Below are 51375 nucleotides of genomic sequence, written 5' to 3' on the forward strand. Positions count from 1 at the left end.
AATCATTAGGTGACCACCCACTTCAGGTTGATATCCTAATTATACAAGGAAAAGGTACAGCCTTCCCCAATAAATTGAGGATTGCTGTACCTTTTTTCTTGAGTACACTTTTTCAGTGGCCTCGGCATGTGCCGGGGCTTTTTTCATGATTCTGCAGAGCGAATTTACGCAAGTTAATCCAGCTAAGCCATGCTTACGGCTGGCGCGTTTGTATCGGAAAGGGGAAATGCCATGAAGCCGCTAATCCAATCGTTGGTAACCGATCCCGATTTAATTAGCGTTATACAAGGGCTGAAGGGCGGAATGCGGGAGCAGCTCGTAGCCGGGTTGTCCGGTTCCGCGCGCCAAGCGGCTATCGCGAGCTTGTATCGGGAATTGCAAAGACCCGTCCTTGTCGTTACCCATAATATGTTCTCGGCTCAGAAGATGGCGGACGACCTTCTGGAATGCCTGTCTTCGGACGAAGTCCTTCTCTACCCGGCTAACGAGCTGATCGCGGCCGAGACGGCGATATCAAGCCCGGAAACGTCCGCGCGGCGTCTAGAAGTCATACTCAAGCTAGCGGAAGGCTTTCGCGGCATTATTGTCGTGCCTTTCTCCGGCGTTCGTAGGTTCCAACCGGATCTGAAAACGATGGCGGACGCGCATATCGATCTGCTGGTGGGCAACACGTTGCCTATGGAGCAGTTCCTTAGAAGCATGATCGAATTAGGCTACGAACGGGTGGACCGCGTAGAACAGAAGGGCCACTTAAGCGTTCGGGGCGGCATCGTCGATTTCTTCCCGCTGGCCTCGGCCGTCGCGTTTCGCGTCGAATGGTTCGACGACGAGATCGATTCGATTCGTACGTTCGATCCGGCGGACCAACGCTCCATCGATAAGCTGGAGTCTTATACCGTTCAGCCGAGCCGGGAGTGGATCGCGGGAGAAAAGCGGTTCCAGAACGCGGCTCAGCATGCGCATGATTTATTGGATAAGCAGTTGGAGAAAATGTCCGACCGCCAAGCCAAGGAACGTCTGAACTCTGAAATTTCCCGGGAAATTGAGCTTTTGCGACAAAATGTTTATTTTTCCGAAATTTACAAATACATATCCCTGCTCTATCCGGAAAGGCAGACGCTGCTGGACTATATTCCGAAGAACGCGATTCTGATCATGGATGAGCCGAACAGGCTTGGCGAAACCGCGAAGCAGCTTGAACGCGACGAATTGGAATGGACGACCCACTTGCTTCAGCAAGGCAAGTCTCTTCCGGGCTTCGTGCTGGCGGTACCCGCGGAACAAGCCCTGTATCCGAAGGGCTTCCAGACGATCTATATGTCGCTGTTCGTTCGTCAGATCCCGCATACGCAACCTCAGAACATCATTAACTTCGTGTGCCGATCGATGCAAAATTTCCATGGTCAGATGAACGTGTTGAAGGCGGAGATGGAACGCTGGCGGAAGAGCGGCATCAAGATATTGATGCTGGCGGGCAATGCGGAACGCGCCGAGAGAATGAGACGCGTGCTGGAAGATTACCAGATCGAGACCCCGGAAATACTGCAAGGAAATCTGCAGAGCGGCTTCGAGCTGCCTTCCATTAAGCTCGTCGTCATTACCGAAGGCGAGATGTTCACGCAGAAGCAACGCAAAGCCCGTCGCGTTGACCGCCATCTGGACAACGCGGAACGGATCAAGAGCTATACGGAGCTTAAAGTCGGGGATTACGTCGTCCACCAGAATCACGGCGTCGGCAAGTATCTCGGGATCGGAACGCTAGAGGTCGGCGGCATACACAAAGACTATCTTCATATCGTTTATGCCGGAGGGGATCGTCTTTCCGTTCCCGTAGAGCAATTCGACCTCATCCAGAAATACGTAGGCAACGAGGATAAAGAGCCGAAGGTAAGCAAGCTTGGCGGCTCGGATTGGAATCGGGTCAAATCGAAGGTGCAATCTTCCGTTAAGGATATCGCCGACGACTTGATCAAGCTCTACGCGGAGAGGCAGGCGACTACGGGCTTCGGCTTCGGGGAAGATACTCCTTATCAGCAGGAGTTCGAGGAAATGTTTCCTTACGACGAGACGACCGATCAGCTTCGCGCCATCGAAGAGATCAAGAAAGACATGCAGACTCCCCGTCCGATGGACCGATTGCTCTGCGGAGACGTCGGCTACGGGAAGACGGAGGTCGCTATTCGGGCAGCGTTCAAGGCGGCTATCGAGGGCAAACAGGTTGCCGTTCTCGTTCCGACTACGATTCTAGCGCAACAGCATTACGAAACGTTCCGGGAGAGATTCTCGGGTTATCCTTTTAATATTAAAGTGTTAAGCCGCTTCCGTACGCGCAAGGAACAGACGGACACGATGAAGGGTTTGAAGGCCGGCACGGTGGATGTCGTCATCGGTACGCATAGGCTACTGTCGCAGGACATCGTGTTCAAAGAATTGGGATTGCTCATCGTCGACGAGGAACAGCGTTTCGGCGTGACGCACAAGGAGAAGCTTAAGAAGATCAAGACGAACGTGGACGTTCTTACCCTTACGGCTACTCCTATTCCACGAACTCTTCATATGTCCATGCTCGGCGTAAGAGATTTGTCGGTTATTGAGACGCCTCCGGAAAATCGTTTTCCCGTGCAAACGTACGTGGTGGAGTATAGTCCGACGCTTATCCGCGAAGCGGTGGAGCGGGAATTGGCGCGTGATGGACAGGTCTATTACCTATTCAATCGCGTTCAGGGGATCTATCAGATGGCCGAGCAGATCAGCGCGCTTGTTCCGGCTGCCCGCGTAGCAGTTGCCCACGGACAGATGTCGGAGCAGGAGCTGGAGCGAACCATCCTGGACTTCCTCGACGGAGAGTACGACGTGCTCGTAAGCACGAGTATTATCGAGACCGGGGTAGATATCCCTAACGTGAATACCCTTCTCGTGCATGATGCGGATAAAATGGGCTTGTCCCAGCTATACCAGTTGCGAGGCCGGGTAGGTCGGTCCAATCGGATCGCATATGCGTATTTCACGTATCAAAGGGACAAAGTACTAACGGAAGTCGCGGAGAAGCGTCTGCAATCGATCAAGGAATTCACGGAGCTCGGCTCAGGGTTCAAGATCGCCATGCGCGACTTGTCGATTCGCGGCGCGGGGAATTTGCTGGGCGCTGAGCAGCATGGATTCATCGCATCCGTCGGCTTCGACCTCTATTCTCAGATGCTAGCGGACGAGATTCAAAGCCGTAAGCTGGAGATGGGCGGGGTCGTATTGCCGCCGCAGCCGGTCAACACGCAGCTCGATCTGGGCGTGGACGCATACTTGCCTCCAGAGTATATTTACGACAGCATTCAAAAAATCGAAATTTACAAGAAAGTCGCTACGGCCGCCTCGTTGGAGGACGTGGAAGACTTGTTCGAAGAGCTGATCGACCGTTTCGGAGAGCCGCCTAAAGCGGTGCTTAATCTGATGGCGGTGGCCAGGTTAAAAGTATACGGCCGCAAGTTCGGCATCGAATCGATCGTGCGCCGCGGCGACGAAATGACGTTGAAGCTGGAAGAACGGCGCCGCGAGGACGTAGATACGAGCAAGCTCAAAGCGTTGGAAACCAAATTCCAAGGTCGCATGAGCTCGGCCTTTACCGCTCAGCAGCTCCTCATACGCTTTAAGGTGAGAGGGATGGATGAGAACGCTCTATTAGCGCTCGTGGAGGACTTTCTGGTACAATACAAAGAAGCGACAAAATCGAAGGGAGAACTGCAGGATGTTACACCGTAATCGCATGCCGAAGAGCCGGCTCGCAATGCTGACGCTGGTAGCGGTCATGCTCGTCGCACTAATCTCCGCCTGTGGCAAGGACAAAGATGGAGCTTCTGGTAGTACCGTTATCGCAACGTATAAGGGCGGTCAAGTCACAGAGAAAGAGTTCGACAAGTATGTAGCTTTTCAGACCATCATGAATCCTCAGAGCGCCATGTACATGTCGATTCCTCAATTCAAGGAGCAGTTCGTTAAGCAATACATCGTGACGAGCGTCCTGAAAGAGGAAATTACCGACGATGAGAAGAAAGCTGCGAAAACAGCCGCCGATTCGTTCAAGACGGAGTTTGAAGACGCGGTTAAATCGCAACCGGATCTAAAGAAACACCTGGACGACAACGATCTGTCGGTGAAGGAAGCGGTCGCCATGTACCAAGATCTTGCCGCATTCCAAGCCTACTACGCGGCGAAAGAGAAAGAACTTAAGCCGACGGTTAAGGACGAAGAGATCAAAGCCGTATATGACAAGGCTCCTACCGACTACAATGTCGTAACCTTGCGCCATATTCTGATCGGCACGCAAGACCCGAATACGGGAGCGGAATTGAAATCGGATGCCGACGCTTTGAAGCTGGCCAAAGAGGTCAAAGCCCAGTTGGATGCGGGCGGTGATTGGACGGCTATCGCAAAAGCGAATTCGACCGATGCCGGTTCGAAGGATAAGGGCGGCCTATACGATAAGCAATTGGCAATCGATTGGGTCGCGGAATTCAAGGATGCGGCCAACAAACAAGAAATCGGCAAGATTGGCGATCCGGTCAAAACGGACTACGGCTACCATGTGATCAAAGTCGAAAGCCGCGAAGAGGCGTCCTCTTACGATAAATTATCGGCAGCCGCCAAAGAACGGATTACGACGGATCTCACGACGACTAAGGTTTCGGATTTCTTGACGGCCGAACAGGACAAGCTCGAGATCAAAGTTACGTTGCCTGCTGAACCGACGCCTAGCGCATCGGGCTCGCCTGACGCGTCCCCATCTGGATCTCCTAGCGAGTCGCCAAGCTCCTCCCCATCCGCGTCGCCTTCGGCGTCCGGAGCGACGAAATAATCGAATAACGAACCCGACGAAGACGTGTACCGGATTCCTATCGTATTTTACGAGGGAGTCAGGTCGCGTCTTTTTTGTCCTTTTGGCGAAATTAACTGACCGTATCTGTCAGGAATAGAGGTGTATAATAAGTAATACATAGTCAGGAAGTCAAGGGAGGAATCGCAATGGAATGGAATTATTACGATACCATGATCACGGTTTCGGGGGATTGCCCCGTCGAGAGGGGGATGGTTCCGCCGGAGAAGAAGAACGGCCGATCGAAGCCGGGTATCGAGTATGATCTCGTATATAACCAACCTTATGAGTACACTCAGGAAGAGCTGCTCTTCCAAACCTATGTTCGGCATAAGGAAATCCCCGAGTCGGAGCTGGCAGAGCGGGGAGATGAAATCCGCGAACGGTTTTTCTCCAAGCCGATGCCTTGCTTGCGAGCGTCGATGCTCCCTAAGAAATACGGCTGGGGGCTTCACTTCAATGCCGAAGGAAAAGTCGCCCTGATCCCGAGGGAGTCCGAGGAGTATGATCGTTTAACAGCAGGCGGAGAGGACGAATTAAGGATACTTGCGGCTATGCGAAATAACCGGGAGAAGAAAGCATAAGATTTTTTCTATATTATATTTCGATCTAAACCTTCTCAAGGCGAAGCCCCGCTCGGGTGTCGAAACCTTACGTGAGAGGGTTTTTTTGTTGCTCCCAGAAGATTTCAACGTACTAATGTACTATCTATGTCATGTTATATTACACTAATTATCGTATTTTTGCTCAAAAATAGGACTAAAACAATAAATAATGTAAGGTATATTGACACAAATCCAAACATAACCATATAATGTATTTACGAACGGTTGGGCTGTGGAGAGAACCGAACGTTCGGATTTAGAGAGAAACCCATACTAAGGATCGGGGAGTGGAAAGATGAAGAAGGGCAATTTGTTAAAAGGTTTCGTACTGGCAATGACGGCAAGCTTGGCGTTGGTGGGTTGTGGAAACAACAACAATGGGGCCGAGAGTTCGTCGTCCGCGCCTGCATCCGAAGCCGCATCGTCCGCGCCGGCATCATCGGCGGCAGCGGCGGGCGGAGAAACGGTCAAGGTCGGTATTCTTCATTCCTTGAGCGGTACGATGTCCATCTCCGAAGTAACGGTTAAGAACTCCGAATTGATGGCGATCAAAGAAATCAATGCCAAGGGCGGCGTGTTAGGCAAACAGATCGAAGCGGTCGTAGAGGACGGGGCGTCCGACTGGCCGACATTCGCGGAGAAGGCACGCAAGTTGCTATCGGAAGACAAAGTCGCGACGGTGTTCGGTGGATGGACTTCCTCCAGCCGTAAAGCGATGCTCCCGGTATTCGAGGAATTGAACGGACTTCTGTGGTACCCGGTTCAATACGAAGGCTTGGAATCATCCCCTAACATTTTCTACACGGGCGCGACGACTAACCAACAAATCATTCCATCCGTGGATTTCCTCTTAGAGAAAGGCAAGAAAAAAGTATTCCTGCTCGGATCCGATTACGTATTCCCTCGTACCGCCAATAAGATCATCAAGGCTCAACTGGCGGCCAACGGCGGAGAAGCGATCGCGGAAGAGTACACCCCGCTCGGCCATACCGATTACACGACGATTATCGCTAAGATCAAAGAAGCTAAGCCGGATGTCGTGTACAACACGCTCAACGGCGATAGCAACGTGGCTTTCTTCAAGCAATTGAAAGATGCCGGCATTTCCTCCGCGGATCTGATGACGGTTTCCGTATCCGTAGCGGAAGAAGAAGTGAAAGGGATCGGACCGGAATACTTAACCGGACATCTCGTGGCTTGGGATTACTACCAAACGACGGATACGCCGGAGAACAAGGTGTTCGTCGAGAACTTCAAGAAAGAATACGGCCCGGACAGCGTAACGAGCGATCCAATGGAAGCGGGTTACGTAGCGGTTTACTTGTGGGCCGCCGCGGCCGAGAAAGCCGGATCCTTCGAGGTGGATAAAGTGAAGGAAGCGGCTAAAGGCATCGAGTTCAACGCTCCCGAGGGCAAAGTTACGATCGACGGAGACAATCAACATATTTACAAAACGGTTCGGATCGGCGAGATCAAAGCGGACGGTCAAATCGTGGAATTGTGGAACTCCGGCGGCCCTGTTAAACCGGATCCGTACCTGACGACTTACGAGTGGGCAAAAGGCTTGAGCGACCAATAAGGTTTAATGCTTGTGCGGCTGGGGAAGTATTCGGTATCGACCGAGGCTTCCCCTCGCTTATAGCTAACGAAGCTCGGCGTATCAGAGTAAGGGGGTAGCGCAATGGAGATTTGGGTCTCGCAAGTATTTAACGGATTAAGCGTTAGTTCGATCCTATTGTTAATCGCACTAGGCTTGGCCATTACCTTCGGACTCATGAGAGTCATTAATATGGCGCATGGAGAATTCATCATGATCGGCGCTTACGGCGCGTATATGACGCAAGAGATTTTCAGGTCGACCCTTCCCAAGAGCCTATTCGACGCTTATTTTCCCGTAGCCATACTCGTCAGTTTCGTTATCGCCTTCGCCATCGGATACCTGCTCGAAGTGACGCTTATCCGGTTTCTCTATGGAAGGCCGCTCGATAGCTTGCTAGCTACCTGGGGAGTCGGATTGATGCTTCAGCAGCTTGCCCGCTCGATCTTCGGGGCACCTAACGTTGCGGTATCGAGCCCTTCTTGGTTGGATGGCGGAATGACGATATTCTCGGGAGTGGTGCTTCCTTATAAAAGGTTATTCATTATCGGTCTAGTGGCGCTCTGCCTCGTGGCCATGTACTTGTATATTTATCGAAGCAATGCCGGGCGGCGGATGCGGGCGGTCATGCAAAATCGCGATATGGCCGCGTGTTTGGGCATCTCGACGAGACGCGTCGATTCGTTTACTTTCGCTATCGGTTCGGGAATCGCCGGGATCGCGGGCTGCGCGCTCACGTTAATCGGTCCGATCGGTCCTTCTATTGGCACCTATTATATCGTGGATGCCTTCATGGTCGTCGTTCTGGGCGGAGTCGGCAAGCTGGTCGGAACGGTAGCCGGCGCGCTGGGTATCGGAGTATTCAATACCTTGTTCGAATGGTGGACGGACGCCTCGCTTGGCAAGGTTCTGGTATTCCTGTGCATCGTCGCGTTCCTGCAATGGAAACCGATGGGGATGTTCGCGGTCCGGACGCGGTCCCTGGACAACTAAAAATCAGATTATCGTAAGGAAGAAGGTGATCGCGGTGTTAACCTCTGCTATTCTGCCGCGCCGTGTCTGGTTGTTGATCGGTTACGCCGTCGCTGCGGCCGCTTTGTTCTCGGCTCCGCTCTATTTGAGCGATTTCCGTCTGAATCTTCTGGCCAAGTGTCTGGCCTTTGCCATAGTGGCGCTCGGATTGGATCTTCTCTGGGGCTATACGGGCATCTTGAGCTTAGGTCACGGGGTTTTCTTCGGATTGGGAGCTTACGCGATGGCAATGCATCTGAAGCTCGTATCTAGCGGATCTCGGCTTCCCGACTTCATGGATTGGATGGGTTTGACGAAGCTTCCGTGGTTCTGGGAGCCGTTCAAGAGCTTCGCGTTCGCCGCTCTCATGGGGATAATCATTCCGGCCGTACTGGCGCTGGTGCTCGGATTCTTTACCTTCCGGAACCGAATTCGAGGCGTATACTTCACGATCCTCACGCAGGCGCTGGTCATTATTACGGTAACGTTGTTCGTGGGTCAGCAGGCTTATACGGGCGGAACGAACGGACTGACGGGTTATACGAAAATGTTCGGTTATAGCCTGAAATCCGATACCGCCAAGACGATGGTTTACTTGGTAACGGTAGTTGCCCTCCTATTGTCGTTCCTGTTGTGCAGATATTTGGTGAAAAGCCGTTTCGGCAAAGTGCTTAGGGCGATCCGTGACGGAGAAAACCGCACGAGGTTCCTTGGGTACGATCCTTCGAGTTACCAAATGGCCGCTTTTGCCGTATCCGCAGGGTTGGCTGGGTTGGCAGGCATGCTGTTCGTCCTTCACGTAGGCATTGTTTCCCCGACGATGATGGCGATCGTGCCTTCTATCGAGATGGTATTGCTCGTCGCGATCGGAGGGCGAGGAACGTTGATCGGAGCCGTTATCGGGGCCGTCATCATGACGCAAGCGAAGAGCGAGCTTAGCGCGTCGTATCCCGACTTTTGGTTGTTTTTCCTGGGCGCGTTGTTCATCGTCGTCACTGTGTTCTTACCGGGCGGGATTGTCGGCTTGATCCGTCAGTTGCGCCAAAAGTTAACGAGGAGGCGGAATGAGAATGATATCAACCTCAATTCTATCGTGCCAGAAAGTAACGGTGTCGTTTGACGGATTCAAAGCGGTGCAGGAGATGAGCTTGGAGCTTGCGGCCGGCGAGCTGCGGTTTCTTATCGGGCCTAACGGCGCGGGGAAAACGACGATGCTGGATGCCATATGCGGCAAAGTGAAGCCGGCGACGGGAAGCGTATCGTTCCATGGCCGCCAAGGCACTGTGGACGTAACGAAGCGCAAGGAGCATGAGATCGCTCAGCTCGGTATCGGTCGAAAATTCCAAACTCCGTCGATCTTCACGGGGCTGACGGTAGAGGAAAATCTCGAGATCGCGATGTCCCAGAACCGCGGCGTATGGGCGACTTTGCGGGCAACCATGCAGAAGCGCGACCAAGAACGAATCGATGCGGAGCTGGAGCTGATCGGATTGGGCGACAAGAAGCAACTGCGCGCGGGCCTCTTATCACATGGCGAGAAGCAATGGCTTGAGATCGGCATGATGCTGCTGCAAGAGCCGGAAATTCTGTTGTTGGATGAACCGGTAGCGGGAATGACGGATAAGGAAACGGACAAAACCGGGGAGCTTCTGCAGCAAATCGTGTTGAAGCGCACGGTGGTCGTCGTGGAGCACGATATGGAGTTCGTTCGCAACTTCGCTAGCAAGGTAACCGTCATGCACGAAGGCAAGCTGCTGAAGGAAGGCTCCATGGACGAAGTGCAAAGGGACGATCGGGTGGCGGAAGTGTACCTCGGCAAAAAAAGGCGGGATTACGATGTTGTCAGTTCAACGGCTTGAAGCGGGTTATGGAGAGAGCGTGATTCTGCGGGACGTATCGCTGACTGTCGAGCCTGGCCAGGTTGTCTGTCTTATGGGGCGTAACGGCGTAGGCAAGTCAACGCTCGTGAAGAGCATCATGGGGTTATTGAAGGCAAGGAAGGGCTCCGTGTCCTTCAAGGGAAAAGACGTAACGAAGCGGGCGCCGGGTGAGAGGGCGAAGAGCGGAATCGGCTACGTCCCTCAAGGACGCGAAATCTTCTCGCAATTATCGGTTTACGAGAATCTGCGAATCGGGCTCGAGGCTAATCCGGATTCCGCCAAACGCAAGAGCAAGGTCATCCCTCGGGAAGCGATCGAGAAGTTTCCGATTCTGCCTACGTTCTACAAGCGTCGCGGCGGCGACTTGAGCGGAGGGCAGCAGCAGCAGCTTGCCTTCGCGCGGGCTTTGATCTCCGATCCGGAGCTGCTCGTGCTCGATGAGCCGACGGAGGGCATTCAGCCGTCTATCGTCGACGATATTCAAGACGTTATTCGGTCTATCCGGGATGAAGGGAAAACGGCTATCCTCCTCGTGGAGCAAAGCTTAGAATTCGTGCGAAGCGTAGGAGACCGATTTTATATCATGGAGAAAGGCACGATCGCGTGGGAAGGCGGGCGAGAGGATCTGGACGATCCGGCCGTCATGAAGCTTCTTACTATCTAATGTAATAATATCTAACATAAATATTGACGAATCAACGCTGTCGTTGGTAGAATGTAAACAAAGTTGACAATTGCATAAAGGTTCCTCTTGGCTTTGAACGTTCGCTCGTCGTTTCCGAAGACGCCGACAACCGTTTATCCTCGTAAGGAACGAAAAAGTCGTCTAGGGTTCCGTTGCCGCAAGGTCAAGCTGGTCCAAGAGATGGCGTATGGCATGGGGCGTTCTGCGAAGAACGGTCAGCCATATCACACGGAAGGACAAAAGCCTGGGAGAACCTCTCTCCCGGGCTTTTGTTATTTTCAAGACTCGTTTTCATTGCTTTGCAAGCTAAATATAAAGGAGTGGGATCTGAATGAACCAAAGTTTGAGACGTCCTCGTAACATGCTGTTCATCGTGTTGTCCATCTTGCTTGTCGTTGCTTGCGTTCTATCCGCGTGCGGAAACAAGGAAAAGTCCGCCGGAGGCTCGGATGATCCGATCTCCATCGCGCTCAGTCCTTGGCCGGGCTGGTTTTTCTGGTACTTGGTCGAAGAGAAAGGCTTCTTCGAGAAGCATGGCGTCAACGTTAAGCTCGAATGGTTCCCCGTATATAGCGATTCCTTGCAGGCGCTTGCCACGGGCAAAGTAGACGCGAACAGTCAGACGTTATCCGATACGTTGCCGGCAGCTTCTAAGGGGATCAAGCTGAAGGCCGTTCTGGTCAACGACAACTCCGACGGAGGCGACGCGATCGTCAGCAAGCCGGACATCGCTAGCGTCAAGGATTTAAAGGGCAAAACCGTTGCGACGGAGCTCGGCACAGTAGATCATTTGTTGTTGTTGACCGCTCTGGAGCAGAACGGATTAAGCGAGAGCGACGTCAAATACGTGAATATGACGGTTAATGATGCAGGTCCGGCGTTCATTGCCGGCAACACGGACGCATCCGTCCTGTGGGAGCCGTTCCAGACGAAAGCGGTCAAGGAAGGCAAAGGCAAAGTATTATTTTCCTCGAAAGAAACGCCAGGTCTCATTCCCGATTTGCTCGTGTTCCGTCAAAGCGTCGTAGAAGAGCGCGGAGAAGAAGTACAGAAGATTATCGACGCGTGGTTCGACGCATTGGAGTATTTCAAGGCTAACGAAGCCGAATCTATCGAGATCATGGCTAAGAAAGCCGAGACGACGCCGGAAGATTTCAAGCTCGGGTTGGAGAGCATTAAGCTGTTCAGCGAAGAGGATAACGTCAATGCGTTCGAGAAGCGGGACGAACTCTCGTCGCTTTCGTTCACCGGCAACAAAACGGCGGAGTTCCTTAAGAAATTGGATATGATCAGCGATATACCGGATGTAGACGCCTTGCTGGAGCCGAAGTTCGTTCAAAAAGCAGCGGGAGAGTGATGGCTCATGAGTAAGTCGATGTGGACTTTGGAACTTCCGACAGCGGCGGCGAAGGCACAGGCAGTCGGAACGAAGGCTAGAAAAAGGCATGCCATGCAGATTTTCGAGGATATCCCGAAGCGCGGCTTCGGGATTACCGCTACCGTTTCATTTCTCGTCATGCTCGCGATATGGTCTATTCTCAGCTACGGTCAGCTCGTGAATCCGATTTTCCTGCCAACACCGGACAAGGTGCTTGTCAGCTTAATAGATCAGCTTAGCACGAGTCTATATTGGCATCATATCGGGATTAGTATTTTCCGGGTTTCTTCCGGGTTCGTGCTGGCATGTATCTTGGCCATTCCCATCGGCTTGTTCGCGGGTACCTACCGATACGCGGAAGCGTTCGTCGAACCGCCGATGGAGTTCATCCGCTACATGCCGGCGGTCGCCTTTATTCCATTGATTATGGTTTGGGCAGGTATCGGCGAGTGGGCGAAGATCTTGCTTATTTTTACCGGGTGTTTCTTCCAGCTCGTATTGATGGTAGCGGCGGACACCCGGCTTGTGTCCAAGGACCTCGTGCAAGCATCCTTCACTTTGGGAGCAAGCCGGTGGCAGGCTATTCAAACCGTTATTATTCCCGCGGTGCAGCCAAGATTGTTGAACACGCTCAGACTGATGTTAGGGTGGGCTTGGACTTACCTTTTGGTGGCGGAGCTAGTTGCCGCAAACAGCGGACTCGGTTATGCGATTATGAAGGCGCAGAGATTCTTGAATACGGAACAGATCTTCGTCGGGATTATCGTCATCGGGCTGCTCGGACTGATCAGCGACCGGATCTTCGCTTTCCTGAACCGTCGGTTGTATCCCTGGGCTTAGATCGAACCGAAGGAGGGCATTGGCATGAATGAAGCGACGAGTGAAGCAATGAAAGAAGTAACGAAGACATCGGCGGTCGGGGCGATTTCCATCCGCGGGATCGGTAAGACGTTCAAGACGGGTAAAACAACTTTCCGCGCGTTGGAAAACATAGATTTGGAAGTCGGGGCTAACGAGTTCGTCACGATTCTAGGGCCTTCCGGTTGCGGCAAATCGACTTTGTTGCGGATCGTAGCCGGGTTGGAAGAGTCGAACGAAGGCGTCGCGGACGTGGATGGCGACACGATCGTCGGACCGGGAGCGGATCGTGGCATGGTGTTCCAGGGATATACGCTATTCCCTTGGCTGACCGTGCGGCAGAATATCGAGTACGGACCCAAGCTTAAGGGAGTCTCGATACTGGAACGCCGGGCGATCTCCAATCGTTATCTAAGAATCACCCGACTGGAAGAATTCGCAAGCCGGTTCCCTAAGCAGCTATCCGGCGGGATGAAGCAGCGGGTGGCTATCGCGAGAGCGCTGGCCAACGGGCCTAAAGTCCTGCTTTTAGACGAACCTTTCGGCGCTCTCGACGCCCAGACGAAGCTGGAGATGCAGGAGGCGCTTCTCGACGTGTGGGAGAAGGAGAAAACGACTGTCCTGTTCATCACGCACGATATCGACGAGGCGATTTTCCTCTCCCAACGAATCGTCGTAATGGCCGCCGGTCCGGGTAGAATATTGAAAGAGTTCCCGGTTACGTTACCCGCCGAACGTACCCCTGAGGTTCGGGAGCATCCCGAATTCCTGAAGCTGAGGCGTGAGCTTGCGGGTCTATTGAGGCATAAGGAACTATAATGGATGGAAATTTGGTTATCCCGTTCGCTCAGGCGCTGTCATTAGATTTATCCACATGTGGACTAGTTCCGTAGTTGTAGGGATCGGTGCGTGCAGCTAGCTACGAAAAAATAAATAAGCGCGCGAGGCAGTACTAATTGCTCAAAAATCGCTCGACGATAGGAAATAAGTGTGCCACGCGGTATTATTTGCTCAAAAGTTGCTCCTCTGCGGGAAATAAGCGTGCCGCACGGTACTATTTACTCAAAAGTCACTCCACAGAGGGAAATAAGCGTGTCTTGCGGTACTATTTTCCCGAAATCGAGCGCGCGAGGAGAAATGGGTTACCGATCAGAAGATGAATGTAATCATACCTGACATTTGTATTGACGGTATCGAAGCGGGGTTGGTAGAATAACTACAAACAAACCCCGGTTAATCAGTCAATATTTGATAGTCGAGACACCATTGCTAGTCATCATACTTGTTCATTTATGGAGCACCGACGTCTGGGCCCATCGCTCGATAAACCCGGGAAAGTTCTTTTTCCTGGGTTTTTGCATTCTATTAGAATAAAGGGGACAATGAGGATGCACATACCAGATGGTTTCTTGGACGTGAAATCATGCATAACGACGGGAGTGTTAGGGGTCGGTACGGTAGCGTATAGCCTAAGAAGGACGAAGGTGTCCTTGGCGAGGCCCGAGGTTCCTAAGATCGCGCTTATAGGAGCCTTTATTTTCGCGGCGCAGATGTTGAACTTCCCTATTGCCGGAGCGACGTCCGGTCATTTTCTCGGAGGAGCGATGGCTTCCATCTTGTTCGGACCGGCAGTTGCCGTGGTCATTATGTCGGCCGTGCTCATTATTCAGGCCTTGATCTTCCAAGACGGGGGATTAACCGTTCTAGGCGCCAATATCGTTTGCACGGGTGTAATCGGATCCTACGTAGGTTACGGTGTGTACCGTGCCGGAATAGTCCTGTTACGCGGTAGAGCAACCAAAGTCGTGAGCTTCGCAGCGGCCTGGTGTTCGATCGTAGCCGCATCTTGCGGAGTCGCGTTGTTGCTGGCATGGTCAGGCACGTTTCCGCTTGGAGTGGCTTTGAAGACGATGGCGGGATGGCATAGCCTTATCGGAATCGGAGAAGGGCTTATAACGGCCATGGTGGTGGCGTACCTGATGGAACGCAACGTTGCATTCGAGAACCTTCCGTCCAGCTCGAAAAAGGGGGCATCCGCGACATGAGTCAACAACAACCGGTCGAAGTCGTTACGAACAAGAAGCGCAGGTGGCTTGTCATGGCCATCGTTACGGTGGTTGCGGCGGGAGTGATCTCCTATTTCGCGTCCCCGCATCCGGATGGGCTAGAGAGAGTCGCGGAAAACCACGGCTTCATCGATCAAGCCAAGACCCCATCTTGGACCGCCTGGATTCCGGATTATGAGGTCCCGGGCATAAAGTCCCCCATCTTGAAGGTCGGTCTGGCGGGCGTTATCGGAGTTGCGGCTTTATTCGGAGTTCTATATGCTTTAACAAGGCCGCTCGCGCGGCGCAGGGAGGCAGACAATCATGGCAAAGGCGATCATCACCCTTCATGAGACGGAGGGAGTCAGCCCGCTGATTGCCAAGCCATCCCATCGCTTGTGGACCGTTCTAATTCTTCTGGCACTAACCGTCATTCTATGGCAGACTTCGGTACTGGCCGTATCCGCGGGAATCTTCCTCCTTCTGTTGCTGTGGTGCGGGATTCCCATTCAATTGATCCTTGGACGAATGCTGCTCTTGTTGCCTTTCGGCGCGGGGGCGGCCATTTTTATCCCTTTTCATACGGAAGGAATCAAGGCATTCGAATTATTCGGCTTCGCGGCAACGGAGGAAGGGCTGGAGAGAGCGATCGTCATTCTGCTCAAGCTGGTGAATGCCAACCTGTTGCTTACGTATCTGCTTGCCGTAACTCCGTTATTCGTGCTCCTTCGTAGCCTTCGTTCCGTTGGAGTACCGGCGGTGCTGCTCGAGTTGATTTTGCTGATGATGAGATACTTCTTCTTGCTTAGGGAAGAAGCGGTGAGCATGTTTAAGGCGCAAAGATCCAGGGGAATGAACTTCAAGGGATGGCTGTGGAGCTCGAGGGCGTACAAGCGCTTCGGAGAATTAATGGGCGTTCTGTTCCTCAGGGCTTATGAACGGAGCAAGAGAATTTATATTGCGATGTCGGCGCGCGGCGGCTTGGAGGGCGATACTAAGATGGCGAGTAAGACGGATGGAGAAGCGACAGTTACCGTGGATGCGAGGAATGCAGGCGGAACCTCTGCGGAAGATTATGCAGGAGATGCGGGCGCGTTCCCCGAGTTCGCTGCCGAAGTGAAGAACGTTACGTTCTCTTACGGGAAAATAAAAGCTTTAAACGGCGTGTCGTTCAATATTCCGATTGGCTCCAAAGTGGCTCTGATGGGACCGAACGGAGCGGGCAAGTCGACGCTGATCTCATTGCTGAACGGCTTGGAGCTGTCTCAAGCGGGGGAAGTACGCTTGTTCGGGGAAGTCGTGAGACGCGACAACGGCGATAGGCTGCGCAGGAGGGTCGGAGTCGTCTATCAGGACCCCGACGATCAAATTTTCTCCACCTCGGTCGAAGAAGACGTGGCGTTCGGTCCGCGCAATCTGGGTTTGTCCGCAGACGAAGTGGAGGAGCGGGTCGACACGGCGCTCGCAAGCGTCGGCATGCGGGACATGAAGCGCAGATCTCCGTTCGAGCTCAGCTACGGCCAGAAGCGTAGGGTCGCAATTGCCGGCGTGCTGGCGATGAAACCGGACTTTATTATCCTCGACGAGCCGATGTCGTTCCTCGATCCGAAGGGTCGCGACGAGCTTCAAGCGCTGCTCGATGGGATGAGGCAGACGGGAATGACCATTCTGATCGCCACGCACGACGTAGACTTCGCGGCGGAGTGGGCGGATCACGTACTGCTTTTGAAAGACGGCAAGCTTCTTGCGTCAGGAACGGCCGAGCTATTGTTCGAAGACGATTTGATCGAAGAGGCATCCTTGCACTTGCCTAGGCTTGCCCGACCTTTCCGCCTGCTTCGCGGCGCGGAGGAGCATCGTCCCCGTTCGGTTAAGCAAGCGGCTCAGATGATTTGGAGATTAATCGTCAAAGGCAACGATTCGACGGCAGCGCCAAAGCCGGATGGATTAGCGGAGGATAGGGAAACCAAGCAACGTCTTGCGGGAGTTTATAAACAACCGCCATACTGAATGGTTCCTTCGATCATTAACAAATGGATGTTTCCTCCAGTGCAGGGGGAACGCATAAGAAAATGGGAGAGGTTGAATACTACCCTTACGATTCAAATGTCACCTTTTTCCGATTGATCAACGTTCGTCATACAGTTCGGCAAGTCATCCGCGCCGACAGCATCAAAGCGAATACACCAATGAAAGTGGGGCAACACGAGCTATGAAAGCAACCGGGATTGTACGCCGTATTGATGACCTCGGACGGGTCGTCATTCCGAAAGAAATTCGTCGCACGCTCCGAATCCGCGAGGGAGATCCGCTGGAAATATTCGTGGATCGCGACGGCGAAGTTATTCTCAAAAAATATTCCCCGATCGGCGAACTAGGCGATTTTGCCAAGGAATACGCGGAGTCTTTGTCCGAAAGCACGGGGCATATCGCCATGATTTCCGACCGCGATACCTTTATCGCCGTGGCCGGGGCTTCCAAGAAGGAATATCTCGATAAAGCGATCGGCAATCTGCTGGAAAGCTGCATGGAAAACCGCAAAATCGTAATCGAAACCAGCTCCGGCAACTATGAAATCTTGCGCGACATTACCGAGACGATCAGTTCCTTCGTTGCGGCGCCGATCATTGCGGGCGGAGATCCTATCGGGACGGTCGTGCTGCTTAGCAAAGACGAATCGGTCAATATGGCGAACATGGAAAGCAAGATGGTGGAAACAGCCGCCGGATTTCTCGCGAAGCAAATGGAGCAGTAAATCTATATCGGATAAGCGAAAAAGTTTCCCTGACAGAGGACATCTGTCGACGGGAAGCTTTTTTGCTGTGCGCGTTTCGATTATAATCAAGTCAAAGGCTGTGCATCGGGAGAATGGAAGCCGGGAATCGGTTGCTGCAGAGAAGGAATGGGGAATGGACGGGATGCGAATCGAAGTAGAGCCTCGGAATAGAGGGAAGAAGTCGCTCCTGCAAGGAGTCGCGTTGCTTGGCGGTGCCGCATTGCTATCCAAGCTGATCGGCACGATGCAGAAAATTCCGCTGCAGAACATGGCCGGCGACGAGGTGTTCGGCTTATATAGCGCTGTTTACGCTTTGGCCGTCATGTGGATGACGTTGGCATCGGCGGGAATTCCCGTCGCGGTTAGCGTTCTCGTGGCGGAGAGAACGGCACAAGGCGATGAATACGGCTCGCAGCGCATCCTGAGGTGGGCACTGGGATTGCTCGGATTGAGCGGGCTCGTCATGTTCGGGATCCTGTGGCTTGGAGCAGATGCGTTTGCCCGGTGGATGGGGCTCGAATCGGCCGCGCCGGCCATCCGCATGTCCTCGTTGGCGCTCCTCTTCGCGCCTGCTACCGCGGTACTCAGAGGTTACCGGCAGGGGCAGATGCAGATGCTTCGTCCCGCGATATCGCAGTTATCCGAACAGATCGCGCGCGTAACGTTCATGTTGGCGGCATTGGGCTGGGCGATTCATTCAACCTGGTCTCCATCGGCTACGGCTGCGGCCGTGCATGGAGGATTAGCAACGGGAGCGGCGGCGGGGCTGTGCGCAATGCTGCTGTTTACCGGCGGCAATCGAAACAAACCGATCGTCATTCGGTCGACCGGGGCAAAAAAAAGCTACGGAGACAGCGGAGCTGCGGCTTCGGCTCCGGTTCCGGTTCGCGTGGTGAAATGGACCGATACCCGACGGGAACTGGTTATGCGGATTTTCACGGTTGCTATTCCTGTAGCCGTTGCTTCGATAGTTGCGCCATTATTCGGACTTATAGACGCTTTCTCGATTCCGCGGTTCCTCCGGCAAGAAGATGTGGAAAGCTCGTTGGCTTTGGCACAATTCGGCGTTTATAATCGCGGGGTCGCCCTGCTGCAATTGGTCGTCATGGGCGCTGCGGGAGCGGCGTCCGCCCTCGTGCCGGCGCTCACGGCGGCGAGGGCTCGCGGCGACGAAACGGAGTTCGCGACGCGCGCCTCGTTTGCCATGCGTCTCGCCTGGTGGATCGGCGGCGCGTCCGCGATCGGATTGGCGCTGCTTGCCGCGCCGATCAACAAAGCCTTGTTCGCCGACGGCAGCGGCACCGCCGCGATGGCGCTCATCGCCTTCGCCGCCGCGGGCGGCACGCTGCAGGCGGTGAGCGCGGCGCTGCTGCAAGGCATGGGCGACCTGCGGTCGCCAGCCGTCAACCTGGCCGCCGCCGCGCTGCTCAAGCTCACGCTCAACGCGGTGCTGGTGCCCGCGTACGGCATCAACGGCGCGGCCGTCGCCATGGCGCTCGCCTTCGCCGCCGCGGCAGTGCTTAACGCGCTGTCCTTGCGCCAGCGCGCCGAACTGCCCGCCCCGCGCCTAGCCGTCGCGTGGCGCTCAACCGCTGCGCTGGCCGCCATGGCGGCCGCGGTCGCGCTAATCGCGCTAGGGCTTGGCGGCGCGCTCGACGCGATCCCGGCCTTGCCCGCGCGCTTGGCGTCCCTCCTCGTCGCCCTGCCGGGCGTTCTCGTCGGCGCCGCCGTTTTCGCCGCGGCGCTCGTCGCCCTAGGCGCCATCTCTCCGCAGCAATGGCGCGAGCTGCCGGGATTATCGGCCGGCAGCCGCATCGACGCCCTTCTGCTTCGCCTTAGCGATTATCACGATCGTCTCACCCAATCCAAGTCACGCAAGGAAGGATGATCTTCAATATGCCACCCTCCATCACGGTTATCGGTCTCGGCTCAGGCGGCGAGGACCAACTCACGCTCGGCATTCTTAAGACGCTGGAGAAGTCCGTCCATCTGTACGCCCGCACCGCCGAGCATCCGGCCATCGCGGATCTCAAAGCCCGCGGCATCTCTTTCGTTACCTTCGATCGGTTATACGAAAGCCTGGAGTCTTTCAACGAAGTGTACGAAGCCATCGCCCAGGAGCTTCTGGAAACCGCCAAGCAACATGCGGACGGCACGATCGTCTATGCCGTGCCCGGACATCCGATGGTCGCCGAGCGGACGGTCCAGTTGCTCCGCCAACGCGCCCAAGAGGAAAGCGTCCAACTTACTATCCTAGGCGGAGAGAGCTTCCTCGATCAGGCGTTCACCCGTCTGGGATTCGATCCGATCGACGGGTTTCAGCTGCTCGATGCATCGGAATTAAAGCGCGAGCATCTGCGGCCGCGATTACATACGGTTATCGGTCAAGTATACGACGTCTATACGGCATCTGAAGTGAAGTTAACTTTAATGAACGTCTATCCGGACGATCATCCCGTTATCGTGGGACAAGCGCTCGGCGTTGCAGGGCAAGAGCGAATCCTGGAGGTGCCTCTTCACGAGCTCGACCGTCTCGACTCGTACGGCAACTTAATGTTGGTGTACATCGCCGCGAACGACGACGACCGGCTGCGCCGGGGCTCCTTCGAGAGATTGCACGAAATCGTGACCATCCTTCGCAGTCCGGAAGGCTGCCCTTGGGATCGCGAGCAGACGCATCAATCCATTCGCCGCAATTTCATCGAGGAGACTTTCGAAGCGATCGAAGCGCTTGATCTGGACGATCCTGACGGCATGAAAGAAGAGTTCGGCGATGTCATCCTTCAGGTGCTGCTGCATAGCCAGATGGAGGAAGAGACCGGCGCCTTCGACGTCTACGACGTGCTCGCGGAGCTTAACGACAAGCTCATTTTCAGGCATCCTCACGTATTTGGCGGCGAGAATGCCTTGGATGCCGAGGAAGCGTTGAAAAATTGGGAGCAGATGAAAGCCGAAGAGAAGAAACGCAAGGGAATCGCCGAGAAGGAATCGATTCTCGACGGTATGCCTAAGGATTTGCCGGCGCTGCCGCGCGCGCACAAGATTCAGAAGAAAGCCTCCGGAGTCGGCTTCGACTGGCCGGATATCGGCGGAGTGTTCGACAAGATCGAAGAGGAGCTGAACGAGCTTCGCCATGCCGCGGGCAATGAATCGGAGGAACGCCAGAAGGATGAATTAGGCGATTTGTTGTTCGCGGTCGTTAACGCTTCGAGGTTCATCCATGCGGACCCCGAAGAGGCTCTTGCCGGCACCAACCGCAAGTTCGCCGCGCGTTTTCGCTACATCGAGGAGCAATTGCGTATAAAAGGCAAGACTTTCGGGCAGACTGACTTGTCAGAGATGGATGCATGGTGGAACGAAGCGAAAAACCGAATTTAACGCGAGATTACCTAAAAAGAACCTAAAATTCGCGTATTTTCCCGTACTTTCTACCTATTTCGAGAATTTTTTTTCTGGGTTGGCAGGATTTTTTTAACAAAGGGCAGAATAGTATCCTTCGTGCACTAAACAATCAAACGTTTCATGCGGCTCTAAGGGCTGCGGAACGAACTAGGAACAATCATAGGAGGAATTCCGTAACATGAACAAAACAGACTTGATCAACAACATCGCAGACAAAAGCGGCTTGACTAAGAAAGACGTAGAATCCGTATTGAACAGCTTCTTGGGCGAAGTTACCGACGCTCTTGCTAGCGGAGACAAAGTACAATTGATCGGCTTCGGCACTTTCGAAACTCGCAGCCGCTCGGGCCGCGTTGGCCGCAACCCGCAAACCGGTAACTCCATCACGATCCCTGCTTCCAAAGTACCAGCTTTCAAAGCAGGTAACAAATTGAAAGACGCCGTTAAGTAATAGATGCGTCTGGATAAGTTTTTGAAGGTGTCGCGGCTCATTAAGCGCCGCACCGTCGCGAAGGACGTGTCCGATCAAGGACGCGTCCTTCTCAACGGTAAAGAGGCAAAGCCGAGTACTGTCGTCAAAATCGGGGATGTGCTGGACATCCAATTCGGGCAGCGTACGTTAACCGCGCGGATCGAGCGGTTGACCGAGTCCACTCGCAAAGAGGACATTCTGGGGCTATACACCATATTGAAGGAAGAAGCCCGCAAGCGCGAGGAGCCGGAAGAGCCTTTCGGCCTATAAGACATCATACGAACTTTCGAAGCCTTGCCTTTTGGCGGGCTTTTTATCTTTCAGGGAGACGCTCTTTTATTTAGAAAGAACAGCACGAGATAGAATCTTGCCCCCTTAAGATTAACTCCTAAATGTTGTATCATAAGTAAGAGTTCCCCGAGGAAACTTAGGGAGCTCTTTTTACATAACCAAGCCTAACAAAGGAGCGGAAATCATTATGACAAAAGCTCAGGAAATATGGATCGGCGCATATGCGTCCAAGAACGAGGTCGGCATAACCAGGGTGGAATTTCTGCCCGAGACGGGAGAAATCTTCAAGACAGCGGAATACGGCAGTATAGAGAATGCCTCGTTCCTGCGCCTGAATCGCGAAGGCTCCCGACTATATGCGGTTAGCGAGACGGACAAATACGCGGATCCAGACGGCGATGTAGTGGAAGGCGGCCAGCTAGCTTCGTTTCCGATAGACGCGGAGACGCGCAAGCTCGGACCCGGGCAGTACCATCCGACTCACGGAGCGCACCCGTGCCATCTCTCCCTCACGCCATCGGAGGATTGGATCGCGGTTTCCAACTACAGCGGAGCATCCGTCATGATGTATCCTATCCTTCCCGATACAAGACCTGGACCGCCGGTCATTCGGTTCCGACATACCGGATCCGGACCCAATGCCTCCCGCCAAGAGGCTCCTCATCCTCATTCCGTTTTTTTCAGTCCGGACGGCCAATATCTATACGTCCTCGATCTTGGAATGGATAAGATCATGATTTATACTCGCGGGCCGGAGGCGAACGAATGGTCAGCCTATGATGCCGTATCCCTCGACGCCGGTGCGGGTCCTCGCCATTTGGCCTTCCATCCGTCGGGGAAATTCCTATTCGTGTTGAACGAGCTAAGCTGCACGGTTACTTCCTTTTCCTACGAAGGAGCGGGCAAGCTGGGACGTCTGGGGTCCGTTCCGACCCTTCCGTCGTCCTTCGTCGGCGACAACACCTGCGCTGAGATTGCGGTATCGCCCGATGGCCGATTCGTCTACGCGTCCAATCGTGGTCACGATAGCATCGCGATCATCGCAATAGACCAGCAGACGGGCGGATTGCAACCGACCGGTCATGTCTCGACGAGAGGCAAGACTCCGCGGAATTTCTCCTTAACGCCGGACGGACGGTGGTTAATCGCGGCTAATCAAGATTCGAATAACGTCGTACTGTTCCGGATCGATCAGCAAACCGGGTTCCCGGTGTTTTCCGGAACGGAGCTTTCCATAAACAAACCCGTATGCGTCCTTATTAAATAGTAGTTTTTTTCGCCAAACTCAAGAGTTTCCCGTTTTATTTTCACCATCTTGAATACATGTCCAGCTCGGCATGCTCCGACGGTTCTAATTCCTCCAAAGTGCCCATAGGCTAGTCTTAAAGGCAAGGAGGGACGTGCTATGGAACACGCGAAGGGTGCCAAGCATCAGGAAATTCGCATGCTTAACCGGAAGTCGCTCGATATATCGGGAGTCAGCAACGTGGAGAGCTTCGATAACGAGGAATTCCTGCTGGAAACCGAATGCGGATTTCTGACCGTACGGGGACAGAACTTGCATATGAAAAACTTGAGCTTAGACCAAGGACTCGTCTCCATCGAAGGGACGATCCACTCCCTCGTCTATCTGGACGGCAATACGGGGAACAAGTCGAAAGGCTTGTTCGGAAAGCTGTTTAAGTGAGCGCGGCGGCACAGGGATTAACGATAACCTCCATGATGCTGTGCGGCATTGCCATGGGGCTTGTCTTTGACGTCTATCGTGTCGCTTCGCACCGGTTTCATGTTGCTCGCTGGCTGCTTCCCGCGCTGGATGTGGTTTATTGGGCGGCAGCCACGCTGGGCATATTCAGCATTCTGCTCGGCAGCAACGAGGGCGAAGTGAGATTGTATGTCTTTCTAGGACTTGGAATCGGGGTAACCGGTTATTTTGGACTATTCAGTAACTGGATAGTGAAATTGTCGGGGAAATCGATCGATATTATGCAATCGCTGTTTCGCTTTCTATGGAAGTTGGTTAATACCTTAGTATGGGTCCCGATTGTGTGGATCGTGCGCTTGCTGGCGAAGCTTCTGGATATCGTATTCATCGTTACGGCGGCGTTGCTGCTATGGACGGGAAAGCTTGTGCTTAAACCGTTCTTCGCTTTGGCGAGATGGCTGTGGCCGAAGCTCCTTCCCGTGAGGAAGAAATTCGAACCGGTAACGAAGGGGTATGCGCGCGTACGCGAACGTGCAAAGCAAATTCGGGATTTGTTCAAAAAGAAAGATTCTTAACGGGCTTCGACAAGGTTCGTCGTCGGAATGCATCGGAAGAAGGATATTTATAATTATCCGAATTATGCTATAATAATCGCGTCACGCCGTTAAGTCGGGGTGATGAACGGCTTGGGAAAGGAGAAATCGGATTGTCTTCAGGCACATTAACCACGACGTCAGTTACCGGCGCGCGCAGAAGAATGAAATTATTGCTGTTTATCATGGTTCTATTCATGAGTTGGGCATTATACGTCCTCATCGCTCAATACGGGCAGATTAGCGATCGTACGGGTCAATTGCAGGAAGCGGACAAGAAGTTATCCGATACCCAAGCGACGAACGATGAGCTTAAGTTGCAGATCGCGCGTTTGAACGACCCCGAATATATTAATCAGATCGCTCGCAAGGAGCACGGGCTCGGGCTTCCGGGAGAAGTACCAATCGAGAAAGAATAGCCGTACATACGCTTGGCAGTAGTCTAACGTCTGTTGACCTTGCTTTCTATTGTCGGTTATAATTAGCATAGCCGGACTTATGCAATCCGGGCACATTTAGGTTCAGGGAGGAACATCGGTTTTTATGGCCATCGAAGTGGGTACCAAATTGGAGGGCAAAGTTACCGGCATCACGCATTTCGGAGCTTTCGTTGATTTGACGGGTGGAGTAACTGGACTCGTTCATATTTCCGAGATTGCGGACAGCTATGTGAAGGACGTTCATGAGCATTTGAAGATTAATGACATGGTTACGGTCAAAGTCATTAACGTGGACAAAGACGGCAAGATCGGTCTGTCCATTCGTCAAGCCGTGGATAAACCGCCGGAACAGCAACAACAGCAACAACCGCAACAACGTGGACCACGAGATCGCGGTGGTCGTCCCTCCAAACCGGGTGGTTTCGGAAGATCCCCCTCTTTTGATGACAAATTGTCACGCTTCCTTAAAGACAGCGAAGAGCGCATTTCTAATCTTAAGAAAAGTACCGAATCCAAACGAGGCGGACGTGGTGGACGTCGTTCGTAAGATATAAGATGATAACGTATTTTCGGAGCCGGGCCCTTGGGTCCGGCTTTGTTATGTTTCCGGCGTTATTTACTAGCTGCGTAACCAGATAGGCTTAGAGAGAAGGCCAAGAGTTTACTGAGAAAATTTTAACCCGCCGCATCCTTCGCGCCTATCCGGCACACGAGCGCGGTTCGCGTCTGAATAAGAGCGGCAATGTGCGCCATCGCCCGTCGGATGAGCGCGTTTTTTTGCTGTCGTAAATGATGAATCGGCTTGTCGCGTAGCTATATAATTCATCATTGTAACGCGGGGCGCCGCGGTTTCGCTGCTTCGCGAATAGAGTCGTCGCGCCGCGCGCGAACCTGTCGGAAAAAACTTTTTTCCCACCAACCGTTTATGACAAACTTCATGAAAAGCCCCCCCTATAATAAAGAACACAATTCAATCTGGTAAATGGGGTGTGCATCATGGACAAGCCGTCCGTAATTCCTTTCGTGCCGCGTACGGGAACGGGCCCGTCCCTTGTTCCCGAGTCGGGGCGCAAGCGTTGGTTTCAGAAACGGAAGAAAACAAAGCAATTGCAAGGAGAATCCAATCCGCCTACGTTGTTGGCGAGATGGGGGGAAGCTCTAAAAGCGCAGCAATGGCTCGCGCTGGTCATCGGAATCGGATTTTTGCTCGGAAGAGCAACCATGCTGGAGGGAATCGCGCCTTTCGCGGCAGCCTTCTTCGGAGTCGTGCTCTATCTGCGCAGGGATTTGGCATTCTGGGCTATGCTCTCCCTTGTAGCGGGAAGCTTCTGGGCTCTGGATCCGATGCCTGCGGTCATATGCGGGGAAATCGCCATCATCTACTTGTTATATCGAGGATTAGTGCTGTACGAAAGGGCGGACCTATCCCATGCCCCCGTCGTAGTATTCGCGGCCACTTTAATCGTCCGGTTATTCGATACGCTACTCTCCGAAACAACCGCGTGGTTACCCTACGCGTTAACCTTGGTCGAAGCGGGACTGGCTTTCGTGCTTACGTTACTCTTCGTGCACGCGCTTCCCGTTCTCACGCGAACGAGGAAATCCACGGCGCTCCGTCATGAGGAATGGGTCGGAATCGCGATATTGCTCGCTTGTCTGCTAACGGGGATGACCGGCTGGACCGTCTATGGGATCGCGGTGGCAAGCGTTCTGTCCCGTTATTTCGTGGTGATGACGGCTTATGTGGGCGGACCCGCCATGGGAACCTCCGCCGGCGTCGTTGCCGGCATGATTCTCAGCTTGTCCGATCTTGGCGCGGCATCGGAAATTGGACTCCTTGCTTTCGGCGGTTTAATGGCCGGTCTTGTGAGAGAGGGCGGTAAGGCCGCATCCATTTTCGGATTATTGCTCGGAACCTCGGTGTTGGCTTTGTATGGGGGAAGCGCGGTGGATACGATGGCGTCTACGTGGGCGACCGTAGCGGCTTCCGTACTCTTCCTGTTCACCCCGCGTTCGTTCTCGGAGCTGTTATCCAAGTATATTCCGGGTACTACAAGCTATGCTCAGAACCAGCATGATTATGCCCAGAAAGTCAGAGATTTGACGGCGGCAAGGGTGGAGAAATTTTCGGAGGTATTCAGACAGCTGTCCGGAAGCTTTCGGCAAATGACCCAAGCGGGGGAAACCGTTAGGCAAGGCCGGGATTTCGATCATTTCGTAAACGAGGTGCATGAAAGGGCATGCTCGAACTGCCATCGTCGCGGTTTGTGTTGGGATGGGCAATTCATCCAAACGTATAAGTTAATGACGGACATGATGACGGCGGTCGAGGAGGAGCCGGATTTGATGCCCGCGCAAATCCCGAAATCTTGGAGCCGAATCTGCGTGAAGACGCCTCTCGTGCTCGATGTACTCAAACGCCAGTACGAGATCTATCGTCATGATCTGCATTGGCGGCAGCAACTGCAGGATAGCCGGTTCCTCGTTGCGGATCAGTTATCCGGCGTTTCGCAGGTCATGGATGATTTGGTGAAGGAAATTCGTCGCGAAGCCGTACAGATGGATGTTCAGGAGAGGCAGATCCGCGAAGCCCTCGACCATCTGGGGCTGGCGATTCAGAACATAGATATTATTAGTTTAGAGGAGGGACACATCGACATCGAGATGGTTCACGCATTCCGTACCGGGTATGACGAGTGCCGGAAGATGATTGCTCCGATCTTGTCGGAGATTCTAGGGGAAACGGTCTCGGTTAGCCATGAGCGAAGCGGAGTGCCGGCGACTCATCTCAGCACGGTGACGTTCGCGTCGGCCAAAATTTACGAGGTGGAGACGGGGGTGGCTGGAGCTGCCAAGGATGGCGATATGCTGTCGGGAGACAGCTTCAGCATGGTGGAGCTGGGAAATGGAAAATTCGCGGTAGCTTTAAGCGACGGAATGGGCAACGGAGTGAGGGCTCGCATGGAAAGCAGCGCCGCGTTATCGATGCTGGAGCAATTGCTACAGTCGGGAATCGACGAGCGGCTGGCGGTGAAATCCGTTAATTCCGTATTGCTGCTGCGCTCTCCCGAGGAGATGTTCGCGACGGTCGATCTCGCGCTGATCGATCTGTATACCGCCCATGCCACCATGCTTAAGATCGGATCGACGCCAAGCTTCATTAAGAGGGGGAGGGAGATCATTCCGATTGCGGCGAATAACTTGCCCATTGGCATCCTGCATGACATCGAGATCGATCTGCTTCGGGTGCAGCTTCAGCCGGGAGACACCTTGATCATGATGACGGACGGAATTCTCGATTCCCCCGGACATGCCATCAATAAGGAGCTATGGATGAAAAGGGTGCTCCAGGAAATGGACGACGGGGATCCGCAGGAGATCGCCGACGCGTTGCTGGACACGGCATTGCGTCAATATCCGGGAGGAGTGAAGGATGATATGACCGTCATCGTAACCCGGCTTACGCGCCATCAGCCGGAATGGGCCGCATTCCGATGGCCGGGCCTGAATCGGCTGGAGCGCCCAAGGACGGTGAGCTGACCGTTAATAGAAGAGGTAGTTTATTCAGACTAAGTGAGTTTATAGATGGAAGTGTCAGCACTAACTCCGGGCTAACTCTGGGAAAAGGAAAGGAGCGGAATGTTTGAGCGGTTAGCAGAGGAACAGGAACGGAGGGGAATGGAGAGGGCGGTTAGGAGAGGAACAGAAGGAGCGGAATGTATGAGCGGTTAGAAGAGGAACAGGAACGGATGGAGCAAAAGGGAGAGTAATGGAGCAGAGGATTAAGGAGTCGTCTCAAAGGGAAATCCTTTTGAGGCGGCTCCTTTTTATCGTATTAATGCTTCCATCATCGGACCAATCAAACGAAGATAGTAACGATACCGGACTAACTCAGTCAACCGAAGCCGAATCGAGCGGAGATAGTAACGAGATCGGACTATCTCAGCCCACCGAAGCCGAATCGAACCGAGATAGTAACGAGATCGGACTATCTCAGCCCACCGAAGCCGAATCAAACCGAAATAGTAACGAAACCGGACTAACTCCGCACACCAGAGCCGAATCAAACGAAGATAGTAACGATACCGGACTAACTCAGTCAACCGAAGCCGAATCGAGCGGAGATAGTAACGAAACCGGACTAACTCCGCACACCAGAGTCGAATCGAACGGAGATAGTAACGAGAGCGGACTACCCACTCTTACCGATGGCGAATCGAGCTGAATTAACGAAGCAAGTTAGCTAACTCCCCCCCACCGAAGCCAATCTGAACCGAATTAACGAAGCAAGTTAGCTAACTCCCCTCACCGATGGCGAATCGAACCGAATTAGCGAAGCAAGTTAGCTAACTCCCTCCACCCAAGCCAATCTGAACCGAATTAGCGAAGCAAGTTAGCTAACTCCCCCCACCGAAGCCAATCTGAACCGAATTAACGAAGCAAGTTAGCTAACTCCCCCTACCGATGCTAATCTGAGCTGAATTAGCGAAGCAAGTTAGCTAACTCCCCCCACCTCGCACAAAACTCCCGCCCTCCCGGGCTCAAACACGCTCTCTTTGCCCCTCAACCAACCGCAAAACCCTCCCAACAAGGTTAAATCTCCCATTCCTTGGCGACACTCTTACTAGATGCTAGAAATGAAAAAGGAGTGAGGGAAAATGAAGCAAATATTGCTCATTACCGACGGAGGCTCGAACGTGGGGGAAAGTCCGGTAATCGCTGCCGCCCAAGCGTATGCCGAAGGAATAACGGTTAACGTGGCGGGAGTTATCGACGAAGGAACCATCGGGGAATACGGCGCGACGGAGATCGCCGAGATCGCTCGCGCCGGCGGAGGCATCAGCCAGATCGTGACCAGTCGCCAGCTGTCGCGAACGGTACAGATGATGACGCGCCAAACGGTAGCGGGAAGCATACGCCAAGCCGTCAGCCAAGAGCTGCGCCAACTTTTCGGCGTGGATAACGTAGGCGCGCTGCCCCCTCCCAAGAGAGCGGAAGTCGTAAAAGTCATGGAAGAGATGGAAGAAACGATGTCGCTATCCGTTGCGCTTCTTATCGACGCGAGCGCCAGCATGAAACCGAAGCTGCACGCCGTCGAGGAGGCCATTAGGGATCTCACGCTAAGTTTGCAAGCCCGAGTAGGCAAGAGTCAGGTTTCCGTGTTCCATTTTCCGGGCGATACCCAACATTCTTACTGCGTGATGGATGCAGGTTGGACGTCCGATGCTTCCAAAGTTAGCTCGCTGTTCGGCAGAATTCGCATGAGGGGAACGACGCCGACGGGGCCGGCGCTTTTGCAGATCGTTGATTTTATTCGGGATACTTGTGGTAAAATAAGCAAAACAGAGCTAATGGACACGCCGTTGCACGTTAAACGAGGCGAATCGAACGAGGTGCGGAGTGACTACGTCGTCTGATAGGCAGCCTCTTCCGAAGGGGACGGAAATCAGAGGTAAATGGAACGGAAAGCTCTATCGTCTTGACCGACTGCTTGGGAGGGGCTCGAATGGGCAAGTGTATCTGGCCTCCTCAAGCACGAAAGCGAAATTCGCGGTCAAATTAGGCATCGAAAGCGCCGAACTCCAAGGGGAAGCCAATATACTAGCTTCCTTGGATCATACGGAGAAAGGGCGATCCCCCTTTTTGCTGGATGTGGACGATACCGTCTTGGAAGGTAAGAACGTGCCTTTCTACGTTATGAAGTATATTCCCGGCATACCGGTAAAAGCTTATTTACGCGAGAGGGGCTCCCATTGGATCGGAGTCATCGGCTATCGCTTGCTGGAACGATTGTCGCAATTACATGAGGCCGGCTGGGTGTTCGGGGATATCAAGAGCGATAACGTGCTTGTCGGGGAATACGGTCGGGTAGAGTTGGTCGATTACGGCGGAGCGTCTTCTATCGGCCGCAGCGTCCGGCAATTTACCGAAATCTACGATAGAGGGTATTGGTCCGCGGGGAGTCGTATCGCCGATCCGGCCTACGACCACTTCGCCGTTGCTTTATTATGGCTGCACGCCCTTGAAGGTAAGCGCCTGATACAGCTGACCAAGACTTTGATTCCTCAGAATCGCCATCCGCGCGAGCTGATGAAAATCGTAAGAAGCAATTCACGGCTGCTGCCGTTGGAAAATTGGATGGAGAAAGCGTTGACCGGAAGATTCGAGAATACCCAGGACGCTTCCAAGCAATGGCGGGAGGCTATCCGGGTATCGCAGAAACCGAAATCCCCGGACGATCGCGTTCCTGCTTGGATGGCCGGGCTGCTCGGCGCCGCGATCGTGATAAGCTTATCGATCACGGCGATTTGGTTGCTTCAATAAAGGGTATTAAGATCAGAATAACTCCATAAGGAGAAATGACGGTGCAATCTCAGGATGAGTGGAAGCCCCGACTGTTGGCGCAAGCTCGCGCGGACGGCTGGTGGCGCAAGGACAGCGCCGTCGTGGCCGCGGTATCCGGCGGTCCGGACTCCATGGCGCTCCTTCATCTTCTGAAGAGCATGGCGAAGGAGACGCCGTTCCGGATCATCGTCGCGCATGCCAATCACCAGTTCCGAGTCGCGGAATCGCAAGAGGAAGCTAAGCTTGTTGCAGGCGTAGCGAAGGAATGGGGACTGCCGTTCGAGACGGTGGAGCTAGGATTACCCGAATACATAGCGAGTACGGGCATGAACGCCCAAAGCGCGGCCAGGGAGAAGCGTTATGATTTTCTGAGGCAGGTCGCGGAAAAACATTCTTGCCCTTTTCTTCTAATGGGCCATCACGCCGACGATCAAGCGGAGACGGTGTTGATGAGATTGATCCGCGGGACGGGGATCAGCGGACTCGCGGGAATTCCTTATCGCCGAAAAGAGGATCAATTGGAACTGTTTCGACCTCTATTGCGTATAACCAAATGTGAGCTACTGGATTACTGTAAGCGAAACGGGGTGCCTTACGCGGTTGATAGCAGCAATGCCGACCGACATTATTTCCGCAATGCCGTCCGTTTGGATCTGTTGCCGATGCTGGAGGAGCACAATCCCAGGCTGAAGGATTCGCTGGTCAGACTTGCCGACATGGCAGCGGCGGACGACGATTATATGGAAGACCAGACCCGACGAGCGTTCGAAGAAGGAATTGCTCCTTCCGGGGATGGCTTCCGGGTAGGGCGACGATGGTTCCGCGGCCGTCACGTCGCTTTACAACGCAGATTGATTAAATTAATATTAAACTGTTCTTCAAACCCCCGTAGAATGCTGGATTATCAGTTAGTGGAGGAAATTCTAGCAGCTCTCGAACAAGAAAGTCCCACCGTCATCCAATTGGATATCGGGGATGGCTGGGTGCTCAGTAGGGAATATGAAGAGGTGTATATCGGTCCGGGTCTGCCGGGACCGGTAAACTTTACGTATATCGTCACGGAGACGATGAACGAAGTCCGAATTAACGAAACGGGTGAGCAAGTGCTGCTGGAACGTCTAGAAGGCCCGATGGCTTATGGAGGTACAGACAGGCGAGTAGCTTGTTTCGACTTAGCCCGATTGAAATTCCCTCTTCGGGTACGCAGCAGGCTGCCGGGCGATCTGATGCATCCATACGGACTAAACGGCACCAAAAAAGTGCAAGATATGTTCGTCGATGCCAAAGTGCCGCGCTCCCGGCGCGACAAGCTGCCGATCCTAGTCGATGGGGACGAACGCGTGCTCTGGATTCCGGGATTGCGACGCTCGAGCCACGCTCTGGTTACCGCGGATACCCGTACGACGTTACGGATTACGTTCACGGGGACCGAAAACTAGGGCATGATCGGTGTAAAGCAATCATACCGTGTAATAATCACTGGGAGGTACCTTTTTTGCAAAACGACATTCAAGAAGTTTTATACTCGCAAGAAGCAATACAGCAGAAGGTACGGGAGCTAGGAGCGGCGATTACCCGCGACTACGAAGGACGCAATCCGTTAGTCATTTGCGTACTGAAAGGCGCGTTTATCTTTATGGCGGACTTGTCCAAGAACATCGAGATACCGATCGAGCTAGACTTTATGGCGGTATCCAGTTACGGCAATTCCACAAGATCTTCCGGAGAAGTCAAGATTATTAAAGATCTGGACGCATCCGTTGAAGGTCGCGACGTACTCATTGTAGAAGATATAATCGATAGCGGGTTGACCCTTAGCTATTTGATCGACGTGCTCGAACGTCGCAACGCTTTAACGGTTAACGTGGTTGCCCTGTTCGATAAGCCGGGTCGCCGCACGGTCGACCTGAACGCGGATTACACCGGGTTCACGATTCCGGACGCGTTCGTCGTCGGTTACGGTCTTGATTACGCCGAGAAGTACCGGAACCTTCCGTACGTCGGCGTGCTTAAACCGGAAGTTTATTCTAGTTAAACCAAGCCGCCCATGCGGCGGCGCGTTATTATTGTGATGCCAAGACAGGCTATGGTAAAATGATGTAAGCGTGTCGAGAGGAGGTCGGGGATGAATCGGTTCATCCGGAACACAGGGTTTTACTTACTTATCTTTTTGGTGACCGTCGGAATCGTTCAGTTTTTTATCGGAAAGAACGAGACGACCAAGGCATTGAATTACAATGAAATTATGCAGGTGGTTCAACAAGGCAACGTCAAGGAAATGACGATGCAAGCTCAAGGCGGTACGTATTTAATTACGGGTAAATATAAAACAATACCTGCCGACATCAAGAGCGAATTGTTCTCGGGACGCCTTCCTTTGACCGAAATTGCGGCAACGAAGCTACATGATGCCGCAGTGGAAAAAGGAATTCCAATCGAAGACAAAAAAATGCCGGGACAAAGCTTCTGGCTGACATTCTTGACCTCCATCATTCCGTTCATTATTATGTTCGTTCTGTTTTTCTTCCTGATCAATCAGGCACAGGGCGGCGGCGGTAAAGTGATGAACTTCGGCAAGAGCCGTGCCCGCTTGTATAATGAAGAGAAGAAGCGGGTTACGTTCGAAGACGTGGCCGGAGCGGACGAAGAGAAGCAGGAACTGGTCGAGGTCGTCGAGTTCTTGAAGGATCCCCGCAAGTTTGCCGCGCTTGGCGCGCGCATTCCCAAAGGCGTTCTGCTCGTAGGTCCTCCGGGTACAGGTAAGACCTTGCTAGCCCGGGCAGTTGCCGGGGAAGCGGGCGTACCGTTCTTCACGATCTCCGGTTCGGATTTCGTGGAAATGTTCGTAGGCGTCGGGGCATCCCGTGTCCGCGACTTGTTCGAGAACGCGAAGAAGAATTCACCTTGTATCATCTTCATCGATGAGATCGATGCCGTTGGTCGTCAACGGGGCGCAGGCCTCGGCGGCGGACATGACGAGCGCGAGCAAACGTTGAACCAACTCCTCGTCGAGATGGACGGTTTCGGAGCGAACGAAGGTATCATTATCGTAGCCGCGACTAACCGCCCTGATATTCTCGATCCGGCATTGCTTCGTCCGGGCCGTTTCGACCGTCAAATTACGGTTGATCGTCCAGACGTCAAAGGCCGCGAGGCGGTATTGAAGGTTCATGCGCGCAACAAGCCGCTCAACAAGGACGTACGTCTTGGCACGATTGCTAAGCGGACGACCGGCTTTACCGGAGCGGATCTGGAGAACTTACTGAACGAAGCGGCATTGCTTGCTGCTCGTCGTAATAAGAAGGATATCGCCATGACTGAAGTCGATGAAGCTATCGATCGCGTCGTCGTCGGTACCGAGAAGAAGAGCCGCGTCATCAGCGACCGCGAGAAGCGCATCGTCGCTTATCACGAAGCGGGCCATACGATTGCCGGGTTCTTCCTGGAGCATGCGGATACGGTCCACAAGGTAACGATCATTCCGCGCGGACGCGCCGGCGGTTACGTCATCATGCTTCCGAAGGAAGATCGCATGCTCGTGACCAAGCAAGAGCTCCTCGATAAAGTTACCGGCTTGCTTGCGGGCCGCGCTGCCGAGGAAATCTTCATCGGAGAAATCGGCACGGGCGCTTATAGCGACTTTAAGTCCGCGACGAGCATCGTACGTGCGATGATCATGGAATACGGAATGAGCGAGAAGCTCGGAACGATGCAGTTCGGAAGCTCGCAAGGTCAAGTGTTCCTGGGTCGCGATATCGGGCATGAACAGAACTACTCGGATGCTATCGCATACGAGATCGACCAAGAGATGCAGAGCATCACTCGGGATTGTTATGATCGGGCCAAGAAGCTGCTCAACGAGAAGAGCGCGGAAATGCACTTAATCGCGAACACGCTTCTTAGCGTAGAGACGCTTGATCTCGAACAAATCAAGTCTTTGATCGAGAAGGGCGAGCTGTTGCCGGAAAGCGTAGAGACTTCGACTTCGGAAGGCGAATCGAAAGCGGAACCGATCGTGGATACGCTTGGCAACGTCAAAGTCCGGATTCAAACCCGCGACGACGAGCCATTGCCGACTACGCCGGATTTGCGCAAGGATGACGGCTCCGAGGAACCGAAATAACAAGATGATTGTAAACAGAGTGTTTCCGCGCCGTAAGGCGTTAGGGGCACTCTGTTTTTTTGCGGTAAAAGCGAACTGCAGGGAGGAAATCGGAGGAAAGAAGACAGTCGGGTTCATGTGGGGGGATTTCGGGGACTAAGCGGCGAAAAAAGGGCTTTCAATCGTTGCCAGATGAATTGACAGCCTAACGTGGCAAGTGTAAATTAAGTGTTAATGAACGAAGTCCTTTTCGTCCACACTAAAGACAGCAATCCCGCCATGTTTGTGCATTCATTCACAAACTTTCGGTTCATCTTAGGGAGGAATTATCATGGAGGCTTTGGCCCTAGAGCGTAAAGCGGAACAAAACCGCGAATTGCGCGAACGGCTTATGCAGCTTAAGAAAGAACGCAATGCCATTATTCTTGCGCATTATTACCAACGCGATGAAATACAAGAGGTTGCCGATTTCCGCGGCGATTCCTTCTTACTTGCCCAGAAGGCAGCATCTACGGATGCCGACGTGATCGTATTTTGCGGCGTACATTTCATGGGAGAGAGCGCCAAGATCCTAGCACCGAACAAAACGGTGCTCGTACCGGACGAACGAGCGGGCTGTCCGATGGCCGATATGGTTAACCCGATCGGGCTGAAGGAATTAAAGGCGAAGCACCCGAATGCCAAAGTCGTCACCTACATTAACTCCTCCGCGGACGTGAAGGCGGAGACTGATATATGCTGTACGTCGGCCAACGCGGTTAACGTGGTGAACTCGGTCGATTCCGACGAAGTCATCTGGTGTCCCGACAAGAACCTAGGTCATTACGTTCAACAATTTACGGACAAGAAAATGATTATCTGGGAAGGCTATTGCAACACCCACGACATGCTTACAATTAAAGACGTGGAAGAAATGCGTGCCAAGTTCCCGAACGCGGAATTCGTCGTTCATCCGGAATGCCGCCCGGAAGTCGTGGAAATGGCCGATTTCGTCGGAAGCACGACCGGAATTCTGAAGCATTGCCGGGAATCGAGCCATAAGGAATTCATCGTCGGAACGGAAGACGGAACGGGTTATCAACTACGGTTGGACAGCCCGGACAAAACGTTCCACTTCGCTTCGAAATTCCTTGTCTGCCCGAACATGAAAGTGAACAACCTGAAGAAGGTCGTTAAATGTCTGGAAACGATGCAACCGCAAATATACGTTCCGCAGGATGTCGCGGACAAAGCCCGATTATCGCTGGAGCGCATGTTATTGGTTAAATAACCTGCGCTACTCTCTTGTTGGAGTGGGGACGAAATTAATCATGATTCCACGTTACGTTGTCGATTTTGATCTAGACAAGCTTCCACGCGTAGAGACGGACGTCATCGTCATAGGAGCCGGAATCGCCGGTCTGTATACGGCGCTGAAGACGAGCGAAACTAAGCGCGTTCTAATGATTACGAAGAAGTCTTTGTTCGACAGTAATACCCGTTACGCGCAAGGCGGTATCGCCGCCGTCATATCGGATGAGGATTCACCCGAATTTCTAGCCCAAGACACGTTGATTGCCGGAGCTGGCTTATGCGAAGCTTCGGCGGTCGACGTTCTTGTTCATGAGGGACCCCGCGGAGTTCAACAGCTCATACGATACGGCACGAACTTCGATGAAGAAGACGGTCATTTCGCCTTGACCAAAGAGGGTGCCCATAGCCAACGCCGAATTCTGCACGCGAATGGCGATGCGACCGGTTACGAAATCGTGAGAGCATTGGCGGAGAAGGTAAAATCCGACCCTACTCTCGAATTATGGGACGATCATTTCGTACTCGATTTGTTAACGGAGGATGAGGAATGCCGCGGCGCGATCGTTCAGAAGCCGGATGGATCCCGCGTCGCTGTTTTCGGCAGAGCTACCATCCTATGTACGGGCGGCACGGGGCAGCTATATCGGTATACGACGAATCCAGAGGTGGCTACCGGAGACGGCGTAGCGATGGCTTACCGGGCCGGGGCGGACATTAGGGATATGGAGTTCAACCAATTTCATCCGACATCGTTATGTTATCCGGGGGCGCCTCGTTTTCTGATCTCGGAAGCGGTTCGCGGCGAAGGCGCCGTCTTGCGCAATATTCGGGGCGATCGTTTTATGGAAAATTACCATCCGCAGCTGGAGCTTGCTCCAAGAGACGTCGTTGCGCGGGCTATCGTCACCGAGATGGAAGCTACGAAATCGACATACGTTTACATCGATATTACGCATGAGACTCCTGAGCTGATTAAGCATCGTTTTCCGACGATATACGAATTCTGTCTGAATTACGGGCTCGACATGACGACTGACTGGATACCGGTCGCTCCGGCCGCCCATTATATGATGGGAGGAGTCAAAACGGATCTGCACGGAGAGACGAGCATTAAGCGATTATTCGCTTGCGGGGAAGCTTCTTCCACAGGCGTCCACGGTGCGAACCGGTTGGCGAGTAACTCGCTTTCCGAGGCTATCGTATTCGGACAACGAATCGTAGATGCCATTAATGAGCTCTCTCCTAATAAATTGACCGCGGATAATGGCAATTCGGGAGATCGAAACTCTTCATTGATTGGGGCGTTAATCGAACGCCGGTTGAAGCTTCAGAAAAATATGGTCCGATATGTCGGCTTAAGGCGGGACCGCGCGGGTTTATTGAAGGGCTTGGAGGATTTGAAGAAGCAATTGCCATTATTACAATTATGCTTATCCAAGAAAGAAGAACTGGAATACGCGAACTTGCTGACCTGCGCGATGCTCGTTACGGAAGCGGCATTAAATCGCGAGGAAAGCCGAGGCGGCCATTATCGGGAAGATTATCCTCAGAAGGACGATATGAACTGGCGCAGGCATACGATACTTAACAGGGAAAAAGGCATACGCACAGAAAGGGTCGACGACGATGTTTGAACGAGAAAGCGATTGGGCGATCGGCGGTCCCGCGATCGAGGCGGTAAAGGACCATCTACGGGCGTGGTTGGCAGAGGATATCGGTTCGGGGGACGTCACGACGATGGCAACCGTGCCTCAGGGGCATATATCCACCGGCATTATTCACGCGAAGCATGCGGGAATCCTTGCCGGCATCCCGCTGGCACGGCTCGTGTTCGAGGTTATCGATAAAAGCTTGAAATTCAACGCGCAAGTGACGGACGGAACTTTTGTGGAGCGCGGCACGGTACTAGCGATCGTCGAAGGTTCGACGCATAGTATTCTGACCGGCGAGCGGCTCGCCCTGAACTTGCTGCAAAGGCTGTCGGGAATCGCGACCAAAACGAACGAATACGTCGTCGCTGCCCAAGGGCAACCGGTCAGAATTGCGGATACGCGCAAGACGACGCCGGGACATCGAACCTTAGAGAAGTACGCGGTTAGAGTCGGGGGAGGAGCGAATCATCGCTTCGGCCTCTATGATGCCGTTATGATCAAGGATAACCACATTAAGGCGGCCGGGGGAATATCGGCGGCCGTCCATGCGGCGAAATCGCGCATTCCGCACACCATGATGATCGAAGTGGAAGCGGAATCCCTTGCGGAAGCGGAAGAGGCCGTAAGCGCCGGAGCGCATATCGTGATGCTGGATAACATGAATTCGCATGATATGGCGGAGGCCGTCAAGGTCATTCGCAAGCTTGCGCCGCATATCGTATTGGAAGCCTCCGGAGGGATTATGCCGGAGCGGGTGGCGGAAGTGGCGCGTAGCGGCGTCGATATTATCTCGGTAGGCGGCTTGACCCACTCTTTTACGGCGCTCGATATCAGTCTGGATTTGAACGCGAAGAAAAAGGGGGGAGCGTCGTGATCTTAGTCGTAGATGTCGGTAATACGAACATCGTATTGGGTTTGTATCAAGGGCGCTCGTTGACGCACCACTGGCGCCTAAGTACGAATCGCTCCGCCACCGTAGACGAATACGGCGTGATGATCAGTAATTTGTTCCAACTAGCGAACGTGAAAGCGGAGCAAATCGAAGGGGTCATCCTCTCCTGCGTCGTTCCCCCGATTATGAACACCCTTGAGCAGTTATTCGCCAAGTATGTCGGAAAAGAAGCTTTGGTCGTCGGACCAGGCATCAAAACCGGATTGAACATAAGGTATGAGAATCCGCGCGAGGTAGGCGCCGACCGGATCGTCAATGCGGTCGCCGGCATCGAACAATACGGGACTCCGCTCGTCGTAGTGGATTTCGGAACGGCGACGACCTTCGACTATATCGATGCTTCCGGGGCTTATCTGGGCGGCGCGATCGTGCCGGGGATAGGCATCTCGGCGGAGGCGTTATACCAAAGAGCGGCGAAGCTTCCGCGAATCGAGTTATCGAAGCCGAAGACCGTCATCGGGCGCAACACGGTGGCTGCGATGCAGGCGGGAATAATTTTCGGCTATGCCGGTCAGGTTGACGGAATCGTTCGGCGCATCTGCAAGGAGTTCAACGTTCAGCCTAGAATTATCGCGACGGGCGGCCTTGCGGATTTAATTGCCGCGGAATCGGAAACTATTGAGAAGGTAGATCCGTTACTTACATTAGAAGGCTTGAGGATCGTGTACGAACGAAATGGGTAAAGATAGATAGTCGGCAAGCACGCGGTTGACTGTTTCACCGCTTCACGAAGGAGGCAATGCAGCATGAAAGACGAATTAGTGCGCGGAACGGCGTGGAATGGCGGATTGCGGGTGTTCGCCGCTCGTACGACGGCGTTGGTATCGGAAATGCAACGGCGACATGACACTTTTCCGACCGCAACGGCGGCGCTTGGCCGCACGGCGACGGTCGCGGCGATGATGGGCGTCATGCTTAAAGGAAAAGAAAAGCTTACGATTCAGGTAAAGGGCGACGGACCGTTAGGTCAGATCGTCATGGATGCGAACGCCGAGGGAGAAGTACGAGGTTTCGTAGACAATCCTCACATCCACCTTCCGAGCAACAGCGAAGGAAAGCTCGACGTAGCCGGGGTGGTCGGAAGAACGGGTTACCTGCATGTGACGAAGGATCTCGGACTTAAGGAGCCCTACCGGGGAAGCGTGCCGATCATCTCGGGAGAGCTTGCCGAAGATTTTACGCTGTATTTCGCGGAGTCTGAGCAGAGCCCTTCGGCCGTCGGGTTAGGCGTGCTCGTTAATACGGATAATACGGTCGCTCATGCCGGGGGCTTCATCGTCCAGGTACTACCCGGACTTCCGGAGGAACAATTGGTACGTTTGGAGCGAGCCATTGCGGCTATGCCGCATGTAACGGCTTTGTTGGACCAAGGGGAAACGCCCGAAAGCATCCTGGGTTTTCTCGTAGGCGACGACCTGACCATTCATCAAACGGTAGAACCCGTATTTCAATGTCATTGCTCTCGCGACCGATTCGAGAAAGTACTTATCACTCTTGGGCAAAAAGAGCTTAGAAGCTTGATCGAGGAAGATGGGCAGGCGGAACTGCATTGCCACTTCTGCAACGAGAAATATCTGTTCGAAGCGGATGAGCTGGAAGCGTTATACCGGCTTGCGGAACGCAAATAAGGAAGGACTGGTTTAACATGAGGGAGACGATACGGCTGTTCAGGCCGCTCGTACTGCTTGCCCTCTTAACGACTTCGGTTATGACATCGGGGTGCATGAAGTCGGATCCTTCTGCGTCTTCTTCTCCTTCCCCGACTCCCGGCGGGAATAATCCAAGGGAGATCCTCGATAACGACGAGATCGTGGCAACCGTAGGGGAAGTATCCATTTCCCGACGGCAATTGCTCGACAAGCTGATATCCGCTTACGGTTCGCAGACGCTTAGGAGCATGATGCTCCTAAGCGCTGCGGAGGAAGAAGCGAAAGCTCTTCGGATTGTCGTTTCCGATGAAGAGCTGGATCGAGAACTGCGAAATATGCAACAAGGATACGAGGACGAGGCACAATTCTATGCGGCCATGAACGATCAGCTCGGGATGAACCGGGAAGAGGTTCGCGAGGATGCCCGTTACCGATTGATCATAGAGAAGATTTCCATTAACGGTATCGTAGTGACGGAGCACGAAATCGACTCGTATTTGGAAGAGCACGAAGAGGAGCTCCAGCCTAAGAAGCAATACGAATGGGCGCAAATCGTAGTGGAGACAGAGCAACAAGCAAACGAACTTCTTCAAAAGTTAGCGGACGGTGACGACTTCGGGGAGCTGGCCCGTAATTATTCGCTGGATGAATTTACGGCCGACGATGGCGGCAAGATGGGGTGGATAGAGGATCAAGACCCTTTCGAGTCCCCATCCGTTCTTCATGCGATAGCCGAAATGCAGGTCGGAGAATTAGGCGGTCCGGTACCGACGGATGAAGGTTACGTGATCGTTCGTTTGGATGGGCGAAGCCAAATCCAGACGAGATCCGAAGAAGATATTCGAGCGGAAGCTCGGAGATTGCTGGCACTCGGGAAGACCGTGTCCATGAGAGATCTGGAAGAAGCGCTATTGGTCAAGTACGACGCCGATGTAAAAGAGCCTGCATTGCGGCCTTAGATTCGCGCGGGTCTTGAATTGCTGTAACCAGCTATTGACAATCCTCCGGGGGGTTTGTTAAGATGAAAACAAACAAAAAGCCGACTGTTTTAGTCGGATTAACGCGATGAGGCGGCAAGCTGCCGCATATTTTGGGAGGGAACTAGTCCAATGGCAAAGTTAGTCCAGAACGTAACCCAGCTAATCGGCGAAACGCCACTCGTTCGTTTGAATCGCGTCGTGCCTGAAGGCAGCGCGGAAATCTACGTGAAATTGGAATACCAGAATCCGGGTTCCAGCGTTAAAGACCGTATCGCTATCAGCATGATCGAGGAAGCGGAGAAGCAAGGCCTGATCAAACCGGGCGAGACGACGATCGTTGAGCCGACCAGCGGCAACACGGGTATCGGTCTTGCGTTAGTCGCGGCTGCAAAGGGCTATCGCGCTATTCTAGTTATGCCTGAAACGATGAGCTTGGAGCGCCGTAACCTGCTTCGCGCATATGGCGCGGAACTCGTGCTGACACCGGGTTCCGAAGGCATGAACGGTTCCGTTAAGAAAGCGGAAGAGATCGTGAAGGAAAACCCGAGCTACTTCCTGCCGCAACAATTCAAGAACCAAGCCAACGTGAAAATTCATCGCGAGACGACGGGTCCGGAAATCGTGGAAGCGATTAATTCTTTCGACGGCAAACTGGATGCGTTCGTAGCCGGCATCGGTACTGGCGGAACGATCTCAGGCGCAGGCGAAGTCCTGAAAGCGAGCTTCCCCGGCATCAGGATCGTTGCGGTTGAGCCTGCTGCTTCTCCTTTGCTGTCCGGCGGCGGACCCGGCCCTCATAAAATCCAAGGTATCGGCGCTAACTTCATTCCCGAAATCCTGAACCGTGAAATCTACGACCAAGTCATTACCGTAGAGAACGAAGAAGCATTCGAAACGGCTCGCGCGGTAGCTAAGAAAGAAGGCTTGCTTGTCGGTATTTCTTCCGGCGCGGCTATCTTCGCGGCATTAAAAGTCGCTAAAGAGCTTGGCGAAGGCAAACGCGTTATCGCGATCGTTCCTTCCAACGGCGAGCGTTACCTGAGCACGCCTCTGTTCAACTTCGACAACTAATCTTTATATACGTAAACGGCAGCTCCCGCCTTGGCGGGGGCTGTTTTTCGTCTATTCGGACATGAGCAGAAGTAGCCAACGGGTCGACTCGCAGTCGAAGCGAAGCACGAGAACGGCTTTTGTGGTATTCTGCTTAGTATGAGATTGGTTAAGGGAGCAGGAAGAGTGGAAGTCATCGCATTGAAGCAATGGGAACGGTGGAGCAACGATGGCGATTATGCCTTGCTACCGTACGTACGCAAGCTGGCGCTGGATTCGGAAAGTCTGTTGCCGGTTTTCTGGGATCTCGTCTGGAAAGAGGCGTCCGCGTATGGATGCTTACTGGAAAGCGGAAAGGGCGGAAGGTACACCATCGTCGGCTTGCGTCCGGAGTCGGTTATCGAGGGTAAAGGCGATCGGGCACGCATTCTCGAAAGAAGAGATGAGGATTGGGTCGAGACGAGTGTAGTCGAAGGCGCCCCGTTAACGCTTCTTAGGGAGTGGATGAGTCCATGGGCGGGGCCAAGACCGGATGGCGTTCCGGATTGCATCGGAGGTATTCTGGGATTTTGGAGCTATGATATCGTGCGTAGCTTGGAGAGGCTCCCGGTGCTTGCTAGGGATGATCTGGACTTGCCGGATTACGTGTTCCAACGTTACGAGGAGCTCTGGATCGCCGACCATCGGGACAATGAGATTTATAGCGTGGTTCATGTCCATTGCGAGACCGGAATGGATGCAACGGCACTCGGGCAGCGATATCGAGACGCTCAGCACCGGGCGATGGAAATGGAGCGGCAATGGTTGAAGTGGAGCTCGGCGAGCCGGACGGCGGACCGGATCGGCCGCGCGAGCGAAATGCGGTCGAAGATGGATCGGGATCAAATGCAAATCGATGTTGAGAACATACCCGGACTCACGACTTCCATGAGTAAGTCCGATTATCAATCCGCGGTGCGTCGCATACGGGAGTATATCGGGCAAGGCGACGTCTTTCAGGTTAATCTGTCTTTTCGGCAAAGCTTGCGCACGGATATCTCGCCCGAGACGCTATATGACTGGCTCCGATTGGTGAACCCTTCGCCCTACATGGGAATGCTTCGTTCTCCGGATTTCGCGCTCGTTAGCGCATCTCCGGAACTGCTCGTCAAGCTGGACGAAGGCCGATTGTCCACCCGCCCTATTGCCGGAACCCGCCGACGCGGGTTAACGCCGGAGGAAGACCGCGCGATGGAGGCGGAGCTGCTGGCGAGCGAGAAAGAGCGGGCGGAGCATGTCATGCTCGTGGATCTTGAGCGGAACGATCTCGGCCGCGTCGCAGAATACGGGACGGTTAAGGTTCCCGAGCTCATGACCGTCGAGCGCTACTCTCACGTGATGCATCTCGTATCCCAAGTCGAGGGGCGTATCGCTCAAGGGAAGGACGCGCTCGACGTCCTGGCGGCGGTTTTTCCGGGAGGAACGATTACCGGAGCGCCCAAGATCCGCACGATGGAAATCATCGAAGAACTCGAGCCCACGCGGAGAGGTCCGTATACCGGATCTATGGGATGGATTGACTATAACGGAAATATGGAATTTAATATTATTATTCGTACCATAACGGTCAAGAACGGCGTTTGTCATATACAAGCCGGAGCCGGAATCGTAATCGATTCGGAGCCCGAGCGCGAATTCTACGAATGCTTGAACAAAGCGAAGGCGCTTTGGAAAGCCGTACAGTACAGTGAAGGGCAGGGGGAACCGATATGATTCTGGTTATCGACAATTACGATTCTTTTACGTATAACCTGGTGCAGTATTTAGGAGAGCTCGGCGAGGAAGTCGTCGTCCATCGGAATGACGAGATCGATCTGGACGGCATATCCAAGCTGGCCCCGGACCACATCCTTATCTCCCCGGGACCTTGCACGCCGAATGAAGCCGGCGTTAGCCTCGCGCTTCTGGAACGCTTCAAGGGCGAGATCCCGATCTTCGGAGTTTGCCTGGGCCATCAAGCGATCGGACAGGCTTTCGGCGGAGACGTCATTCGTGCCGACGAGCTCATGCACGGCAAGACGTCGCAGATCGCCCACGATGGAAGGACGATCTTCGAAGGACTTCCTTCTCCTTTTACGGCGACCCGATATCATTCCTTGATCGTGAAGCGCGATACGCTTCCGGATTGCCTGGAGATCAGCGCGCAGACGGAAGACGGTCTTATCATGGGGCTGCGGCATAAGGAATACGTCGTGGAAGGCGTGCAATTCCATCCGGAGTCGATCATGACGGATAACGGACTTCAGATTCTGCGGAATTTCTTAAACCAGAAATCGGGCGTCAGGGCATGAAGATCCTGTTTAACGGACGACTGACAGCCAATAATGAAGCCGTGATCTCCGCATTCGATCACGGTTTTTTGTACGGAATGGGCTTGTTCGAGACTTTTCGTACTTATAAAGGCGAGCCTTGGCTGCTGGACAAACACGCGGAGCGACTGGCGAAGGGCTGCGAGCTGCTCGGCATTCGATACGTGCCGGACGTAGACAGGATGCGCGGGGATGTGCAAGCGCTGCTTGAAGCGAACGGGCTGGAGGACGGCTACATCCGTTGGTCGGTATCGGCGGGCGAGGGCGCGATCGGACTGCCGACGGATGATTACGACAAGCCGAACGAGATCGTGTACGCGAAGGAATTGGCGGCCGATGATCCGGCTACGCGCAAGGGTAAGATCGTACGGCAGCTAAAGCTTCCCCGGAGCTCTCCTGAAGGAGATGTCCGGCTAAAGTCGTTTCATTATATGAATAATATCAACGCGAAGAGGGAATTGAATAGCGAAGGCGCCAGACCCGGCACGGAGGGCCTATTCCTGAACAAGGAAGGGCACGTCGTCGAAGGCATGGTCAGCAACGTATTCTGGATTTCGGACGGCGTACTCTACACCCCGGCGGAATCGACGGGTTTGCTAGACGGAATTACGCGACGGCACGTGTTGGCAATGGCGAAGGATATGGGTATTAGAACAGAGCAGGGATTATACGGCTGGGACAAGTTATTATACGCCGACGAAGTATTCCTAACGAATTCCATCCAAGAAATCGTTCCGGTCACGAAAGTCGAGAACATCGGGGGACGGGGCCTTAATCCGGGAGGGTGTAACTCCGTAGGGGCGATCACCTATACGCTGATGAATAAATACAGGGAAGACGCCGAAAGGAACGAATCGAGATGAGTCCGACTTTTTACTCTCGCCGATATCGTCTTCGGAGCGGGCTAGAGCTCGAGTTGGGGAAAAGGACGCTTATCATGGGCATTCTTAACGCGACGCCCGATTCCTTCTCCGACGGCGGACGTTTCGACGAAGCGGAGGCTGCCGTTGCCAGAGCGAAGCAGATGGAAGCGGAAGGCGCGGATCTGATCGATATAGGCGGGGAATCCACCCGACCGGGGCATGATCCCGTTTCCTTGGAAGAAGAGCTTAGACGAATAATACCCGTCATTAAAGCGGTCCGCGAGTATGTGAATCTTCCGATCAGCGTAGATACCTACAAAGCGGAGACAGCCAGGCAAGCTTTGGAAGCTGGCGCGGATATCGTGAACGACGTATGGGGCTTCAAACGCGATCCCGAGCTGGCTAGAGTAGCCGCGCAATACGGATGCCCCGTTATTCTTACGCATAATCGGCCGGAGCGGGACTACAAGAATTTCGTTCCGGATGTATTGAACGATTTGCTGGACAGCGTTCGTCTGGCTCGGGATGCCGGCGTAGCGGATGAGCTTATCTGGCTCGATCCGGGAATCGGCTTCGCGAAGAATTACGACGATAATGTGGAATTGATGGGTCGGCTCGACGAGATCGTCGGACTTGGGTACCCGGTTCTGCTAGGTACTTCCCGCAAAACGTTCATACGGCGAACGCTTGGCGTTTCCGCGGAAGAGGCAGCGGAAGGGACGGGGGCCACTACGTCTTTGGGCATCGCCCAAGGCTGCCAGATCGTCAGGGTACACGACGTCCTTCACAATAAGCGGGTTGCCGCCATGACGGACGCGATTATTTACCGGCAAGCAGGAAGGGGAGATCGGCGTGGATAGAATGATACTGAAAAGAATGGTGTTTTATGGGTATCATGGCGTTTTTCCGGAAGAAAACAAGCTTGGACAGAAATATATCGTCGATCTTGATCTGGGGATCGATTTAAGCCGCGCGGCGCAGAGCGACGACGTTGCCGACACGGTCAATTACGCGGAAATCCATTCGGTCGTCAAGGGTATCGTGGAGGGGCAACCGGTCAAGCTGATCGAGACGTTAACCGAAAAGATTGCGTCTACCCTACTCGGTACGTATACTAGTATCATCAAAGCAACGGTGTCGGTTACGAAGCCGAACCCGCCTTTCGATATTACTTTCGACGGAGTGACCGTGGAATTTCGCAGACAAAGAGATTCGCTCGGCAACATCGTACCTGTAGAGGATTGAGAAATACGTGCAAGAAACATACGTTGCGCTAGGCGCTAACCTAGGAAACCGAGAAGCCTCTTTAGCGGATGCGATACGCAGGCTGCAAGCCGAACCCGGACTGGAATTGCTCCGAATATCGGCGGCTTACGAGACCGCTCCCGTAGGTTATACGGATCAGCCTTCTTTTCTCAATATGGCGGTTTGCCTCCTTACGGAATTGGATCCCGTTTCCTTGCTGCGTCGCTTACTCGCGATCGAACAGGAAATGGGCCGGGTGAGAGACGTTCGTTGGGGACCGCGTAATATAGACTTGGATTTACTGGTGTACGGAGACGAGACGTTGGATACTCCGGAATTAACGCTCCCGCATCCCAGAATGGGACAGCGGGCATTTGTATTAGTACCGCTCGCGGACATCTGGCCGGAGGAAAACCATTTTCCTTGGCAAGCGGAGTTGACGGCTTTCTCACTGGAGGAGGAAGGCATCGCGCGTTACGCCGAGTGGGATGGCCAAGGGCTACGAAAGGTGTGATAGGGTAATGCTTAAGATCGGTAACGTACCGATGAATAATAATGTCGTGCTGGCTCCCATGGCGGGCGTCTGCAATCCGGCTTTCCGATTGATCGCGAAGGAATTCGGTTGCGGTCTCGTTTGCGCGGAGATGGTTAGCGATAAGGCGATTCTGCACGGAAATACGCGGACTTTGGAAATGCTGTTCGTGGACGAAAGGGAGAAACCGCTCAGCTTGCAGATTTTCGGCGGGGATAAGGAATCTCTCGTGGAGGCCGTGAAATTCGTCGATCAGAATACGAATGCCGATATCATCGATATCAATATGGGTTGCCCCGTACCGAAAGTAACGAAATGCGACGCGGGCGCTCGTTGGCTTCTTGATCCGAAGAAAATTTACGAAATGGTTTCCTACGCGGCGGATGCCGCGAAAAAGCCGGTAACGGTAAAAATGCGCATAGGCTGGGACGACGAGCATATCTATGCGGTAGAGAACGCGCAAGCGGTAGAGCGCGCGGGCGGCGCCGCGGTGAGCGTGCATGGCCGTACGCGGGAACAGCTCTATACCGGCAAAGCGAACTGGGATATTTTGCGGGACGTCAAGCAAGCGGTCAACATCCCGGTTATCGGCAACGGCGACGTATTCTCCCCGGAAGACGCGAAACGTCTGCTGGAACATACGAATTGCGATGGGGTCATGATCGGACGAGGGGCACTGGGCAATCCATGGATGCTATACCGTACCGTTCATTTTCTGACTACCGGAGAATTGCTTCCCGAACCGACTCCCGCGGAGAAAATCCGCATTGCCGTTCTACACTTGGACCGCTTAGCCGATCTGAAGGGCGAGAACGTCGCCGTTAGGGAAATGCGCAAGCATCTGGCTTGGTACTTGAAGGGCTTGCCGGATTCCACCGTGGTCAAAAACTCGATCATGGATCTGACTTCCCGGTCCTCCGTCGTATCCGTGCTCGAGGATTACGTCCGTACGGTGGATGACTTGCTCCAACGCGAGGCGGCCGAAGCTTCTGAATCGGGCGAAATTCTCGTACACTAGGAGGAAACGGTTTCAATCGGGTCCAGGGGACCATTTCCGCGAATTGACATTTTTCAGGGCTTGAAATATAATCAGTACCAATATTCGCCCGAACAGCAGGAAAACCGTAGACTTGTTTCCTTAACGGTGTCATGTCCGCGGTGACCGACCATATATTTGATATGCAACCCTGAAAATCTTTTCCATGACAGGAGATCGGTGAGATGAGCGATAAGGAAGTGCTTCTAACCCAGGATGGGCTTAAGAGGCTTGAAGATGAACTCGAAAACCTGAAGTCCGTCAAACGCCGCGAAGTCGCGGAACGCATTAAGGTTGCCATCGGTTACGGCGATATTAGCGAGAACTCCGAATACGAAGACGCGAAGAACGAACAGGCTTTTATCGAAGGCCGCATCATAACGTTGGAGAAAATGCTCCGCAACGCGCGTATCATCAACAGCGACGAGATCGATCTGGAAACCGTCAGCATCGGCTCTAAAGTCGTCGTCGAAGATTTGGAATTCGGCGATACGATGGAATACACGATCGTGGGAACGGCTGAATCCGACCCGTTGAATAACAAGATATCGAACGAAAGTCCCGTAGGAAAAGCGATTATCGGCAAGAAAAAAGGCACGACGGTCGAAGTAAACGTTCCCGCGGGCATCATTCAATACAAAATTGTCGATATCAAGATATAAGACGCAAGACGTTAACGCCGTCATCAGGACGGAAAATCCGAGCGATGGGTGTTAAAAAGCTTCCTTGGGAAGCTTTTTTGCCTGTTAATCGCGAATATGGAATGCTTGATCGTCCACATGCGGTCATTATCGATAAGAAGTGAAGGAGAACGAACATGGAACATAACGAACAGCCGGAATCGATCGAACTAGGCGAATTATTGCAAATCCGACGCAACAAGCTGGACGAGCTGCGTGCGCTTGGCATCGATCCGTTCGGCACGAAATTTAACCGTACGCACGAAGCGGGCAAGATCCTGGAGCAGTATTCGGAGCTGTCGAAGGAAGAGCTTGAAGAGAAAGAGATCGAGGTTAGCATAGCCGGCCGCATCATGACGAAACGCGCAATGGGTAAAGCCTCGTTCGCGAATCTCCAGGACCTTAGCGGAAGAATTCAAATCTACGTTCGCGCGGATTCGATTCCGGCCCATAAGTATCAAGCATTCGATATTCTGGATATCGGCGACATGATCGGGGTTAGCGGGGTGGTCTTTAAGACGAAGACCGGCGAAACCTCCATTAAGGTCAAAGATCTCGAGGTTCTTACGAAGTCCTTGCTGCCATTGCCGGATAAGTTCCATGGGCTGAAGGATGTAGAGACCCGCTATCGCCAGCGCTACGTTGACCTTATCGTTAATCCGGATGTGCAGAAGACTTTCATCTCTCGTTCCCGCATCATTCAATCGATGCGCCGATACTTGGATGATCGCGGATATTTGGAGGTTGAGACGCCGACTTTGCATTCCATCGCGGGAGGCGCCGCGGCCCGTCCGTTCGTGACTCATCATAACGCGCTCGATATGCAGCTTTATATGCGGATCGCCATCGAGCTTCATCTGAAAAGATTGATCGTCGGCGGACTGGAGAAGGTGTACGAGATCGGACGGGTGTATCGCAACGAGGGAATCTCGACGCGACACAACCCGGAATTCACGATGATTGAATTGTACGAGGCTTATGCCGATTACGAGGATATCATGCGGTTAACCGAAGAACTCATCGCTCATATCGCCAAGGAAGTTCACGGCACGACGAAGATCATCTATCAAGGACAAGAGGTCGATCTGACTCCGGCTTGGCGCCGCGTATCAATGACGGCGTTGATCAAGGAGACGGTCGGAGTCGATTTCGAGGTTCAGATGAGCGACGAGGAAGCGCATGCCATAGCCAAGGAACATAAGGTTCCGGTGGAAAAGCATATGTCGTTCGGCCATATCGTGAACGCGTTCTTCGAAACGTTCTGCGAGCACACGCTGATTCAACCTACTTTCGTAACGGGGCATCCCGTCGCGATCTCTCCTTTGGCGAAGAAGAAGGAGTCGGACCCTCGCTTTACCGACCGCTTCGAGCTGTTCATCGTGGCGCGGGAGCACGCGAACGCATTTACGGAGCTTAACGATCCGATCGATCAACGCGAACGATTCGAGTCCCAATTGACGGAGAAGGAAGCGGGTAACGACGAAGCGCACGAGATGGACGAGGATTTCATCCGGGCTCTCGAGTACGGCATGCCGCCGACCGGCGGTCTGGGAATCGGCGTCGACCGTTTGGTCATGCTGTTGACCGACGCTCCATCGATTCGCGACGTATTGCTGTTCCCTCATATGCGGGATCGTTCCGACTCTTAACGCTTAAGCTTAATAGCGGGATAAGAGGAGTAAAACCGGTGTTCGCCAGCTTGGCGGATACCGGTTTTTGCGCATTCTAAAAGTAATTAAAATTCATTAGAAAAAAGGGTTGCAATCGTCTAGTGGGCTGTGATATATTATTTAAGCCGCTTCAAGAGGGCACGCGATAAACGAGAAAAACGAAACACAAATTGTTCTTTGAAAACTGAACATTGAGCGTAAGAAACAACAAACGTCTGAGGCGGACTTTCGAGTCTGCGGAAGACAAACCAGCAATACAGATTGAGCCTCAAAAGGCTCTATTATAAGCAATGTCGACTTGTCGACGGCGCTCTATTATGGAGAGTTTGATCCTGGCTCAGGACGAACGCTGGCGGCGTGCCTAATACATGCAAGT

At 53.4% G+C, this 51375-nt stretch carries 47 protein-coding genes, 1 rRNA gene and 1 riboswitch; all 48 genes read left to right on the forward strand.

Features of this window, described 5'->3' with window-relative positions:
• Positions 1-231 precede the first annotated feature (231 nt).
• Positions 232-3753 carry a transcription-repair coupling factor gene (gene mfd / locus DFP95_RS25395; protein WP_115995485.1) on the forward strand — a complete coding sequence of 1174 codons (3522 nt, stop codon included), beginning with the start codon at positions 232-234 and terminating at the stop codon, positions 3751-3753.
• Positions 3740-4846 (forward strand): peptidylprolyl isomerase, encoded by a 1107-nt coding sequence (locus tag DFP95_RS25400; RefSeq protein WP_115995486.1) that lies wholly within the window; start codon positions 3740-3742, stop codon positions 4844-4846. The genes mfd and DFP95_RS25400 overlap by 14 nt, the downstream gene beginning before the upstream one ends.
• Positions 4847-5013: 167 nt before the next feature.
• Positions 5014-5448, forward strand: a complete 435-nt coding sequence (locus DFP95_RS25405) for a DUF6157 family protein (protein ID WP_115995487.1) — start codon at positions 5014-5016, stop codon at positions 5446-5448.
• 316 nt (positions 5449-5764) lie between these two features.
• Positions 5765-7048 (forward strand): urea ABC transporter substrate-binding protein, encoded by a 1284-nt coding sequence (gene urtA, locus DFP95_RS25410; protein WP_115995488.1) that lies wholly within the window; start codon positions 5765-5767, stop codon positions 7046-7048.
• 102 nt (positions 7049-7150) lie between these two features.
• On the forward strand, positions 7151-8059 hold the full coding sequence (urtB, locus tag DFP95_RS25415; RefSeq protein WP_115995489.1) for an urea ABC transporter permease subunit UrtB: 909 nt from the start codon (positions 7151-7153) through the stop codon (positions 8057-8059).
• A gap of 34 nt (positions 8060-8093) precedes the next feature.
• Complete coding sequence (gene urtC, locus DFP95_RS25420) at positions 8094-9197, forward strand: urea ABC transporter permease subunit UrtC (protein ID WP_115995490.1); 1104 nt, start codon at positions 8094-8096, stop codon at positions 9195-9197.
• Entirely contained in the window at positions 9148-9936 is a 789-nt protein-coding gene (gene urtD, locus DFP95_RS25425) for an urea ABC transporter ATP-binding protein UrtD (protein WP_115995491.1), read from the forward strand. The genes urtC and urtD overlap by 50 nt, the downstream gene beginning before the upstream one ends.
• Complete coding sequence (gene urtE, locus DFP95_RS25430) at positions 9914-10621, forward strand: urea ABC transporter ATP-binding subunit UrtE (protein WP_115995492.1); 708 nt, start codon at positions 9914-9916, stop codon at positions 10619-10621. Before urtD ends, urtE begins: the two co-directional genes overlap by 23 nt.
• 151 nt (positions 10622-10772) lie before the next feature.
• Positions 10773-10895: riboswitch (guanidine-I (ykkC/yxkD leader) on the forward strand.
• A 78-nt stretch (positions 10896-10973) separates the two neighbouring features.
• The gene (locus DFP95_RS25435) at positions 10974-11999 is read left to right on the forward strand and encodes an ABC transporter substrate-binding protein (protein ID WP_115995493.1); all 1026 of its coding nucleotides are present in this window, start codon (positions 10974-10976) and stop codon (positions 11997-11999) included.
• A gap of 6 nt (positions 12000-12005) precedes the next feature.
• Positions 12006-12860 carry an ABC transporter permease gene (locus tag DFP95_RS25440; RefSeq protein ID WP_245987969.1) on the forward strand — a complete coding sequence of 285 codons (855 nt, stop codon included), beginning with the start codon at positions 12006-12008 and terminating at the stop codon, positions 12858-12860.
• A 24-nt stretch (positions 12861-12884) separates the two neighbouring features.
• On the forward strand, positions 12885-13697 hold the full coding sequence (locus DFP95_RS25445) for an ABC transporter ATP-binding protein (protein WP_115995494.1): 813 nt from the start codon (positions 12885-12887) through the stop codon (positions 13695-13697).
• A gap of 569 nt (positions 13698-14266) precedes the next feature.
• Positions 14267-14923, forward strand: a complete 657-nt coding sequence (locus DFP95_RS25450; protein WP_115995495.1) for an energy-coupling factor ABC transporter permease — start codon at positions 14267-14269, stop codon at positions 14921-14923.
• Positions 14920-15276: a PDGLE domain-containing protein gene (locus DFP95_RS25455; protein WP_115995496.1), complete on the forward strand. Its 357-nt coding sequence runs from the start codon at positions 14920-14922 to the stop codon at positions 15274-15276. The genes DFP95_RS25450 and DFP95_RS25455 overlap by 4 nt, the downstream gene beginning before the upstream one ends.
• The gene (gene cbiQ / locus DFP95_RS25460) at positions 15248-16933 is read left to right on the forward strand and encodes a cobalt ECF transporter T component CbiQ (protein WP_115995497.1); all 1686 of its coding nucleotides are present in this window, start codon (positions 15248-15250) and stop codon (positions 16931-16933) included. Before DFP95_RS25455 ends, cbiQ begins: the two co-directional genes overlap by 29 nt.
• Positions 16934-17135: 202 nt before the next feature.
• Complete coding sequence (gene spoVT / locus DFP95_RS25465) at positions 17136-17678, forward strand: stage V sporulation protein T (RefSeq protein ID WP_115995498.1); 543 nt, start codon at positions 17136-17138, stop codon at positions 17676-17678.
• A 154-nt stretch (positions 17679-17832) separates the two neighbouring features.
• Entirely contained in the window at positions 17833-19587 is a 1755-nt protein-coding gene (locus DFP95_RS25470) for a polysaccharide biosynthesis protein (protein WP_115995499.1), read from the forward strand.
• Positions 19588-19595: 8 nt separating this feature from the next.
• A complete protein-coding gene (gene yabN, locus DFP95_RS25475) occupies positions 19596-21077 on the forward strand; it encodes a bifunctional methyltransferase/pyrophosphohydrolase YabN (RefSeq protein WP_115995531.1) in 1482 nt (493 codons plus the stop codon).
• 202 nt (positions 21078-21279) lie between these two features.
• Positions 21280-21552, forward strand: coding sequence for an HU family DNA-binding protein (locus DFP95_RS25480; RefSeq protein ID WP_115995500.1), 273 nt, complete (start codon positions 21280-21282; stop codon positions 21550-21552).
• Positions 21553-21555: 3 nt separating this feature from the next.
• Positions 21556-21843, forward strand: coding sequence for an RNA-binding S4 domain-containing protein (locus DFP95_RS25485; RefSeq protein ID WP_115995501.1), 288 nt, complete (start codon positions 21556-21558; stop codon positions 21841-21843).
• Positions 21844-22051: 208 nt separating this feature from the next.
• Positions 22052-23131 carry a lactonase family protein gene (locus tag DFP95_RS25490; RefSeq protein WP_115995502.1) on the forward strand — a complete coding sequence of 360 codons (1080 nt, stop codon included), beginning with the start codon at positions 22052-22054 and terminating at the stop codon, positions 23129-23131.
• Between the two features lie 138 nt (positions 23132-23269).
• Positions 23270-23551, forward strand: a complete 282-nt coding sequence (gene yabP, locus DFP95_RS25495; protein ID WP_115995503.1) for a sporulation protein YabP — start codon at positions 23270-23272, stop codon at positions 23549-23551.
• Positions 23548-24144, forward strand: a complete 597-nt coding sequence (gene yabQ / locus DFP95_RS25500) for a spore cortex biosynthesis protein YabQ (RefSeq protein WP_115995504.1) — start codon at positions 23548-23550, stop codon at positions 24142-24144. The genes yabP and yabQ overlap by 4 nt, the downstream gene beginning before the upstream one ends.
• A 131-nt stretch (positions 24145-24275) precedes the next feature.
• Entirely contained in the window at positions 24276-24581 is a 306-nt protein-coding gene (locus DFP95_RS25505; RefSeq protein ID WP_115995505.1) for an FtsB family cell division protein, read from the forward strand.
• Between the two features lie 124 nt (positions 24582-24705).
• Complete coding sequence (locus tag DFP95_RS25510) at positions 24706-25149, forward strand: S1 domain-containing RNA-binding protein (protein ID WP_115995506.1); 444 nt, start codon at positions 24706-24708, stop codon at positions 25147-25149.
• A 449-nt stretch (positions 25150-25598) separates the two neighbouring features.
• Positions 25599-28142 (forward strand): stage II sporulation protein E, encoded by a 2544-nt coding sequence (gene spoIIE, locus DFP95_RS25515; RefSeq protein WP_115995507.1) that lies wholly within the window; start codon positions 25599-25601, stop codon positions 28140-28142.
• Between the two features lie 229 nt (positions 28143-28371).
• Positions 28372-28827, forward strand: coding sequence for a hypothetical protein (locus DFP95_RS25520; RefSeq protein ID WP_115995508.1), 456 nt, complete (start codon positions 28372-28374; stop codon positions 28825-28827).
• 433 nt (positions 28828-29260) lie between these two features.
• On the forward strand, positions 29261-30019 hold the full coding sequence (locus tag DFP95_RS25525) for a vWA domain-containing protein (protein ID WP_115995509.1): 759 nt from the start codon (positions 29261-29263) through the stop codon (positions 30017-30019).
• Positions 30003-30926 (forward strand): serine/threonine protein kinase, encoded by a 924-nt coding sequence (locus DFP95_RS25530; protein ID WP_115995510.1) that lies wholly within the window; start codon positions 30003-30005, stop codon positions 30924-30926. The genes DFP95_RS25525 and DFP95_RS25530 overlap by 17 nt, the downstream gene beginning before the upstream one ends.
• Positions 30927-30967: 41 nt before the next feature.
• The gene (tilS, locus tag DFP95_RS25535) at positions 30968-32386 is read left to right on the forward strand and encodes a tRNA lysidine(34) synthetase TilS (RefSeq protein WP_181907607.1); all 1419 of its coding nucleotides are present in this window, start codon (positions 30968-30970) and stop codon (positions 32384-32386) included.
• Positions 32387-32442: 56 nt separating this feature from the next.
• On the forward strand, positions 32443-32982 hold the full coding sequence (gene hpt / locus DFP95_RS25540; RefSeq protein ID WP_115995512.1) for a hypoxanthine phosphoribosyltransferase: 540 nt from the start codon (positions 32443-32445) through the stop codon (positions 32980-32982).
• A 90-nt stretch (positions 32983-33072) separates the two neighbouring features.
• On the forward strand, positions 33073-35070 hold the full coding sequence (gene ftsH, locus DFP95_RS25545) for an ATP-dependent zinc metalloprotease FtsH (protein WP_115995513.1): 1998 nt from the start codon (positions 33073-33075) through the stop codon (positions 35068-35070).
• A gap of 310 nt (positions 35071-35380) precedes the next feature.
• On the forward strand, positions 35381-36319 hold the full coding sequence (nadA, locus tag DFP95_RS25550; protein WP_115995514.1) for a quinolinate synthase NadA: 939 nt from the start codon (positions 35381-35383) through the stop codon (positions 36317-36319).
• A 40-nt stretch (positions 36320-36359) separates the two neighbouring features.
• Entirely contained in the window at positions 36360-37976 is a 1617-nt protein-coding gene (gene nadB / locus DFP95_RS25555; RefSeq protein ID WP_115995515.1) for an L-aspartate oxidase, read from the forward strand.
• Positions 37969-38868, forward strand: coding sequence for a carboxylating nicotinate-nucleotide diphosphorylase (nadC, locus tag DFP95_RS25560; RefSeq protein WP_115995516.1), 900 nt, complete (start codon positions 37969-37971; stop codon positions 38866-38868). Before nadB ends, nadC begins: the two co-directional genes overlap by 8 nt.
• Positions 38865-39629 (forward strand): type III pantothenate kinase, encoded by a 765-nt coding sequence (locus tag DFP95_RS25565; protein ID WP_115995517.1) that lies wholly within the window; start codon positions 38865-38867, stop codon positions 39627-39629. The genes nadC and DFP95_RS25565 overlap by 4 nt, the downstream gene beginning before the upstream one ends.
• A gap of 63 nt (positions 39630-39692) precedes the next feature.
• Entirely contained in the window at positions 39693-40574 is an 882-nt protein-coding gene (gene hslO, locus DFP95_RS25570) for an Hsp33 family molecular chaperone HslO (RefSeq protein WP_115995518.1), read from the forward strand.
• Positions 40575-40591: 17 nt separating this feature from the next.
• Positions 40592-41554 carry a peptidylprolyl isomerase gene (locus DFP95_RS25575; RefSeq protein WP_115995519.1) on the forward strand — a complete coding sequence of 321 codons (963 nt, stop codon included), beginning with the start codon at positions 40592-40594 and terminating at the stop codon, positions 41552-41554.
• A 150-nt stretch (positions 41555-41704) separates the two neighbouring features.
• Positions 41705-42646: a cysteine synthase A gene (cysK, locus tag DFP95_RS25580; protein WP_115995520.1), complete on the forward strand. Its 942-nt coding sequence runs from the start codon at positions 41705-41707 to the stop codon at positions 42644-42646.
• A 165-nt stretch (positions 42647-42811) separates the two neighbouring features.
• Positions 42812-44377 (forward strand): anthranilate synthase component I family protein, encoded by a 1566-nt coding sequence (locus DFP95_RS25585; protein WP_115995521.1) that lies wholly within the window; start codon positions 42812-42814, stop codon positions 44375-44377.
• Positions 44374-44955 (forward strand): aminodeoxychorismate/anthranilate synthase component II, encoded by a 582-nt coding sequence (gene pabA, locus DFP95_RS25590; RefSeq protein WP_115995522.1) that lies wholly within the window; start codon positions 44374-44376, stop codon positions 44953-44955. Before DFP95_RS25585 ends, pabA begins: the two co-directional genes overlap by 4 nt.
• Entirely contained in the window at positions 44952-45836 is an 885-nt protein-coding gene (gene pabC / locus DFP95_RS25595; protein WP_115995523.1) for an aminodeoxychorismate lyase, read from the forward strand. Before pabA ends, pabC begins: the two co-directional genes overlap by 4 nt.
• Positions 45833-46696, forward strand: coding sequence for a dihydropteroate synthase (gene folP / locus DFP95_RS25600; protein WP_115995524.1), 864 nt, complete (start codon positions 45833-45835; stop codon positions 46694-46696). Before pabC ends, folP begins: the two co-directional genes overlap by 4 nt.
• A complete protein-coding gene (gene folB, locus DFP95_RS25605) occupies positions 46689-47081 on the forward strand; it encodes a dihydroneopterin aldolase (RefSeq protein ID WP_115995525.1) in 393 nt (130 codons plus the stop codon). Before folP ends, folB begins: the two co-directional genes overlap by 8 nt.
• A gap of 7 nt (positions 47082-47088) precedes the next feature.
• Positions 47089-47595 carry a 2-amino-4-hydroxy-6-hydroxymethyldihydropteridine diphosphokinase gene (gene folK, locus DFP95_RS25610; protein ID WP_115995526.1) on the forward strand — a complete coding sequence of 169 codons (507 nt, stop codon included), beginning with the start codon at positions 47089-47091 and terminating at the stop codon, positions 47593-47595.
• A gap of 7 nt (positions 47596-47602) precedes the next feature.
• The gene (dusB, locus tag DFP95_RS25615) at positions 47603-48631 is read left to right on the forward strand and encodes a tRNA dihydrouridine synthase DusB (protein WP_115995527.1); all 1029 of its coding nucleotides are present in this window, start codon (positions 47603-47605) and stop codon (positions 48629-48631) included.
• 203 nt (positions 48632-48834) lie between these two features.
• Positions 48835-49311: a transcription elongation factor GreA gene (gene greA, locus DFP95_RS25620; RefSeq protein WP_115995528.1), complete on the forward strand. Its 477-nt coding sequence runs from the start codon at positions 48835-48837 to the stop codon at positions 49309-49311.
• Between the two features lie 155 nt (positions 49312-49466).
• Positions 49467-50978, forward strand: a complete 1512-nt coding sequence (gene lysS / locus DFP95_RS25625; RefSeq protein WP_115995529.1) for a lysine--tRNA ligase — start codon at positions 49467-49469, stop codon at positions 50976-50978.
• Between the two features lie 335 nt (positions 50979-51313).
• A 16S ribosomal RNA gene (locus tag DFP95_RS25630) occupies positions 51314-51375 on the forward strand; the annotation flags it as partial.

Origin of the sequence: Cohnella lupini, assembly GCF_003386205.1 — a bacterium.
Taxonomy (GTDB): domain Bacteria; phylum Bacillota; class Bacilli; order Paenibacillales; family Paenibacillaceae; genus Cohnella; species Cohnella lupini.

Excerpts from the sequence above, each read along its gene's own strand:
- mfd (WP_115995485.1), top strand. The coding sequence starts at position 232 with ATGAAGCCGCTAATCCAATCGTTGGTAACCGATCCCGATTTAATTAGC.
- DFP95_RS25400 (WP_115995486.1), top strand. The coding sequence starts at position 3,740 with ATGTTACACCGTAATCGCATGCCGAAGAGCCGGCTCGCAATGCTGACG.
- DFP95_RS25405 (WP_115995487.1), top strand. The coding sequence starts at position 5,014 with ATGGAATGGAATTATTACGATACCATGATCACGGTTTCGGGGGATTGC.
- urtA (WP_115995488.1), top strand. The coding sequence starts at position 5,765 with ATGAAGAAGGGCAATTTGTTAAAAGGTTTCGTACTGGCAATGACGGCA.
- urtB (WP_115995489.1), top strand. The coding sequence starts at position 7,151 with ATGGAGATTTGGGTCTCGCAAGTATTTAACGGATTAAGCGTTAGTTCG.
- urtD (WP_115995491.1), top strand. The coding sequence starts at position 9,148 with ATGATATCAACCTCAATTCTATCGTGCCAGAAAGTAACGGTGTCGTTT.
- urtE (WP_115995492.1), top strand. The coding sequence starts at position 9,914 with ATGTTGTCAGTTCAACGGCTTGAAGCGGGTTATGGAGAGAGCGTGATT.
- DFP95_RS25435 (WP_115995493.1), top strand. The coding sequence starts at position 10,974 with ATGAACCAAAGTTTGAGACGTCCTCGTAACATGCTGTTCATCGTGTTG.
- DFP95_RS25440 (WP_245987969.1), top strand. The coding sequence starts at position 12,006 with ATGAGTAAGTCGATGTGGACTTTGGAACTTCCGACAGCGGCGGCGAAG.
- DFP95_RS25445 (WP_115995494.1), top strand. The coding sequence starts at position 12,885 with ATGAATGAAGCGACGAGTGAAGCAATGAAAGAAGTAACGAAGACATCG.
- DFP95_RS25450 (WP_115995495.1), top strand. The coding sequence starts at position 14,267 with ATGCACATACCAGATGGTTTCTTGGACGTGAAATCATGCATAACGACG.
- DFP95_RS25455 (WP_115995496.1), top strand. The coding sequence starts at position 14,920 with ATGAGTCAACAACAACCGGTCGAAGTCGTTACGAACAAGAAGCGCAGG.
- cbiQ (WP_115995497.1), top strand. The coding sequence starts at position 15,248 with ATGGCAAAGGCGATCATCACCCTTCATGAGACGGAGGGAGTCAGCCCG.
- spoVT (WP_115995498.1), top strand. The coding sequence starts at position 17,136 with ATGAAAGCAACCGGGATTGTACGCCGTATTGATGACCTCGGACGGGTC.
- DFP95_RS25470 (WP_115995499.1), top strand. The coding sequence starts at position 17,833 with ATGGACGGGATGCGAATCGAAGTAGAGCCTCGGAATAGAGGGAAGAAG.
- yabN (WP_115995531.1), top strand. The coding sequence starts at position 19,596 with ATGCCACCCTCCATCACGGTTATCGGTCTCGGCTCAGGCGGCGAGGAC.
- DFP95_RS25480 (WP_115995500.1), top strand. The coding sequence starts at position 21,280 with ATGAACAAAACAGACTTGATCAACAACATCGCAGACAAAAGCGGCTTG.
- DFP95_RS25485 (WP_115995501.1), top strand. The coding sequence starts at position 21,556 with ATGCGTCTGGATAAGTTTTTGAAGGTGTCGCGGCTCATTAAGCGCCGC.
- DFP95_RS25490 (WP_115995502.1), top strand. The coding sequence starts at position 22,052 with ATGACAAAAGCTCAGGAAATATGGATCGGCGCATATGCGTCCAAGAAC.
- yabP (WP_115995503.1), top strand. The coding sequence starts at position 23,270 with ATGGAACACGCGAAGGGTGCCAAGCATCAGGAAATTCGCATGCTTAAC.
- DFP95_RS25510 (WP_115995506.1), top strand. The coding sequence starts at position 24,706 with ATGGCCATCGAAGTGGGTACCAAATTGGAGGGCAAAGTTACCGGCATC.
- spoIIE (WP_115995507.1), top strand. The coding sequence starts at position 25,599 with ATGGACAAGCCGTCCGTAATTCCTTTCGTGCCGCGTACGGGAACGGGC.
- DFP95_RS25520 (WP_115995508.1), top strand. The coding sequence starts at position 28,372 with ATGGAGCAGAGGATTAAGGAGTCGTCTCAAAGGGAAATCCTTTTGAGG.
- DFP95_RS25525 (WP_115995509.1), top strand. The coding sequence starts at position 29,261 with ATGAAGCAAATATTGCTCATTACCGACGGAGGCTCGAACGTGGGGGAA.
- ftsH (WP_115995513.1), top strand. The coding sequence starts at position 33,073 with ATGAATCGGTTCATCCGGAACACAGGGTTTTACTTACTTATCTTTTTG.
- nadA (WP_115995514.1), top strand. The coding sequence starts at position 35,381 with ATGGAGGCTTTGGCCCTAGAGCGTAAAGCGGAACAAAACCGCGAATTG.
- nadB (WP_115995515.1), top strand. The coding sequence starts at position 36,360 with ATGATTCCACGTTACGTTGTCGATTTTGATCTAGACAAGCTTCCACGC.
- nadC (WP_115995516.1), top strand. The coding sequence starts at position 37,969 with ATGTTTGAACGAGAAAGCGATTGGGCGATCGGCGGTCCCGCGATCGAG.
- hslO (WP_115995518.1), top strand. The coding sequence starts at position 39,693 with ATGAAAGACGAATTAGTGCGCGGAACGGCGTGGAATGGCGGATTGCGG.
- DFP95_RS25575 (WP_115995519.1), top strand. The coding sequence starts at position 40,592 with ATGAGGGAGACGATACGGCTGTTCAGGCCGCTCGTACTGCTTGCCCTC.
- cysK (WP_115995520.1), top strand. The coding sequence starts at position 41,705 with ATGGCAAAGTTAGTCCAGAACGTAACCCAGCTAATCGGCGAAACGCCA.
- pabA (WP_115995522.1), top strand. The coding sequence starts at position 44,374 with ATGATTCTGGTTATCGACAATTACGATTCTTTTACGTATAACCTGGTG.
- pabC (WP_115995523.1), top strand. The coding sequence starts at position 44,952 with ATGAAGATCCTGTTTAACGGACGACTGACAGCCAATAATGAAGCCGTG.
- folP (WP_115995524.1), top strand. The coding sequence starts at position 45,833 with ATGAGTCCGACTTTTTACTCTCGCCGATATCGTCTTCGGAGCGGGCTA.
- dusB (WP_115995527.1), top strand. The coding sequence starts at position 47,603 with ATGCTTAAGATCGGTAACGTACCGATGAATAATAATGTCGTGCTGGCT.
- greA (WP_115995528.1), top strand. The coding sequence starts at position 48,835 with ATGAGCGATAAGGAAGTGCTTCTAACCCAGGATGGGCTTAAGAGGCTT.
- lysS (WP_115995529.1), top strand. The coding sequence starts at position 49,467 with ATGGAACATAACGAACAGCCGGAATCGATCGAACTAGGCGAATTATTG.